The sequence below is a fragment of the Neobacillus niacini NBRC 15566 genome (assembly GCF_001591505.1).
In the GTDB taxonomy this organism is placed as follows: Bacteria; Bacillota; Bacilli; order Bacillales; family Cytobacillaceae; genus Neobacillus; species Neobacillus niacini.
Genome location: NZ_BCVA01000044.1, coordinates 1 through 48,940 on the forward strand (window position 1 = coordinate 1; position 48,940 = coordinate 48,940).

The following is a 48,940-nucleotide window of genomic DNA, read 5'->3' on the forward strand; positions in this document are numbered from 1 at the left end:
GAACAATTTTTCATATCGCTCAAAAGCGACTTTATCATCTTACCAAGTTATTTTCTTAATGTCAATAACTTTTTGAAGAAGTTTTTTAAAACATCGTTGTCTCGCAACAACAGATATTAATATACCACCATTAACGAATCAGTGCAATAGCTTTTCAAACATATTTATCAAATATACTAAAATAATAATTTTCAAATTACTTTTTTAAAAAATGACTGCGTTAAAAGTCTTTGTTGAATTTATTAATTTTTGAATCTAAATAAACGGAAAAATCTCGCTTATTTAGTAATTACTAATAAAAATAGCCTAAATAAACGGAGAGATTCCGTCTATTTACCCGAAATACGTTAAAATGGAGGATTTTGCTTTGCTTAACCGGAAAACCTCCCCTTATTAACCCTGAAACAGTCTCCATTCTGCCTCTAACCGGAAAGTCTCCGCTTGTTTTACTTTCGCTGATTACTAGAGCGTAAATCAACAGCCTTATTTAACTTACCCAAAAAAATAAAGCACCAGTAACCTGGTGCTTCTGCCTCTTTAGCTTAACGATGACGCATTAATGGGAATAATAATACATCGCGAATCGATGGAGAGTTAGTTAACAGCATAACAAGACGATCAATACCGATTCCTAATCCACCTGTAGGAGGCATACCATACTCTAATGCCTCTACAAAGTCTTCATCCATTTCATGAGCTTCATCATTACCCTGTTCACGTTCTTTTAATTGGGCTTCAAAACGTTCTCTTTGGTCAATCGGGTCATTTAATTCAGTAAATGCATTCGCATGTTCCCGTGCAACAATAAATAATTCGAACCGATCAGTAAATCTTGGGTCTTCTTCATTTTTCTTAGCAAGTGGAGAAATCTCAACTGGATGTCCATAAATAAAAGTTGGCTGTATTAACTTTTCTTCAACCTTTTGCTCGAAGAATTCATTAACAATATGGCCATATAGCATATGTTCGGTAATTTCTACGCCATGATCCTTCGCAAGCGCACGGGCCTCTTCTACACTCATTTGTTTCCAGAAGTCTACTCCAGTATATTCTTTTATAGCGTCTACCATGTGCAGTCTTTTCCACTCTGGCTTTAGGTTGACTTCATATTCTCCGTATTGGACAGTAGTGGAACCTAATACTTCTTGAGCAATGTGTGCAATTAGATTTTCAGTCAGACTCATAATATCTTGATAATCTGCATATGCCTCGTACAGCTCAATCATCGTAAACTCAGGATTGTGTCGTGTAGAAACCCCTTCATTACGGAATACTCGGCCAATTTCATAAACCTTCTCAAGTCCGCCTACAATTAAACGTTTTAAGTGGAGTTCAATAGCGATACGCATGTAGAGTTCCATATCAAGTGCATTATGGTGGGTAATAAACGGTCTTGCAGAAGCACCTCCGGCAATCGAGTGCATCATCGGTGTTTCAACCTCTAAATAGCCATTGTCATCAAGGTAACGGCGCATAGCTTGGATGATTTTACTTCGTGTAATAAAGGTCTCTCTGCTTTCTTGGCTGACAATTAAGTCTAGGTAACGCTGACGGTAACGCTGCTCTACATCTTTAAGTCCATGGAACTTATCCGGTAAAGGTCGAAGCGCCTTTGTTAAAAATGTATAATTTTGAACCTTAACGGATAATTCTCCAACCTTTGTTTTAAATAAGGTTCCTGTCACACCGATGATATCTCCTAAATCGGATGAATCAAATACTTCATAAGCTTCTGCGCCAATCGCATCCACTCTAACATATACTTGAATTTGTCCAGTGAGGTCTTGGATATTAGCAAACCCCGCTTTACCTTTTCCGCGCTTAGTCATCATCCGGCCTGCAAGAGTTACTTCAACATTCTTTGTCTCAAGTTCTTCCTTCTCTAACTCACCATACTGTTCTACTAGCTCACTAATACTATGAGTACGTTCAAAGCGTTTACCAAACGGATCCAGTCCATTGTCACGCATCGTATTCATCTTTTCTCGTCTGACCCTCAGCTGGTCATTTAATTCTTCTTGACTCATACTTTATCAACTCCCAATACTTCTTTTTATGTAAACTAAGATTCAATCCCGTAAATAGTTCACTTTTTATGCATACTTTATTATTCTACACAATCTAAACAATTCAGACATCAAAAAAGATTAATATAAAAGAAACTGCCAGTTATTTTACTGGCAGTGCTCCTTAAACAAAAACATTATAGAAAAGCTTATTGTTAAAGTCAAATTTATCCTACGATTACCTGGCTTTCATTCTCTTCTGCTTCTGCGGCTAAACCATTTAACAGTCCTACTAATTCGTCACGAGTATTACACTCATTAACAGCATTTCTCACTCGTGCATTTCCTCTTACACCTTTTAAGTACCATGCCGCATGCTTACGCATTTCACGGACAGCAATATATTCATCCTTAAGAGCAATTAAACGGTCAAGGTGCAGGATACAAACATCCATTTTTTCACGGACTGTTGGTTCGTCCATCAATTTTCCTGTCTCAAGGTACTGCACAGTACGGTAAATCATCCATGGGTTTCCCAGGGCTGCTCTACCGATCATTACACCATCTACACCTGTTTCATCCAGCATTCTTTTCGCGTCCTGTGGAGTTTGGACATCACCATTACCGATTAACGGAATATTTATAGACTGCTTTACTTCTCTAATTATATCCCAGTTTGCTTTTCCTTCATACATCTGAACACGCGTACGTCCATGAAGTGCAATTGCTTTACCGCCGGCTCTTTCTACTGCTTGTGCATTTTTGACAGCAAAGATATGCTCGTCATCCCACCCCATACGCATTTTAACAGTCACCGGTTTTTCTACTGCGTCTACAACAGCAGAAACCATCTCATAAATTTTATCTGGGTCTAACAGCCATTTCGCTCCAGCGTCACATTTTGTGATTTTTGGAACTGGGCACCCCATATTAATATCTATAATATCTGCATTTGTATTTCTATCTACAAATTTTGCCGCTTCCACGAGTGTTTCCTTTTCGCCCCCAAAAATTTGCAGACTTAATGGTTTTTCACGCTCGTCGATGTAAAGCATATTCATTGTCTTTTCGTTCTTAATGACAATTCCTTTATCGCTGACCATCTCGGCACAAACCAAACCAGCTCCGAACTCCTTAACTGTTAAACGGAAGGCAGAGTTGCATACACCAGCCATCGGCGCTAACACAACTTGATTTTTCATTTCAATATTGCCGATTTTCAACATGCTTTTATTACCTCCCTATTCATTAGGTGAAAGTTCTTCTATAGTAATATTTAAGGTTTGACCGATCTTTTTTAACAGCTCACCTGTAGGCAGGCGATTACCTCTTTCAATCTCCCCAATAATTGATACTGATACACCAAGCTCCCTCGAGAAGCTCTCCTGTGTGTAGCCCTTTAGTTTCCGATAGGCTCGAATACGTCTTCCCCATTTTTCCGCTTCCATACTCGGACTCCTTCTTTGTTAGGTAATTCTTCTATCCATACTTCAAGTGGTTTCTCTGTATTTGGAATGGTGATGTTTGGTTTTATCTCTGACAAAGGAATCATGACAAAATTCCGCTCTAGCATCCGTGGGTGCGGAATCATAAGTTTCTCTGATTTTATATTTTCTTGATTATAGAGGAGGATGTCAAGGTCCACTGTTCTTGGCCCCCACATAATTTCCCGCTTTCTTCCAAGTTCTAATTCAACTTTTAGACAAAAATCTAATAATTCGAACGCGCTCAAGTCAGTCTGAATCTCCATCACCATATTTAAAAACAAATCTTGTTCCTCATATCCGACGGGGTCCGTTTCATAAACGGAGGAGGTATTTACCAATTGAATTTTTGAATGGCTCACTAGACGTTCAACCGCTTTCGATAAATAATCATACCTGTCCCCGATATTAGATCCAAGGGCAATAAATGCTGTATTTCCCATTTTTATCTTCTCCTTGTAATTTCTACTGCAACGGACCGATAGTGACCAGGGATTGGCGGATCTGGTTTAATTACCTTTATTGTTACCTCAGAAACAAGAGTAAATTGCTTCAAAACGGTTTGTGCAATTTTTTCTGCGATAGCTTCAACAAGCTTATATGGCTTTCCCTCAACAATTTCCTTACACACTTGAAATAACTCACCATAGTTTACTGAATACTCAAGCGCATCCGTTTCTCCAGCCTTTTTTAAATCTACTAATACCATTAAATCTATAATAAATCGCTGTCCAAGTTTAGTTTCCTCAGGGAAGACGCCATGATAACCGTAGAATTCCATTTGGTTTACAAATATTTTATCCAAGGCAACCACCCTTCCCCATTAGAACATCCATCATTTTTGCCATTCTGCTCATTTCTTTAACATCATGGATTCGAATGATTTGACATCCCTTTTGTATACCATAACAAACCGTTGCCCCGGTCCCTTCCATTCTTTCCTTTACCGGAAGATCTAGCGCTTGTCCAATCATGGATTTTTTAGAGGTGCCTAAAAGCACGGGATAACCTAGAGCCGTCAACGTGTCTAAGTGCTGCATCATCAAAATGTTCTCTTTGAAATCTTTTGCAAAACCGATTCCAGGGTCAAGGATAATCTGATCATCTTTTACACCAGCTTGTTTTACAATGTTGATGCTTTCGTACAAGTCATTTAGCACATCTCTTATAAAATGTGAATAATTTCGATCATGACGATTATGCATAAGGATAATCGGAACTTGGTATTGTGCAGCAACAGCTGCCATTTTCCCGTCTGCTTTCGCACCCCAAATATCGTTAATAATATGGGCACCTGCCTCTACTGCCGCTTGAGCAACTTGGGCTTTATAAGTATCAATAGAAATAGGAACACTCACTTGTTTAGAAATAGCTTCAATAAGTGGGACAACACGTTCTATTTCTTCCTCATCAGAAATTACGGTATAACCAGGACGCGTTGATTCACCGCCTATATCAATTATATCCGCTCCATTTTTAACCATTTCTTTGGCACGCTCAACGGCCTGTTCTATATTGTTGTATTTACCGCCATCTGAGAAGGAATCAGGAGTTGCATTTAATATCCCCATAATGATGGTTTTTTTATCGAAGTCTAATGTATATGGTCCACATTTCAATCCTGCTGTCTGCATCCTTAAAGCCACCCTCATTTTAGATTTACTTCTTACATCATACAAGAAGAATGTTTTTTATAGCAAAAAAAAGAGGCTTTAGCTTTACGCTATAACCTCTTTCCCCGAGATTTTATTAGCCTTCATATTGGTAAAGAGGTGTACTTAAATAACGCTCGCCATTGTCTGGAATAATAGCAAGTACCTTTTTACCTTTTCCTAGTTTCTTAGCAACTTCTAAAGCGGCATGAATCGCTGCTCCAGAAGAAATACCACCTAGGATTCCTTCTTCTTTGGCTGCTCTGCGTGAAGCTGTGAATGCTTCTTCTGATTGAACTTGAATCACTTCATCATATACATCTGTACTTAAAACGGCAGGAACAAATCCTGCTCCAATTCCTTGGATTTTGTGCGGACCTGGCTTACCGCCAGATAATACAGGCGAATCAGTAGGCTCTACCGCATAAATTTTTACATTTGGGAACTTCTCACGAATAACTTGACCTGCACCTGTGATCGTACCGCCAGTACCGATACCTGCAACAAATGCGTCAAGTTGATCCATTTGCTCCACAATTTCCTTACCAGTAGTTCTACGGTGTACTTCAGGGTTTGCTTCATTTTCGAACTGCTGAGGTACGAAATATCCGTTTTCAGCAGCAAGTGCATTAGCCTTTGAAATAGCACCTTTCATCCCTTCAGGTCCTGGAGTAAGTACTAACTCCGCTCCGTATGCACGAAGTAAGTTTCTTCTTTCTAAGCTCATTGTTTCAGGCATAACAAAGATCGCCTTGTATCCTTTAGCTGCTGCAACCATTGCTAAACCGATACCTGTATTTCCACTTGTAGGCTCAATAATCGTATCGACTCCAGGCTTAATTAAACCCTTCTCTTCTGCTGCTTCAATCATTGCTAAAGCAATACGGTCTTTTACGCTACTGCCAGGGTTAAAATATTCAAGCTTTAAAAAAACCTCTGCGCTGTTTTCATCTACTAATCTGTTTAATTTAACAATAGGAGTTTGACCAACTAATTCTGCAACTGAATTTGCTACACGTACCATTAGAGCACCTCTTTCTTTATTCCGAGTATTTTTATTGGTATTATAATGAATTTACCAGTTTTCTGATAGTTTTGTCAACCATTTAAGACTTCATAAATGCCAAAAAAATCAATTTTCTCTTGGACTTCATAAAAATAAAAGCACAGAAAAAACTTCTGTACTTCACTTAATTTGCTTCTTTATTCCCATAGAACCAATCTACCTTCACTTCTTCCCAGAAGGTCGACGCAGATGCTGGGCTTTTCATTTGTTCAAGTGCAATTTCACGACGAATTTGTTGTTTAACATCTTTATAAGAATACTTTTTACCCTTTATTTTTCCTTCGAGCTTAACAATAGCAAAACCCTGTTCTACTTGGATAGGATCACTCCATAAACCTTCTTTTAATTTCTTTACCGTGGTTAAATATTCAGAAGGGTAGCGTTCCTCCCCTTCGATTAGATAACCTATATCCCCGCCTTCATTGGCAGAAAATTCTTCAATTGAGCGTTCCATAGCCAATGCCGAGAAACTAGAACCTTGCTCGAGTTCCTGGATTGCCCTTTCTGCTTCATCACTTGATTTGACAATAATATGTGATACATGAAAAGCATCAGGAATTGTAAAAAGTTCTTTATTTTCCTCAAAATAGGCTTTCATCTCTTTTTCCGAGACCTTTACATCCTTTGTAAGAATTTCTTCCTGCAAGAGACTAATTCGGATATGCTGTTTCCATTTCTTCTCAGATGTCTTTTTATTTTCACTTGGCGTGCTATATGTAGTTTGAAGGATTCTATATTCGCGTTCCACATCTTTTTCGGAAACCTTAATGTTATATTTAGCTGCCATTTCTTTTATCACTTTTTGGTCAATCATATCTTTTAGAACATCTTTTCCGTATCTTGCCTCTAATTCATTGAGCCATTGCTGCCTCGTAATATCACTTTTCCCCACTGACGCAACGACCTCTTCGCTGACGTTTGTCCCGTTTATCTCTTTGACTTTAGCTAGGAAAAAGATAAGTGTTAGACAGTTCAACAGAATAAGTGCTGCGATCACATACCATAGCTGCTTACGCCTCAATTACTCCTCCCCCCGCGCTTTATTTTGCCTGACTCTTCAATTCCTCTAGCTCTTCTTTTGTGAATAGATACTTTTCATTACAAAAATGACAGTGTGCTTCAGCCTGTCCGTCTTCCGTAATCATATCGTCTATTTCGCCTCTTCCTAAACCAACTATCGCATCAGCGAAACGATTCTTTGAGCAGACACACTTAAATTGAACAGGCATTGTCTCCAAGACATTGACCTTATCCTTACCAAAAAGTTCTTCCAAAATTTCTTCTGGTGTTAGACCTTGCTTTACCAATGTTGAGATAGGTGCAATTGTTTTTAATCGTTCCTCTACCATGGTAATGGTTTCATCTTTAACTCCAGGCATTAGTTGAAAAATAAATCCTCCTGCAGCAAGAATGCTATCATCAGGATTCACAAGCACACCCACTCCAACGGAGGATGGTACCTGCTCTGAAGTTGCAAAGTAATAGGTGAAGTCTTCACCTAATTCACCAGAAACGATTGGTACTAGACCAGAGAAGAAGTCACGAAGACCTGTATCTTTAACGACAGACAGAGTACCCTCAGTTCCAACCGCACGGCGCACATCTAATTTCCCATGCTCATTTGCTTCAAAGTCAACTTGGGGATTTGATACATAGCCACGAACATCCCCCTTAGCATTGCTATCTACTAAGATGACGCCGATTGGTCCGCCCCCGTCAATTTTAATTGTTAATTTGTCTTCACCCTTTAACATTGCCCCCATCATAACTCCAGCGGTCAGGGAACGCCCTAATGCTGCTGAGGCAGTGCGCCATGTTTGGTGCCGGCGCTGTGCTTCTGAAACAATTTCCGTAGAACGGACAGCATATGCTCTAATTTGGCCATCATAAGCCAATGCTTTTACTAAATAATCACTCATTATGTAGCTCCTTTCTAGTTGCTATTTCTTATAGTATCCATATTCCTTTTATAGATTAGCTGTAATCCTTTTAAAGTTAAAAATGGATCGACAATATCAATGATTTTTGATTCTTGGGCGATTAAAGAGGATAAACCGCCCGTCGCGATGACTGTTGGTTTTTGTTCACTTTGGTCCATCATTCTTTTTACGATTCCTTCGACCTGCCCTACATACCCGTAGACAATTCCTGCCTGCATGGCTGCAACTGTATTTTTACCAATTACACCTTCTGGACGAGCTATTTCTATCCTTGGCAGCTTTGCAGCCTTTGAATATAAAGCCTCTGTCGAAATACCAATCCCTGGTGCAATAGCACCTCCCATATATTGCCGCTGTTCATTGATATAGCAATATGTGGTTGCGGTCCCAAAATCGACAATAATCAAAGGGCTTCCATATTCATGTATGGCTGCCACTGCATTCACGATTCGATCAGCGCCTACTTCTCTAGGGTTTTCATACTTAATATTTAGCCCAGTTTTTATTCCTGGCCCCACTACCAACGGGGTAAGGTGGAAGTATTTTTTACACATTCTTTCTAAAGCAAACATGATTGGTGGTACAACGGATGAAATGATAATCCCATCAATTTGCGAAAACGAGAGGCCTGAAGCATCAAAAAGGTTTTTAATAACCATTCCAAATTCATCTTCTGTTCGGTTCCTGTTCGTTTCGACACGCCAGTGATATTTAAGTTCTTCTCCTTTATATACACCTAAAACCGTATTGGTATTCCCTACATCAAATACGAAAATCAAAAGAATCACTCACTTTTCTGATTTTTCTAATGGTACACTGCAAACATCATATCATAATTATTTTTTATCGTGAAAAAAAGAGTGCTTTTATATAGCACTCTTTTTAAGATATCTACTTATCCTCAGTTTCAGAAGGCTGACTAGGTGGTTCTTCATCCTTCTTCGTGCTGATATTTACTTTTACATCATCAATTTTCTTTGTTTCCACTGGTTTAAACCCTTCGAGCTCTGCAGCAGATTCCGGCATACGCCCATTTTGAATTAAGTATTCAATTTGTTCTGCATTTAGCGTTTCAACTTCAAGAAGTGTCTTCGCAATCAGGTCAAGTTTATCACGATTCTCAGTGAGAATGGTTTTAGCTCTTTCATAACATTCTTTAAGTATGCGTTGAATTTCAAGGTCAATTTCAAAGGCAATCGCATCTGAATAGTTTTGTTCATTGTGAATGTCACGGCCTAAGAATACCTGACCGCCTGAAGCCTGACCAAATTGACCAACTCCAAGTTTATCACTCATACCAAACTCAGTGACCATTCTGCGGGCAATCCCTGTTGCACGTTGGAAGTCGTTATGAGCACCTGTACTTACTTCACCGAAAACAATCTCTTCGGCAACACGTCCGCCCAATAAACCAACAATTTTATCCAGTAATTCAGGTTTCGTCATAAAGTAACGGTCTTCCCTTGGAAGCATAACTGCGTAGCCGCCCGCTTGACCACGAGGAACAATCGTAACCTTATGAACCATATCTGCTTCATTTAAGATTAATCCGATTACTGTATGCCCACCTTCATGGAAAGCAACAATGCGGCGTTCTTTAGCAGAAATAACACGTGTCTTCTTCGCTGGCCCTGCAATAACCCTGTCTGTTGCTTCATCAATATCTTCCATGTCGACCTTTTTCTTATTCTGACGCGCTGCCACTAAGGCCGCTTCATTCAATAAGTTTTCTAAGTCTGCACCAGAAAAACCAGGTGTTCTCATGGCAATATTTTTTAAGTTAACAGATTCATCTAAAGGTTTGTTCTTTGCATGTACTTTTAGAACTGCTTCACGACCATTTACATCTGGGCGGTCTACCGTAATTTGACGGTCAAAACGTCCAGGACGTAATAATGCAGGGTCTAATATATCAGGACGGTTTGTTGCAGCAATAATGATAATTCCTTCATTAGCGCCGAATCCATCCATTTCAACTAGCAATTGATTCAATGTTTGCTCACGTTCATCGTGCCCGCCGCCTAAACCTGCACCACGTTGACGACCAACTGCATCAATTTCATCGATAAAAATGATACAAGGAGCATTTTTCTTTGCATTTTCAAATAAATCACGAACACGGGATGCACCGACCCCGACAAACATTTCAACGAAGTCAGATCCACTAATAGAGAAGAAAGGAACACCTGCTTCACCTGCTACTGCACGTGCAAGTAATGTTTTACCTGTTCCTGGAGGACCTACAAGCAGGACCCCTTTTGGAATACGTGCACCAAGTTCAGCAAACTTTCTTGGGTCTTTTAGGAATTCAACCACTTCAACTAATTCTTGTTTCTCTTCATCTGCACCTGCTACATCCTTAAATCGAGCCTTCTTCTTGTCATCGTTATAAAGTTTTGCTTTACTCTTACCAAAGTTCATTACACGGCTGCCGCCGCCTTGAGCTTGGTTTAATAAGAAGAAGAATAGGATAAAGATGATGACAAATGGAATGATGGAAGTAAAGAATGTTACCCATCCGCTTGTTTCCTTAGCAGGCATTACTTCTACCTTAGAACCTGCAGCATCAATACGCTCTAAGATTTTTTCACTATTAGGAACGTATGTTAAAAAGTTCTTACCGTCTTTTACCCCTTTTTCAAACTGCCCCCGAACTTCAAAGACACCACGTTCAGGCTGCATAGAAAATGAATCCACTTCATTCGCTTCTAAATGGTCAACAAACTCATTATAGGAAATGTTATCCGTAGGTTCGTTGCTGCCATTAAAGAAGCTTACCACGCCAATAATGACTAAAAATATCAATAAATAAAAGATGGTATTACGGAAAATCCGATTCATCTCTTACCTCCTCCCGCGATAAAAACTTTTTTAGATAGTATCATAAAAAATCATTCCAATTCTTAAATTACTGTTTTTAACTGGGTTAAACCAATGTTGTCAATTTACATTTGCAATAGCCTTTTTAGTTTTCACTTAAAGATTATTGCTATATACTTCCGGCTTTAAAACACCAATATATGGAAGATTTCGGTATTTTTCGATATAATCTAATCCATACCCAACCACAAATTCATCTGGGACAATAAAACCTACATAATCTGCCTTTATTGCACTCTTCCTTCCTGTTGGTTTGTCAAGTAAGGTAACAATTTTGATTGACTTTGCCTTTCGGTAACGGAATAAATCAACTAGATAGCTTAAGGTCAAACCGCTATCGATAATATCCTCAATAATCAGGATATCTCTTCCTTCAACTGAAGTATCTAAATCCTTTAGGATTTTTACTTCTCCTGAAGAAACCATAGCAGACCCATAGCTCGATACATCCATGAAATCCATTTCCAAATAGCAATCCATTCTTTTAAGTAAATCAGCCATAAATGGCATTGCACCCTTTAAGACACCAATTGCAAGTGGAAAGCGATCCTGATACTCTTCAGTTAATTGAGCACCTAATTCTTTGATTTTCCCCTGAATTTCTTCTTCAGAAAATAATACCTTTTCAATATCCTGTTTCATAATAACTGTGCCTCCTAGAAGAATCATTACTTATGATATGTGAGTAGTATATACTGACTTGTTGAATGATTAATGCCTTCAAAAGCTGACTTTTTTATTCCAGGAAGCCAAAGAATACACCCATTTTTGTCAGTAATTACAGGCCATGCATCACGATCCTGGATTGGAATTTTGCTATCGATAAAAATATCTTTTAGCTTTTTTGTTCCTGACATTCCTTTCAGGTTCATGCGATCCCCCATTTTTCTTGTTCGAATCTCAATGGGCAGTTTAATCTGGTCAGCAGGAAATAATGCATAATTTCCTTTTGTTTCAATGTTTTTCTTATCATCAATAACATCCATTTTTATACTTGCCCCATTAGGTAATTCAAGCTCGCCTGGTTCCGTCACTTTGAAAGAATACGCGCCAGATTCACTTACTTCAAATTGGAAAGAGAGTAGTGAATACGATCGAATGACCTTTAAACCGTTGGGAAAATCAAGTGTTTTAGAAGGATGATGATGTCGAATTAAAGATAGAACATGCTCAATATGTAAAGCAGAAAGTGACACTGGTATTACTTTGTAAAGATAGTTTAATATTAGTTGAATACCTCTTCTTTGTAAAGAAATTGGCATTTCCAAAAAGGGAATTATGTCAATGGTAATTTTATTCTTTTCTCTCTTTTTCATTACTTTATTCATTCTTTGGACAGTTAATTCCTGAAGAAGTATTTCATCCTCCTGCAGTTCTTCACTAAACCGTTGAAAATGTTCATGCACATGCTGATTTTCCTCTTTTAAAAAGGGTAAAACTTCGTTTCGGAAGCGATTCCTGCTATAAATACTTTTTTTATTACTAGGATCTATTCTTGGGACCAAATTTTGCTTCTGACAGTATTCCGCAAGCTCTGCCTTCGTTAAGGATAAGAAAGGACGAAAAATGTATCCATTTTTAAGTGGTCTCATAAACGGAATACCGGCTCTTGCGGAGCCAGAACTTCCTCTCGTCAGGCGCATTAATATAGTCTCCACCTGATCATCTCCATGGTGACCAAGGGCTAGATAGTTACAACCATATTTATCCATGATTTTCTCAAAAAACTCATATCTTGCCTGTCTAGATGCCACCTGCGGATTTTTCTTTGTTTCCTTAATAATTTCAGGGACATTAATTCGTGCCATTTCAAAAGGGATGCACTTTTGCTCACAATAATCTTTCACGAATAGAGCATCTTCTAACGACTCTTGTCCACGAAACATATGATCCACATGTGCTGCAACAATCGAAAGGTTTTTTCTTTCCTGCTGTGTCCACAAATAGTGAAGCAAGGCAAGTGAATCTGGCCCCCCCGAAACACCAACCACCATTTTCTTATTTTCAAGTTGAAATGATTGTCGGTTAAGCAATGCTGCTACCTTTGCTTCTAACATTCTACATTCTTCCTTATAAAAAGTTTCTTTATTAATTTATTTGAATAAACCTAGCTTACCACTTTTATGACAAAAGTATCAAAAACAAAGACCTAATGGATTAGGTCTTTTTTTCCTTCCCTTTAATACGGTATGAATAACAATTAGTTTCAAAAATCAAAGAAGTTTTTGAAAAATATACAAAAAGTATAAAAGTGTAAGAGACATTGTGATGATGACTGTTTCTGCCCAGCGGCTTTTTTTCTTTTTCTTCCTGTAATTCTGCCGGGTTTTGGGCTGACTTCCTGTCTGATTGACCTTTTGTGGTTGAATGGTGCTAGTGGAATTCGATGCCATTGATTGATTGACAGAGCTGGGTTTTTGGCTGCTCATGGCCAATGACATTAGTTCTGTTCTCATTTGAAGTGCATTGGTGTAATGTCCTTGGAGGGCTTTTAGGATAACCTTTTCCAATGTTTGTAAATCCTTTTGTCTTCTAATGGCTTCTCTGAGCTGCGAAATCCCGCCAGTTGTTTTGTTAAAGCGTTTTGGATATGCAGTATTAATCATAATCATTGCTACAGCAAATAAATCGTAAGCAGGGTCTGCCTTTCTTGTTCCTAACCCCCAGTATCCCCGATCATAGAACTCAGTAAATTCTTTAATCGCTCTCCCTTGAATCGTTGTTCCGCCAACATCTATACACCTAATTTTTGGTGTTGGGCCGGTAACGATTAGGTTTTCTGGCTTTAAATCACCAAATACCCAGCCGTTCTCATGAAGCTTATTTAAATCATTTAATAATTGAAGAAAAAGGACAGTGGTCCACGACCTTCCCTTATTCTGAATAAAAGTCATTAAATCGGGGCCTTGAATATATTCCATCGTATAAAATGAAATCTGCCCTCTGCTACTTTTCCAGTCATCCACATCAAGCAAAGAAGGTCCGAGGGTAGACCCTTGGACCTTTGCAAACGACCTTAATACATTAACCTCTGAGGTAATGGACATACCGTTATCGCTCATCTTTAAGGCTACTTGCGAATTTTTAAACTTTGCAAGGTAGACAATGCCGTTTGCTCCATATCCTAGTTCCTTTATAACTGTATATTTATTCGAGTGCCATTTCCCTGTGATTACAGTGCCTGGAGCTACTTTACATCGACTCTTCAAGGAATGATTCATCATCACCGGTCATGAGACTCCTTAATGAACGTTTTGAATTAAATGAAGATAGTGCCGTACGAATTGCGGGACCCGTCGGAGTAATTCCCCCAGTTGTAAGTTGTGAGAAGATACTTGTCAAAGATTGTAGTTTTGGCGTCCAATCTAGAATTTTTTCGACATCATTCTTTTTCCCGGGAAATACAAAAACAGCAAACTGATTATCACCTGTACGTGCATTTAAGCTAAGGGAAAGGTCAAGCAGGGCTTCTTTAACGGTTGGAAGCTTGTGTTTCATACTTGCACTTGTATCGACAAGAATCAACACCTCTAATTCGACAGTTTCTCCAAGTTCATCGACTACTTCCATTACTTCCCCTCGTTTCTCAGGAGGAAGGTCTTCGATTGTCTGTGAACGACCAAGAATTTGCTGAAGCTCCCTATTTACTACACCTTGGATTGTCTGTGTCATTGCTTTCCTTGTAACCATTTGAACAGTTTGAGAGAGCGCTTGAGCATAAACAATTTGGCTGACTCCGCCTCCGGACATCGCTATTCCCTCTATTTCCGTCATTCCCTTTTCATCAATTACATCTTGCTCCATTACACCGATGACATTTACAGAGATACCTTGTTCTTTTGCAAGTGCAGCCATGGCAATAGGATCTTCACCTTGATTTGAACAGCCGTCTGTTATTAATAAGATCTGACGAATTTTCCCAGTATACATACTCATTCTCCCTCCACTATTCGAGTTACTCCCATTTTCGACACTGCGGAGGGGATTTATACATATTTATATGATTAACCGGATAAAATAGTTGATTACGCTCGTTTCTTCATCTTTGTAACAGGGATACTCGCCCATTTAGGTGTATTGTGCTTAATCTTTGCAACCGCAATGGTCATATCATCACCAATCAAGTTATCCCGTGAACGAATCACCTCTTCCAATATTAAATCAGATATTTCCTGAGGATCCTCCGTTTGTAATTCTTGGATTTTTCGTTTCATCCATAAATCATAATTTTCCACATGCTTAGGACCCTCAAAGATTCCATCACTCATCATAATGAGTAAATCTCCTGCTTTTAATTGCTCACTCACCACATCTACTTCAAATTCTTCTAAAATTCCTATCGGCAAATTACTGGCTTGAATTTTGATTACTTTATTTCCCCTTTTTATAAAACTTGGGGTTGAACCTATCTTTAAGAATTTCGCTGAAGCGTTTTGAAGGTCAATCATAGCTAGATCTAATGTTGCAAAAATCTCATCTGTCGTTCGAAGCGATAGAATGGAATTGACTGACTTTATGGCGACTTTTTCATCGATACCTGATTGTAGTATTTTTTGTAAAAGCTGTAGTGTCTCTTTGCTCTCATAATGGGCCCTTTCTCCGTTCCCCATTCCATCACTGATGGCAATGGCGAATTTCCCCAATCCTAGTTCCATGGTTGAATAGCTGTCACCCGAAACAAAACCGCCATCCATTGCAGCATGGGCCATTCCTGTTTCAACGGTATAGGCTTTTGAAGATTGGAACACTACATGGCAGAAACCGTTAGGATAGGCAGCACATTCCTCAGAGGTTACGATAATTTGTTCTCCGAGGATATCGGATAGCATGGGTGCAATTAACTTTTCGCACTCACCGTGTCCATTACAAAATGGAACGGACATTTCAATATCTACATTTCCTGACTCAAGACTATAAATCTCTACATGCTCAACCTGAACACCAAATGCTTGAATAGACTCCAAAATTTGATCTTCCTGCTTATGATGATTCTCTCTTTCACGCTGAATCTCTTTTGCAAAGTTATCCATTACCTCTGAAACACCAAGAAGCTGATCGGCTACAAGTTTCCTGCTTTCCTGTACCTGTTTCTTTAATTTTTGGTTAGCTTGATAAAAGGTCAACTCCTGGCCCACCGCCTCATACACTCTTTTTGAGCGGGTACAGTGCTTATCCCATTCACGGGATAATTTAGGCGAAACTACTCCATCATTTTGATCCATCTCATGAATAATTTCTTCAAGATATCCATAGGTGGTATGAAAATTCTTCGCCCAACACTGCTCCTTTTTAAAGCAAGTATTACAGGTTTTTTCTGTTACATGGCTCATAAAATAATCCATTTCACGTTCTTCTTCTCTATCATCAGGCTTTGTTTCCAATTGCGAAAAACTATTTGAAAGTGCATGAAAAACACTAGAGAATTGGGCTACTCTTTGTGCCGTTACATCTCGCATTTTTCTCATGTATTTTTGTTGTTCCGTTGTATATTCTGGTGTACCAGGAATATACTTGGCTAATTTTGAAGTAAATAGCTGCGGTGTTAATAGGAAAAGGACAATTGCTGCGGCAGACTCCAATAGTGTAGTAGTTAAAGAGCCGGCACCACCCTCCTGACCATACATTCCAATTAACAATGTTGCAATAAACAACCCGATTGCAACGCCTATTTTCTTCCCTTCTTTTAATAAACCGCCTAGTACACCCGAAAACGCAAGCAGGCTCATATGATAAAAGCTAGAAACACTTGCAAGGCTAAAAATTAACCCGGTTACGACACCTACTGTCGATCCTACTGTGGCTCCCGCAATAAATGAAAATACTAAAACAAGATAGCGAGACATAATATGTTCAAGCGATAAATCGTAAATTTTCCAGCCAATCGTTCCGGTCATGATGGAAGCAAGCATGATAATTAGGCAAACAATTTCCTCTGTTTTTAACAATTGTCTGCGCTTGTTCAGGATTAATAAAGGGATGCTCTGTAAGAAGATCAGCGTCAGAATAAACGAAAGACTTGCCTGAACACCAACCATCATTGCGTCATAAAGTGTCAGCTGCCTAGCAATAATAAAGGCCTCGGCTAATTTCCCTAACCCTAGAATGATAGCAACAAAAAATGGAATCATTCTCATTTCATTTTTAATCCATCTCTCACTAATCCGATATATGACTAGAAAAAGGATAGATACTAAAAAGGTAAATGCTGCATTTTTTAAAGAAACGGTTGCTGCGCCCGCAACCAAACCTACTAATGCCAGTGGAGACCGATCTCTTTTTATTAAGAAGACTGCAGCGAAAAAAGGCAGACTAAAGGGAGCAAGCGTGGATAATATTAAAGCTCTCCCTAATAAGAAACCCACTATAAGTAGTAAGTAACCCTTAATAAGGAAGAAGGATTCAACTTTTATCTGGAATTTTTTCATAACGCTGTCCCAAGACCATTTAGAGGATCGAAAGTTAACCTCTCCGACCGGTTCTAGTAAACTCCGTTCTAGCTTTTCCATAAGTCACACTCCTCTACTAATTCTTGTTAAAGACTATTATAAAATTAATAGTTTTAAAATTTTGTCAAATTAGTGAACGTATGCAAAGTTTCGTTCGACGGTTTCCACTATAATTATTCAAATAATGTTGACAAATCGAAAGGATGTCGGAATACGGAATGATTAGTAAATTTTAAAAAACTAATTGACACAAATTGTTTTCATCTGTATTATATTCTTTGTGTCACAAATACTTGGCGGTGTAGCTCAGCTGGCTAGAGCGTACGGTTCATACCCGTAAGGTCGGGGGTTCGATCCCCTCCGCCGCTATACGAAAAGCGAAAGTGTTTTGTTGAACTCTTCCGCTAAATCAATTAAAAAAGCGTCGACTATCTCGACGCTTTTTTTTATTAGAAAACAAAACAAAAAGACAAGTCGCTGACCTGTCTTAATTAGCAGAATATGTTTTTATAAATAAGCAACAAGTTAACCCCTTCTAGCTCCTCTTCCGCCACGCTTAGATTCTGTGTGACGTTTTAAAGAAGTTAAACGATCCTCACTATCTTTTAAAAACTTCGCCATTTTGGACTCAAATGTCTCTGCTTTAGGAGCATTCCGATCATTTTGTCTGCCCTGACGTGGACGTTGTGAATGTGAGTTCGAATGTGAATGGGATTTTTGTGGCGCTTCTGGTCTATCTTTTGCCTTTTTTATGGATAGCCCAATTTTCCCGTCTTTCTCTACATTGATGACTTTAACCTCTACTTGGTCACCAACTTTAAGATGGTCATTGATATCTTTCACATAATTGTCAGCAACTTCACTGATGTGTACGAGTCCAGTTGAGCCACCAGGCAGCTCCACAAAAGCTCCGAAATTTGTAATCCCTGTTACCTTTCCTTGTAACTTGCTGCCTACTTCGATTGACATAAAAAGAATTTTCCTCCTTAAAAAATTAAAAAATCATCTTACTTTATATTATACAGAATGGGAAAAATAAGTGTCAATAAGACTAGTTATTGGTTCTTTTTGCCTTCATTTTCTTCCGGAATATTGAAGATAATTTCACCATTTTCTGAGAAGAAGTATTCCTTTCTAGCAAGCTTAGCAAGGTAATCATCATCATTTAACTTAATGATATCTTCTTTTAAGATTTCCTGTTGTTTTTTTAATTGCGTCAACTCTTGTTCTAGTTGTCTCTTTTGTGCTACTTTTTTATCTAAAGCCGAGGATTGGGAAATAAAGCTAGTAATCATTAAATATGACAAGACAGCAGCAAATACTAAAAACAAGGAAAGTCTTCTATATAATAATTTCCTTTTCCTAGCTGAAGCAATTTCTGCTACTTCTTGCTGGTGGACATAAGTTGATTGGATTTTGGCTATATTCTTTTCTTGTACTGAACTCACTTCCCATCCCTCCTTACTCTTTTGGTCTTTTCCACTTTTTACTCCACTTTACTAAATAGTTCTTGATTTCCATAAAAATTCCTGCCGTTTTATTATATAACTTCTCGACGTATTTTTTAATACTTTTCGGCAAAAGTTTCCAAAGTATTAGGATAATCTTCGCAATCGGCACCCATAGTACCTTAAGAATAAATAATAAAACCCTTAAAATAAATTTGACAAGGGAAAAGATCCCCCTGCCAACAAGTATCACAATAGAAATAAGCAGTTGAATGATGCCTACGACAGGTTTATAGATAAGCAGTTGGAATGTCCTTCTGATAAACTGGTAAAGAGCTATTACACTCTTTATCATCATTTCAAGTAACTTTAGGTATATTCCCTTAAATAAACTTTGATATGCAGCAAATCCACAAAGAAGAGCAACAAAAATATAAAAACGCAATTCCCCATTGTTAACTAGGAAAAGAATATAAAAGATAATTAGTGCCTGTATGACCCAAAACAACAAGTCATTAATAAAAACAATCCACGACTTTCGGTTAGGCCGATCTAAGAAACGCTGATAGGTATCAAACATAACACCAAAAAGCGAACCCATCCCAATCATTGAAAGCATGGTAAGGAATTGAGTAGAGAGTGTCATCGGAATAACTTACTAAAGAACCCTTTAGCTTTCTCCCCATGCTGTTCATCTAAGTAAACTAAGTCAAATATCTTTCCCTTAATGGAGACAATACCCTTCTCTACATCGAGGTTTTTCATTTGCAGGTTTTGCCCCTTAATCGCTAAAAACCCCATAGAAGTTTCTAATAAAAACTCTTCATTATCAAAGCTTTCTACTTGTTTAACACCTGTTATATCGAGAAGTTTTCGTCCTCTCATGATGACATCATGCTCTGGAACAGTGCTTTTGGCAGGGTTTGTTTCATAATATTGGCTCATCATTCATCCCTCACAATCATTTGTACAACCATTTATTACAATTTTATGTAAGGGACAAATGAATTAGAACAAGCCTTTTTTAAGCGTCGGTTAGAGCTGTGATTCGCCAATTCTTTCATCTTTAATAATCGTGTACATTTCAGCTGCGGCTTCCTTGCGAGTGGTATCTTGAATTTGGTCAATTCTTGCCGTAACTAGTCTTTGCCCAAGGCGGATTGTGAGTTCGTCACCGACTTTTACTGTTGAACTTGCTTTTCCTTCTTTACCGTTTATAAGAATTCTCCCTTGGTCAGATACCTCTTTTGCAAGAGTTCTTCTTTTTATTAGTCTTGATACCTTTAAATACTTATCCAATCTCATTTATGATCCCCCGTTCTATAGTCCTTTTGATTTTGCTTCATCCCAAAAACGATCAAGTTCCTCAAGGGAATGTTCCTCAATCGACTTTCCGCTTTTCTTTACACTATCTTCTATAAATTGAAATCTTCGAATAAACTTTTGATTGGTTTCAAATAATGCCTCTTCTGGATGTATATCTAAAAACCTTGCGACATTGACAAAAGCAAATAGGATATCCCCAAATTCCCTTTTAGCATGAATAAGATTTTTTTTGTGTATTTCATTCTCAAATTCCTCAAGTTCTTCTTTTACCTTCTCCAAAGCCGGTGTTATTTCCTGCCAATCAAAGCCAACCTTTGCCGCTTTCTTCTGGATTTCGTAAGCTCTCATTATATTCGGCATGGATTTCGATATCCCCTCAAGGAGGGAGGATTCATTTTCTCCCTTTTCCTGCTTCTTTATTTCCTGCCAGTTTCGAAGTACTTCCTTAGAATCCTCTGCTTGAACATCTCCAAAAACATGTGGATGCCTGCGAATCATTTTCTCTGACAGTACCTCTATGACATCTTCTATTGCAAAATAGCCATCATCTTCACCAATTTGGGCATGAAGCATAACCTGCAGCAAGACATCGCCAAGTTCTTCGATTACATGATCAATATCACCGCTATCAATGGCTTCAATTACTTCAAAGGTTTCTTCAATTAAATACTTTTTTAGTGACTCGTGTGTTTGCTCCTTATCCCATGGACACCCATTCGGGCCCCTTAATACTGCAATAATCTCCCGCAGCTTGGAAAAATTTTTTAGCATAATTTGTTCATCTTCTACAGGAGGTACATAAACAGAAGTAAGATTATCAAGGGTCACTTTACGGTCTAACTCATACAAAGGAACACGCTCAATGTGTTCATTCCTGCTTCCCGCCGCACGAACAATAACAACCTCATAATCATCAGGAAGTCTCTCCATTAGGGTTAGTTTCGTATTTGAAGCGACAAACTGATCATAAACCTGACTTATAAAAATGTGCTGATCCAGTTGCAGTTGACTGGATTTAAGCAAGGTTCCATCTAAAAGCTGAAAACCATCTATAGGATCAATTTTTAGTGATTGAAAAATGGCATCGATAAAGCTTTGACCTCCGCCAATGATGATGTCTACATCCTCTTTTGGACCATCCTCCAGAAGCAATAGGACAGTTTTTTCTGCGACAAGAGGATGACCTGGTACTGCATAAATCACTTGCTCTGTTTTTGCCTTTTCCAGTAGGTTCTGGACAATCTCTTGATATACCTCTTCAAACTGGTCATGCTTTTCATAAATGGAATCAAATGATGTAAAGCCTAGTCCTTCTTTAACTAGTTCTGGAATAACAGGATGTTCCTTTGTTCTTAAATAAACATGATTTGCCTTCATTAACTTTTTGTATACGCCAAAGGGGATTTGTTCAAGATCTCCTGCTCCTAAACCGAGAATTTCAATTGTTTTGCCCATGTATTTCTAACTCCTATTCTTCTTAGGTAATAAAAGGCTTAATTTGCTGCCGAAAGGAAATAATGATAATTCTTTTTCCAAAAAGACGCCTCCTCTAATGATTAAAAACAAGAAAAGGAATCCTCCTGAAAAGGCACCTCCTAGCGCCTGGATAGCTGCAATTATCCTCTCTGTTCCAACCGGTATCGTAATCATATTGGTTAAGGCTAGAAAGCCTTTTAAAAGCAGCACCATCATGAAAGCTGCTGTTAAAAGGGTTCGAAGGAAGTGAAACGATAGCAGCGTAATCGGCTGCATTTTTTTAAATTTTACGTAAAGAAGACAGAATGCAACTACTAACGTTATAATCGTTGCATAAGCGGCCCCCATTGTCCCAAACGCGGGGACGAATAAATGATTTAAAACGTATTTTAACGGAAGAGTAACTAGAACTGTAACTGCAGGAAATAGCAACGATCCTAGACCTTGCATAATGGCAATAATCGTCGTAATGATGGAACTAAGGAGAATAACAAAACTAAGTATTCCTAATACCGATGAACCTGAGTTATTTTCAAATAACATAATGTTGGCTGGTTCAATAATTGCCCAAAGACCCACTGAAGCCCCGATACCAATCACGACAGCAATTCGAATAGCCAGCTGAATCTTATCCTGTAAGAAAGTAATGTCCTTTTTTATCCTTGCACTAGTTATTAACGGTACAAGTGATAAGGACATAGATGCTGCTACAATTGTCCCTAATTGAATTAATGGCTGCCCACGGTCAAATATTCCCTTTAAACCCTTGGCTGTTTCCTTCCCATATCCATTCTCTGTAAGCAAAGAGTAAAGGTTTAATGCGTCTGCCATTTGTATCATAATCATCAACATTCCACTGATACAGATGGTAAGACCTTGATAGCTCAGCGTTTTTAAAATAATGCCAACCTCTCGATAATAGCCCAACAGCATACCTTTTCGAGGAGCAATTACTTCCCATTCTTTACGAATCCAAAGGAATGTAAACAAAATGATCGCTGATACCATACTTCCGGTAATAGACCCAAACATCGCACCGCCGCCAATCAGATACAACGAGTACCCCAACTTTGTTAGAACATATGCCGAAAAGAGAATGGTGAAAACTCTTATTAATTGTTCACCTACCTGTGATAGTGCTGTTGGCACCATGTCTCCCTTCCCTTGGTAATAGCCTCGCAAAATAGAGGTAATTGGAAATAACAAAAAGACAATGGAGACAACCTTTAGTAAAATGGCTAATTTCTCATCGTTCATCCAGCTGGCGATATGATTGGCACCAAAATATAGTATGAGAAAGCATATAAGTCCAAATAGCTGTAAAATGATAAAGGAAACAAATAAAAGCCGTCTTATTTTCTCATGGTCACCCTTTTCCTTTTGCTCAGCATATAACTTCGAAATCACCACCGGAAAACCTGTTGTCGCTAACACCATAGCTAGACCATAAAACGGGTATACCTGCTGATATATATAAAAGCCAACATCATGAACAATATTTTGAAATGGAATCCGATATACAGCACTTAAAATTTTTGTTACTAATGCTGCAATGGCTAAAATAAAAGCCCCCCTAAAAAGCGCCTTTGATTGGTTTACATGCTTCATCTTTTATCTCCTAACTAACCTAAACTCGACTGTATTATAGCATAATATAAAGCAAAAGCGCCTTGTCAGGGGCTAGAATTGGAATTCGATACAAATAAAAAAGACAGCGAAGGCTGCCTCTTTTATTTGTGAGTATAATATTAGTTCTAGGACTCCATTTGTCTTGCTAAAAATCCTGCAGCGGTTTCAACAGCCTTTTTCTCTACTTCACCAAGTGTTCCTTCTTTTGAATAGATAATAACTGCTCCAATTGGATCACCGTTTGCAATGATTGGCCCAATTGTATAAGATGAAATGGCTTCATCATTGCCATCGGCTAACGCAATATCACCTTGCTGCGTTACAAGAACCGAATTACGGTCTTCCATTGTTTTTTCAACTAAATCACTTATATTTTTATTTAAATAATCTTTTTTAGAACTACCTGCTAATGCAATGTAACTGTCCCTATCACAAATTAATACCGGGTTCCCGAGGCTGTCAAACAGGGCTTCTGCATACTCTTTGGCAAAATCGCTTAACTCGCTGATTGGTGAATACTTCTTTAAGATAACTTCTCCGTCTCGATCCACAAAGATTTCTAACGGATCCCCCTCACGGATACGCAGCGTTCTGCGTATTTCTTTGGGAATGACAACACGACCCAAATCATCGATTCGACGAACTATTCCAGTTGCTTTCATCCAATGTTGCCTCACTTTCATCTGATGATTTTACTAACTTGGTTATGATATTCCTTCCTGTAGATGGAATCATCACCAACTTTGAACTTAGTATCTTTCATCTGGAAAGTTATATACACATTCGTAATATTTTTTCACAAATAGGAAAATTATCCTACCAATGGATGATTTCATCCTGGCAATTTACATAGTTAAACAGGGTTTTCCTGACCCTTTTTTGCAGCTTGAATCCCTTTTATCATCTCAAATGTTATATTTAGCCAATATGCTGTGTCGGTCCCTTTAATCTGAAGGGTCATTTTAAGTTTCTGGCCTTCCATTCCAAGTCCAATCATTCTTGGATATTTACTGCTGATTGCAAATACCTTTTGTCCATCGATGGTGCTGCTTGCTCGGTCATTGACCAGAATGGTTACTTCGTGTTTGGTCTGTTTTATGCTTTCAACACCCGCTAGAAGCGCATAAACCTTCATTTCGGCTACCTGGAATAGATAGTCGACTTCTTCAGGGTATTCACCAAAACGATCAAGCATTTCAGCTTGAAGTTCTTCAATGTCTTCTAGCGTTTGTACACCTCTAAAACGCTTATACATTTCAATTTTTTGATGACCATCTTTAATGTAAGTATCAGGGATGTAAGCATCGATTTCTAAATCAATTTCAACTGTCGCTTTTTGCTCAGCTTTCAAATCACCTTTTCTTTCCTCAATCGCTTCTTTAAGCATTTGAGAGTACAGATCAAATCCTACTGAATCAATAAATCCGTGCTGCTGTGCACCTAGTAAATTCCCCGCACCTCTAATGGATAAGTCACGCATCGCAATTTTAAAACCAGATCCAAGCTCTGTAAATTCCTTAATCGCCTGTAAACGTTTTTCCGCTACTTCTGTTAATACCTTATCTTTTCGGTGGGTGAAATAAGCATACGCAACACGATTAGATCTTCCGACACGGCCTCTCAGCTGATAAAGCTGTGAAAGTCCCATTCGATCGGCGTCATAGACAATCAACGTGTTTACATTTGGGATATCTACCCCTGTTTCAATGATAGTCGTGCTGACAAGTACATCAAACTCACCAGACAAAAAGCTGAGCATGACCGATTCCAATTCATTTTCTGACATTTGTCCATGTGCGAAGGTAACTCGGGCATCCGGAACCAGCATTGATATTTCTTCAGCCTTACGTTCAATATCTTCTACTCTGTTATATAAAAAGTAAACTTGTCCGTCTCGTGCAAGTTCCCTCTCGATAGCTTCTCTGACAAGCGCTCCATTGTATTCCATCACATAAGTTTGTACAGGAAAACGGTTCTCTGGGGGTGTTTCGATAACAGATAAATCACGCACCCCGAGCATCGACATATGCAGCGTTCTTGGTATCGGTGTTGCCGTTAATGTCAAAACATCGATATTTGTTTTTAACCTTTTTATCTTTTCTTTGTGCGTTACGCCAAATCTTTGCTCTTCATCAATGATTAATAAGCCTAAATCTCTGTACACGATATCCTTAGAGAGGATGCGATGGGTTCCAATTACAACATCGACTGTACCTGCTTTTAATCCCTTTATCGTTTCTGTTTGTTGCTTTTTAGACCGGAAACGGCTTAGCAGACCAATATTGATCGGGTAATCTTGGAATCTTTCCCTCATCGTTTCAAAATGCTGCTGCGCTAAAATTGTTGTTGGTACAAGTAGTGCTACTTGTTTACCATCAGCAATGGCCTTGAAAGCAGCTCGAATTGCAACCTCTGTTTTTCCATAGCCCACATCACCACAAAGCAAACGATCCATTGGTCTAGGTCTTTCCATGTCCTTTTTAATCTCATGAATCGACCGGAGCTGGTCCTCTGTTTCCTGGTATGCAAAAGCCGTTTCAAATTCTCTCTGCATGTCTCCATCCGGAGAAAAGGCATAACCTACAGCTGCTTCCCGTTCTGCATAAAGCTTAATTAAATCATCGGCAATGTCTTGAACGGAGGATTGAACTTTCTTTTTAACCTTTTTCCAATCACTTCCGCCAAGTTTATATATTTTGGGCTCTTTTCCTTCTGAAGCTACATATTTCTGAACAAGATCAATTTGTTCAACTGGAACATAAAGCTTATCTGATCCATGATAACGGATATGTAGATAATCTTTATGGACACCGTTTATGATTAAGGTTTCAATCCCCAGATACTTTCCTATACCATGATTAACATGGACAACATAATCTCCGACTTTAAGTTCAGAATAACTCTTAATCCTTTCTGCATTGGAGAGCTTTTGCCTGCTGGCAGACTTTTTGACACGTTTAGTGAACAGCTCTTCCTCTGTGATCACAGCTAATTTCTGAATCGATAGCTCGAATCCAGTTTGCAGGTTGCCTTTCATTATCTGCACTTTTCCAGGCAAGAGCTGTTGGCCGCTCTTGGCAATGGAGGCGTCTATTTCATAATCCTCTAAAACTCGTTCTAATTTTTTTACTCTTTCATCATCGGGCCCTAAAAAGAGAATCGTATAATTTCCTTTTTTCCATCTGTCGACTTCTGCCTTCAGCAAGTGCATTTGTCCATGGAAATTCTGCATTTGCTTACACGAAACATTAATAATATTTTGCGGGCTCGTATTTGCAACATGGCGAAGAAACAAACTCATATAAAGAATCGGAAACTCTTTTTTATGAAGCAGCCCGTATAAATCATGGGAAATAGCCAAATCATGAATAATTTGACCTTCACCAAGAAGGGCAGTATACCATTCTGCTTCTTCCTTTATTAAGGATTCATTCATTTCTTGGACACGGCTTATTTCATCAATAAACACCATCCCATTAGAAGGAAGATAGTCTAGTAAACTAGTACCGCCATCGTATGCTAGTGAAAGATATTTAAATACATGTTCTGGTTTATGATTATTTTTTAATTGTTCGAGCTCAAAACTAATATTCTGCGAGAGCTGAATTTTTGCTTTATCGTCCTTTAATTTTCGTAAGCTCTTTGCTAATCCATCTTCCAGATTACCAATTAACCGGCTATAATTCTCAGCCTCAAAAAGAACCTCTGTAGCAGGTCCAATTAAAACCTCAGCCGTTTTTTCGATGGAACGCTGGTCTTCTAAGGAAAAATAGCGAATGGAATCAATCTCGGTGTCAAATAACTCAATTCTTATCGGATTGCTCACTGTTAGTGGATAAATATCAATAATCCCGCCCCTAATACTAAACTCACCAGGGGTCGAAACCATATCTACCCGTGCATAACCCATCTTAACAAATGTGGTTAGTACCTCTGTTACATCGAGATCATCACCGACTTTATAGGTCAACTGGTACTTCTTCCAGATGTTTTTTGGAGGAATGACTTTTCTTAGTCCAGCAATAGGAACAATAATAATACCTTTGTTTTTCTTACTAAAATGGTTTAAGGCTTCAATCCTTTGTGCCTTTAACTCTGGGCTAGCAATACTCATTTCAGCTGCTATTAATTCATTTGCTGGAAAAAGAAAAACTTCATCCTCACTTAATAGATTTACAATATCATCATAGAGTTTTTGTGCTTGCAAGAGATTATGGGTAATAAATAGAATGGGTCTCTTCATCTGCTCGTAAATAGCGGCAGTTAAGACTGTTCTTGATGAACCCGATAATCCAGCAATGAGTTGTTCCTTCAAGCCCACTTGGACTCCAGATATGATAGAGTGAATATCTTCTTGCTCAATAAATACTGATTTTAAACCTTTCAAAAGCTAGTTCCTCCTCCCTTTGAATCTTTGTTTAGTAGTTAACGTTAGCATTAGCATTTTAAAAAATAGAAAAATGCTTTGGAGTGCTTCCAAAGCTGTTAATGAATGAGGAAATCATATTGGTGATAATCTGGATTTCTTTCTAATGCCTCCTGACAATCCTCACATATGGCTGTAATGTTTATATTACCAGACAAGTCATAAGCAACCATCTCTTGTCTTTCCTGCTCTGTTAATTTATGAAGACCGAGAGCTTCGCTGTGTATGGATGACTGTTCAATGGAGCCTAGGTTCGTGCCACAATGACGGCAATGGTAATGAATGGCCACTCAGGTAACCTCCCTATTCTACTACTATTAATAATAGTATTTACGGGGAAAAGAGAAGTTATTCATTCGATTCTTTCATTAAAAAAAGAATTGTTTTATTTTATGTAAGTAAAGGTTATCCCATGAACAATTACTGATTAAATTCATTCATTACCTGTAAAAAAGGCTTTTCTAACCAAACCTTACAGGCCTCAGCACTCTTCTTTACAGCTTCCTTAGTTAATATAAACTCTTCTTCGTTGAAACGCCCCAACACATAATCAGGGACATTCATACCATTTCTAGGTCGATCAATCCCAATTCGTATTCTGTTAAACTCTTGGGTCCCAAGATGTGCCACTGTTGATTTAATTCCGTTATGCCCGCCAGCACTTCCTTTTTGACGAAGCCTGATTTTTCCTGCCGGCAAGTCAAGATCATCGTAAATGACCACAAAATCTTCTAATTCAATCTGGTAATAGTCCATAATGGCTCTAATGGATTCTCCAGAGAGATTCATATACGTCAGCGGCTTGAGTAAAACTACTTTCTCACCTTTATGAAAACCAATTCCAAATAATCCTTTGAACTTTGATTGATTTAAAGGAATATCTAATTGATTTGCCAGTTCATCAATGACTTCAAAACCAATATTGTGTCTCGTGTTTTCAAACTGTTTCCCAGGGTTTCCTAAACCAACAATTAATTTCATTCTTACCCTCTCTTTCGGCCCAGTCCACCTGTTTAATAATTTTCGGAGCATTATTATCTCTCCCATTTAATAATACGTCTTTTTATTGATAAATGCGACAAAAGACGTAACCCTTTTCAGGTTACGTCTGAATACTATTGTCCAGCAGCCCCTAGGCTCTGCTGCTTTTCTATTCTCCTACTGGATCCGTTTCTCTGCCTTCTTCGTTATCAGGGTGACCGCCTTCTTGCTGCTCACCTGCGTTGATTTCCTCTTCTTGACGAGGAGGGAGAATGCTGGCAACTACTTCATCTTCTTCATGATTAATCGTAAAAGATCCTTGATAAAGGATATCGGAGACCTTTAATGTTTCACCCACCTGCAGGTTCGTTACATCCACTTCAATTTGCTGTGGAATTTCCGTTGGTGTAGAGGTAATCGATAATTCATGAACAGACTGCTGGAGAACACCGCCATCCTTTACTCCTGCTGCCTCTCCAGTTAGAACGAGTCTTACCGTTACGTTAATCTTAGAGGATTTATCAACGGCTAGAAAATCGAGATGAATGATTTCCCTTTTAATAAAATCCTCTTGATAGTCAGTTAACACGACATCATGTTTACTTCCGTCTAAATCAAGTGAAATGACTCCATTTCTGCCCACATCTCGAATTGTTTTGGTTAAATCCGCAGAGCTGACAAAAACAGGCTTACTTTCAAGCTTCCGACCATATATTACAGCAGGAATATTCCCTGTTTCTCGAATTCTTCTTAACTCCGATCTGCGCAGTTCCTTACGTTCCTTTGCTTGTAAAAGCGTACTCATGAGTTTAGTCACCTTCCTAGTTTTGTTCTGAACTGTCTCTATAAAAATTCCCCAAAACAGGAAGGTCTAAACATTTAATTTATTTGTTGTGTTAATTTGTCCTGTTGATTAATCAAATAACGTACTTACTGATTGTTCTTCATGAACACGGATAATCGCTTCGCCCATTAAAGGTGCTACGGATAGTTGAATAATTTTATCTGTCTTTTTCTCTTCTGGCATAGCGATAGAATTTGTAATAACTAATTCTTTGATTTTTGAATTTTGAATTCTATCCATCGCCGGCCCAGATAAAACAGGGTGTGTACAGCAAGCATATACTTCTTTTGCACCGTTCTCTACCAGCGCATTTGCTGCAAGCGTGATTGTCCCTGCTGTATCAATAATATCATCAATTAAGATCGCAATTTTCCCCTCAATGTTACCAACAATATTCATTACCTCTGCAACATTTGGCCGTGGACGACGTTTGTCAATAATCGCAATCGGTGCTTTTAATCGTTCAGCTAATTTCCGGGCTCTCGTTACTCCGCCGTGGTCAGGAGAAACGATAACGATGTCGCCGTTGAATTCTCTTTTTAAGAAGTATTCCGCTAAGATCGGTACGCCCATTAAGTGATCGGTTGGAATTTCAAAGAAGCCTTGAATCTGTGGTGCGTGTAAGTCTAAACAGATCACACGCGTTGCCCCTGCAGTTTCAAGAAGGTTTGCCACTAATTTAGCGGTAATCGGCTCACGTGCACGTGCTTTACGGTCCTGACGCGCATAGCCATAGTATGGCATAACAATATTGATCGTCTTAGCAGATGCTCTTTTCAAGGCGTCTATCATAATTAACAATTCCATGAGGTGTTCATTAACAGGTGAGCTAGTCGATTGAATGACATATACATCACAGCCACGGATACTCTCTTCGATATTAATTTGAATTTCTCCATCACTAAATCTTGTGACAGAGCTTTTTCCTAATTCAACACCAATAACCTTGGCAATCTCTCTCGCTAAAGGCAGGTTTGAATTTAGACTGAATACCTTTAAGTTTGGATCTAAGTATTGATTCGACATAATGCCCTCCATATTAATGCTTATTTTTTCTTATTAAGCTTATCGACATAGTTTTCTTTATTTACCTGCTGTGCACGTGCAATGGATAATGCATTACCAGGAACATCTTTAGTAATGGTTGAACCTGCAGCCACATACGCACCTTTTCCAACAGTAACTGGCGCAACTAGATTTGAATTACAGCCTATAAAGACTCCATCCTCAATCCTTGTTAGAAATTTATTTTTCCCATCATAATTAACGGTTATTGATCCACAACCAATATTTACATCACTGCCAACCTCTGCGTCACCAATATAGCTAAGATGTGAAGCTTTACTTCCTTTACCAAAAACCGCCTTTTTGATCTCAACAAAGTTCCCAATTTTCACTTCATCGTGAATGTTGGAATCCGGTCTAATATGGGCAAATGGACCGATATTAACAAGAGATCCAATTGAACTATTATAAGCAGCGGATTGACGGATTACCGTTTCATCTCCTACTTCGCATGTATCAATTTCTGAATTCGGTCCGATTTGACAATCTGAACCAATCACCGTTCTGCCTTTTAAGATTGTACCTGGAAGAACAATTGTATCCTGGCCAATAACAACATCCGATTCGATGTATGTATTCTCGGGGTCAATAATCGTAACACCATTACGCATATGATTTTCATTTATACGGCTGCGCATAATTCTTTCTGCTTCAGCCAAAGCAACTCTATCATTAACACCTAATGTTTCTTCAAGATCAGTCGTTTGGAACGCAGTAACTACTTCTCCCTGATTTTTTAGGATTTCAACTACGTCTGGAAGATAAAATTCACCTTGAACATTATCGTTTGAAACCTTCTTCAATGCTTCAAACAATGCAGCATTATCAAAACAATAGGTACCAGTATTAATTTCATTTATTTCCCGCTCTGTCTCTGTTGCATCTTTATGTTCAACAATTTTTTCAACAAAACCATTTTCATTTCGAATAATTCGCCCATATCCTGTTGGGTCATCAATTTTTGCTGTAAGAATTGTTGCTTTTGCAGATAACTCCTCATGATGTTTAAATAAAGACTCCATCGTTTCTGCTTTGATGAGAGGTGTGTCACCACAAACTACAATGGTAACTCCTTCCTTCCCCTCTAAGTTCAGTTGCGCCTGCATAACAGCGTGCGCAGTTCCAAGCTGCTGATCTTGCAGGGCATAATGGCTTTCTTCCCCTAATTGAGATTTTACCATTTCCGCTCCATGACCAATTACGGTAACCAATTCTTTAATATTAAGTTTCTTCACTTGATCAACAACATGTTGAACCATCGGCTTTCCACATACAGGGTGTAATACTTTATATAGCTTTGACTTCATCCGGGTTCCTTGTCCTGCGGCCAAAATCACAGCATAACGATTATGCATGTTCAAGTCCTCCAATTTTACCTTTTTTCATGGTTTATGAGAAAAGAGCCTGTAAACTTCTTTCTAAAGTTCAAAATATCTTATTCCGTATTAAATCGGCTTTAAGATTAAAATAACATCTTTAATAAAACAGCCTTATCCATTAAAAATATTAACGTAATTAGCCAGCCATTTCAAGGAATGTAAGAAAAGTGTCCGAATTTGTTATTTTGAAAAAATTAGCGGAAGGAAGAATAAAAGGGGAAAAACGGGGAATTAAAAAAAGAGCACTACTTGTTGTAGTAGGCTCTAGTTGAATACTACTTTCTAGGAAGCTCCGGCTTCTTCAAATTCTACTTCTAGTTCTCCTAAGCGATGGTACTCAGCCAAGACAGCTTCTTGAATTTTTCCACGCGTTCCAGAGTTGATTGGATGCGCAATATCACGAAATTCTCCATCTGGAGTGCGTTTACTTGGCATAGCCACAAATAAACCATTGTTTCCATCGATAACGCGGATGTCATGAACAACGAATTCATTGTCTAATGTAATTGATGCAATCGCTCTCATTCGGCCATCCGTGTTAACGCGGCGTAATCTTACGTCTGTTACTTCCATGTGCTCACACCCTTTTCTTATGTTAAAAAGCTAGTGTTATTAATTCAACATGGTTTCTAGTAAATCCTTCTTAATCTAGTAAATATTTTAAAAATATTTTAGAAAAAATAATGAACATTTCCAAAAGTCAGATTTTTTAAGATTAATATATTGGTTATAGCATAAAATAAAGTCCTGTTATTAATTATTGTTGATTTTCGTGTAGTAATGAAAACTCATAGGCGGAGAATTTCCGGCTAATGTATATAAAGGCAGCTTAAGAAGCGGATATAAGTGGAGATATTCCGATTAACTGCTCTAAATAAGACAAAATCCAAGGATTTGGTTAATATAAACGGAAAGACTCCCTTTATTTTTAAAGAAATATGAGTTTTTCCCAATTTAGATGGACTTTTTCCGTTTATTTTTCAAACACAGTGAAATCAACATTCTGTTATAACAGAGTTAAAATAAAAAACGCTCGATTATTTCACGAGCGCAATCACTTCGATTTCTACCAATGCATCTTTAGGTAATCTTGCTACCTCTACACAAGAACGCGCTGGTTTATTCGTTGAGAAATATTCTCCATACACTTCATTAATGGCTGCAAAGTCATCCATACTTTTAATAAACACAGTAGCCTTTATCACTGTCTCAAACGAAGCTCCTGCGGCTGTAAGTACGGCATCTAAATTTTTAAAAACTTGATGAGTTTGTTCTTTAATACCGCCCTCGGTCATGACTCCCTCTGCTGTCAATGGAATTTGACCAGAACTATAAAAAAGATTATTTACAATGATTCCTTGAGAATAGGGACCAATAGCGGCAGGTGCTTGGTTGGTTTGAACTACTTTCATACTTATTCCTCCGTTCTTCGTTTAAAATAGTTTCCTTCTGTAACTTGTATCCTTTTTTCCTTTACATCCACATCAGTCAGTTTAACTAGTGATTTGTACTCATCTACAAGTCGTTCTTCAATTTTTTCTGCTTCAACCAAAACGGCAATACCAGCAACCTGTGCATTAAATTCTTCTAGTAAGCTGATCATTCCCATTACCGTTCCGCCTGCTTTCATAAAGTCATCGACAACTAAGACCCTAGAGCCTTGAGCCAAACTTCTTTTTGAAAGTACCATGGTTTGTATTCTTTTTGCAGATCCAGAAACATAGTTAATACTGACAGTTGGACCTTCTGTTACTTTACTATCTCTTCTTACAATCACAACAGGTGTGTTCAACTGACTCGCTACAGCATAAGCAAGGGGAATCCCCTTTGTAGCCACTGTCATAACCACATCTATTTTAGTATTTACATAGGCGGAAGCAATAATCCTACCGGCCTTTTGGACCACGGAAGGGTCACCCAAAATATCTGTTAAATACAAGTATCCCCCTGGCAAAAGCCTATCAGGGTGGGCAATTAACGAACATAACTCATTTACAAACGGCCTGGCCTCTTCATCACTTACACTTACAAAAAATTTAACCCCGCCCGCTGCACCAGGTACAGTTTGCAACGTTCCGATTCCTCTTTGTTCGAATGTCTCCTTCACTATTGCTAAGTCTTCACTGATAGAAGATTTCGCAGAAGAATAACGTTCAGCAAAGAAGGTAAGCGGTACCAGCTGACGCGGATGGTCAAGTAAATAGCTTGTCATATCGATCAATCGTTCACTGCGGCGAAACTTCATAGCAATCCTCCAAAAAGACGAATGTTCTAATAATAGGATATCACTAATGTACGTTTTTAATCAAGAGTATGTCGTTCACCGAGCATCCTTACAGCAAATACTTGGTCACAAAAACCTCTTAGTCCATTATAGATGCGATGCATTCTTGAATCATGCTGGACAATGCCAAAGACTGTCGGTCCGCTTCCGCTCATCAATACCGCATCCGCTCCAAAACGCTTCATCTGTTCCTTAATTTGCGCTACCTCGGGATGAAGTTTTAATGTAACATCTTCCAAGACATTTCCGACATTTTCACATACACCTTGATAGTCATTGTTGTGAATCGCCTTAACCATCTCTCCAATTTGAGGGTGCTGCATGCCATTTAAATCCAACCGACGATAGACCTCAGCTGTCGATACCCCAATATAAGGTTTTGCTAAAATAACCCAGCACGTTGGCGGAGCAGGAAGGTCAGTTATCATCTCTCCTCTGCCCCTCGCTAATGCTGTGCCGCCATATACACAAAATGATACATCTGAGCCTATTTCCGAGCCAAGGACAGCTAATTCATCCAACGTTAAACCGAGTTCCCATAACTTATTAAGGCCTCTTAGGGTTGCAGCAGCATCACTGCTGCCCCCAGCTAGTCCGGCCGCCACAGGAATTGTTTTTTCAATTGTAATTTGGACCCCTTTTTTCACTTGGTATCGGTCCTTTAACAATTGTGCCGCTTGAAAGGCTAAATTCCTTTGGTCATCAGGAACATAACGGTTGTGGGAGAGAATATGTATTTTATCCTGTTCTAATAATGTTAGTTCAACACGGTCCGCCAAATCAATCGTCGTCATGATCATCTCAACTTCGTGAAAACCATCAGGACGCTTATATAAAACATCTAAGGAAAGATTAATTTTGGCTGGTGCTTTTACTAAAAGCTTCACTATGCACACCTACACTTCTATCGTTCATATATTTTTTCCTATTTTACCACAAAACTCCTGATAGGAAAAAAGTCTATAAATAATATTTAAAAGCCAGGGGGATTCTACCCTCTGGCTTTGCCGTGGTGTTTGTTTTGTTTAAACATTGAGAAGCGCAGTGCTGCTTTAAAATATGCTAACTATGAACTGCCTTTTAGAGGTTGCGATTGTTTTTCATCAGCTGCTCTGAGGCCAGTTCAATTGCTCTTTTTACCATGTTTCCCGCGTCCTTCGCTCTGATGCCGCCCCAGCCCTCTTTTTGAACGACATCATAAAAACCAAGCTCTTTTGCAAGTTCTTCTTTAAACTGACTAGACATGACACCTCTTCTTCTTGCCATCTAAACAACCCCTTTTGTAACACTCACAGCAGTATTAGTATGGTATTAAGTGATTTTTTCAATTAGTTTTTTATTTGGCTGTGCCAAATTGGCCCGTTGATTTGCGCCCCAGGGCACTTCGCACAAATCAACTCAGTTATTACAACAAAATATACTTGTCACAGCCATTTTATTTAAAAAGCAAAAGGCAGAAAATCGGATGATTTTCTGCCCTAAAAAATTGCCCTATATTCTAACTTAAAGCTATGTGTCCTGCTGCATCTTCATAGAAGGTTATTTGAACCGTTTCAGTAAGTACATCTGCATAGCTGTATGAAACTCGTTCAAATGAATTCTCTTCTTGATCTAACTCGATTACAAAAACCGAAGGGTACGTTTCGGCTAATACGCCTGATCGTTCGATTGTCTTTCTACGTCCTCCGTTTGCCTTCAGCAACAATCTTTTCCCTAAATTTGAATCAAGAGCCTTTTTGATATCGGCTAAGGTTTTTGGCATTCGGTCCACCTCACTGTGTAAAGTATATCACACTGACATAGTCCCTGTCAAATAAAAACATAAAATTATATCAGTCCGACAAAAAGATTGTCAATATTTTTTCTTCTACTTTTTTTCCCATTTTTCAACAATCATTATGATTTCCTTAACAAGAGCTAATTATGTGCATATAAAAAAATAAGCCTTTATTTTTTTTCTAAAGGCTTATGATTCTTCTTCCTGGACAGGATTATAAGGCATTCCTGTTCGTAAGACCCCTTTCGTTTCAATTCCTCCGAGACCTTTTTCTCCAGTAAGTGTGTTTCTTAATACATCCCAAACATTGATACTTTCCATAAACGGCGTGAAGCTGATTTTTGCAACGATATAAACAGGGTCCAGAGCATGGATATTGATTCTTGATGGTGAACTAGCAAAGTTCGCTCCTGCATGAATCAAGGATTCAAAGTGTGATTGACAGGCACCTGCAAAAATGACAAGTTGATCTAAATGGGGTATTTTCCTGCGTGCTTCCTTAACGGTTTGGACAAAGTGCTTCGAGTGGCGGTATGCGTTGATATCTGTTATCTTTCCCTTCGACTTTGAATAGGCATCATGACCCGTAATGACTAAAATATCAGGCCGGTATTGATCGATTAAACCGCCAATTTTATGTGGCATTTCCTTTTCGTTACAATGGATGCCATATACAGGAATACCAATTTTTTCATATAACGTCATGCACTTTTGTAAGTAATCAGAATCGCCATCCAAATGAAGCACCCTTCCGGGCATTTGAAAATAATTGGCTGGCTGAACATAGCCCCCGGTCGCTTCATAATCCCGCCTTTGCTTTAGTAAATCGACGTCCTGTGCGAATAAACGGAAGGACTGCTCTTCAAGTGTTCTGTATTCCTGTACTATTTTGGACCTTACATTTGGGTTAATCACCACTAAATCATCGTAAGGTGCGTCTGCCATCAAGCGAATATCCTCACCATATAGAACTGCAAATTTCTGGCCATTTAGTGTTTGAATATCAATAACTCGGAATAGAATATCACAGTTATAGGACCGTCTGCCGACAATATCCATCATCTTTATATTCACTGCTGTCACTCCAATTAGACCAGCGTATAGGCCTTCCAAATAAAGTTTTTCTTTGATAGGCTATGCACCTACACAGTATTTTGTGAATGGACGGCTATTGTTAAATAATCCTTTTTGTTAAATAGCTCTGCTGCTATTTTAAATCAGGCTGATTGTGGGATTTGTCATTAAGATCCTTCAGTTAAGGACTGATATTTCTACACGCTCTTTCAATTTGTCCTCAAGACCACCGATTAAAGACAAATCCTTCTTTCCGCTCTTTCAATTTGTCCTCAAGACTCTCTTCTTAAGCACCCATAAATACAAAACTGCAAAAAAAATAGACCTAAATAAGGTCTATTGGAAATAGTGAAGCAACTCATCGCTCAGGCGGCCAAATTCCTGAACGGACAGAGTTTCCCCTCTTCTTGTCGGCTCAATGCCGGCAACGTTAAGTGCACTTAAGATTTCTTCCTTCTTTTGTTTTCCATCTGGAAGTTGGCTCGTTAAATTATTTAGTAACGTTTTACGCCTTTGCGCAAAACTTGCTCGTGTTACTTGAAAAAAGAACTTTTCATCCTTGACGCTTACCGCTGGTTCTTCCCTTCTGGTTAAGCGGATAACAGCGGAATCTACATTTGGCTGAGGAACGAAGACCGTTTTTGGAACAATCATAACCGTCTCTGCCTTTGTATAGTACTGTACAGCGATGGAAAGTGAACCGTATTCTTTTGTTCCAGGACGAGCTGAAATGCGGTCTGCGACCTCTTTTTGAAGCATACAGACGATACCTCTGATTGGGATTTGTTCCTCTAACAGCTTCATAATAATTGGAGTGGTCACGTAATAAGGAAGATTCGCCACAACCATTAGGTCATCAACCTCTGTAAACTCTGTCTCGATCACTTCCTGAACATCTGCCTCTAGAATATCATTATGTATCACTTTAACATTTTCATATGGTGAAAGAGTGTCCGCTAATATTGGTAATAATCTTTGATCAATTTCAAATGCAACTACTTTTTTGCTGCGGCGTGCAAGCTGTTCAGTCAGAGCTCCAATGCCAGGGCCAATTTCTATCGCCCCTGATTGGTCCCCCAATTCAGCAAAGTCAACAATTCTATGTAAGATATTTGTGTCTATTAAAAAGTTTTGCCCTAGACTTTTCTTAAAAGAAAAGCCGTATTTTTCAAGTATGGCACGTGTACGAATCGGGGTAGCAATGTCTTTATTCATTTTTTTCCTCCTGTATGACAACTGCAAGAGCTTCTGCAAATTCCTGCTTGCTGATTTGGAACATCATTAACCTTTTATATAATTGTTTCCCATTGGTATAACCAATTTTCAAAAGTTTTCCCAACATGATCCTGCGTTCTTTTGAACCTGGTCCTCCAACGAGTCCAGCCATAATTAAATCTTCCTGTGTGATTTCCTCTTGAATCGTCTCTGACATAGTTTGTGCATCTCTTAATGCATTCCTTATTGCTTCTAGAGGTGCATGTTCCACACCAAGACCTTTTCCATTTTTAGCAACAGCGACTTCTTTTGGTAAGAAAGCATGTTTTGCCCCAGGGACTTTTTCCGCAATCGTTTTCCTGATTTTTTCTCCTGGAAAATCCGGGTCTGTAAAAATGATAACCCCTCTTGTTGCTTGTGCTCTTTTTATTTTTTCAATCGTTTCCTCATTAATTGCTGATCCATTGGTTTCTATTGTATCTGCGTCAACTGCTCGTTTAATCGTGGTAGTATCATCTTTTCCTTCCACCACAATGAATTCCTTAATTTTCATTATTTCCTCCGGACATGAATGATAAAAATAAAATAATTTGAAAAAAAAATGAAACATTTTTGTAATGTCCACCGTCTATATTTACAAAGTCATTCATATTATTAAGTAATTAGATTAATGTATTCGATGCAAGTATAAAGAATATTAGAGAAAAAGCAAAATGCAGAGGCTCATTTAAACCTCTGCAGCGTTAAGCTTATTGTAATATCTTAATCTTTACCTTTCTGACTCCCCAGCGGAAAGCCTCCGCCTTTGTTGGGAAAAAAACATCAATCTTGTGTCCCTTTATAGCGCCGCCAGTATCAGCAGCTACAGCATAGCCATAGCCTTCCACATAAACCTTCGTCCCGAGCGGAATAACTCGCGGGTCCACTGCAATTATTTTTGCACCTGGGTTTGCACGCAGATCAAATCCCGTAGCCGTTCTTCCTGAACAGCCGTTACAATAGGCAGTATAGGCAGTAGTATTGACATAAAACTCAGTTCCAGTTTCTGCTCCACGGGAAACTTGAATATCTAATTCCTTCGTTCCGACAGCCACAACTTTATCGAGTTTTTCTCTAAGTTTCTGCTCACCAATTATTTTTCTTGAGACTTCTTTACCATTTTCCAAGATGACTTCATATTCTTTCGAAACAATTCCCTGTTTACCTTCTGTAACAGTTACTTGTTTTCCCTTTTCTAAACCCTCATCCTTCTTGGTGATCACGGCAAATTGAATTGGTTCTTCCACTACATCGGTGACTTTTTCTACGCGAATAACGTTAATAACGCCATCCTTTTGCAATGTCTCTGATAATGACGGTTCAACTCGGTCAAATTCATTAAGTTTAATACCCTGTTGTGTTAAAAAGTCAGCGACCGTAGCCGAAGTGGACCATACTTGTTGCTGTTTCCCGCCGTCAACTAGTGTTAGATGAAGAGCAAATTTAATGCGAATATCCATCTTACTTTTGACTGTTTCCTGCGGTTTTGGTGTAATTTCATCCTGTTCGTTCAATACAATTTGTTGCTCTTTTAGTAGCTCAGCGACTGTACCTGCTGTTGTCCATATCGTTTTTTTCTCGTTGTCTTGGACAATTTGAACCTGTTTTGCTTGTTTCCAGACAATTTTTTGATTGTCTTGGACCTTCGTATCGGCTGAAGGTGACAAGTAGTCTTTTGAGTTGAGTGGTATATCCAGTTGAGTAAATACTTCCTTAACTGTATTGGCATGCGTCTTTATTACTTTTTGCTGTCCGTTAAGAGTCAGTGCAACGGTATACTTAGATCCTTCATAGTATGAAAAACCAAGAAGTGCTGCTAAAACTACAAAACTAGCAAAAGTGATCGCCAACCTTTTACTACTCGAAGACTTGGAAAACAGGTTTTTCATGTTTTTGAATACGATGAAAAACGCCTCCTTCTCTCGGAGAGATTATTGAGAAACATGCTGTCGGCTGTCAACCCTTGCATATGTTGTGAACGTATTTCCTATTATGCATATAGTTGGGAAATTTGCAAAGGAAAACTTCTCGACACGGTTATCCTATGAGAAAAAGAAGGCGTGTAGAACTTTAAGTTATAGTAAAAAATTCGGACAAGCTTCTATTTACTTCGACAAGCTTGTCTATCAGTTTATGTCGAATATTTTTTTTGCATTGGCAGTGGTTATGTTTGCAACTTCCTCAAAGGATAATCCTTTGATTTCGGCAATTTGTTCCGCAACTAACTTTACGTATCCGGGTTCATTACGTTTTCCGCGATAAGGATGAGGTGCTAGATACGGACAGTCGGTTTCTATCAGCAGTTTTTCTATCGGAACAACCGCTGCCACTTCCTTGGGTTTCTTGGCGTTTTTAAACGTAACAGGACCGCCTAGTGAAATATAAAAATTCATCTTTAGACATTCTACCGCAACCTCAGGACTCCCACTAAAACAATGCATAATTCCTCCAACCTCAGCTGCACCCTCTTCTTGTAAAATTTCTACGATATCAGCTGTTGCTTCTCGGTTATGAATCACAATTGGAAGTTTTACCTTTTTGGCCAACTGAATTTGCCTCCGAAATACCTCCTTTTGGATTTCCTTTGGTGATTTATCCCAATGATAATCTAGTCCCATTTCTCCGATTGCGACTACTTTTGGATGTCCAGCTAGGTCTTCGATCCAAATCAAATCCTCATCTGTCATATCAATAGCATCAACCGGATGCCAGCCTATACAGGCATAGATAAACTCGTATTTTTCAGCAAGCTCCATCGCTTTATTAATCGTCGGTCTATCAAAGCCTACACAAACCATATGAGATACCCCTGCTTCCTGGGCCCTTAGAATAACTTCCTCAAGATCTTCCTCATATTGTTCAGCGTTTAAATGTACATGCGTATCAAATAACATAAATAAAACTCCTTTGTAGAATTACATTACTTATTATGTCGAACCAATAAAGAAAAAATGGAAATGCCACGAAATTTGTTTCACGTGGAACATTTCCATTCAAATAATCTACTTTACCTTCGAACCGTTTGGTAATGTTTGGTCAACGGTGGCAAGCGACAAGGCTCCATCTTTCGATCCTGCTAAGATCATTCCTTGTGATAATTCTCCACGTAGTTTCACCGGCTTAAGGTTTGTTATACAAATTACTTTTCTTCCAACTAACTCCTCAGGTTTATAATACTGGGCAATGCCTGAGACCACTTGACGTTTTTCATAGCCTAAGTCCAACTGAAGTTTTAACAGCTTATCAGCTTTTTTAATATGTTCAGCCTGAACGACTTCTGCTACACGTAAATCTATTTTCATGAAATCATCTATTGCAATTTCAGCTATTTCTTCTGGCTTTTCTACTTGTTTTTCTTCTTGTTTCTCTTCAACGACTGGAGCTGAACCTCCCATTTTAGCACGGATAAATTCAACTTCCTCTGCAATTTCAAGGCGCGGGAATAAAGGATTTCCTTTTAAAACCTTCGTACGTTTTGGAATAGCGCCGAAGCCAGTTAAACTATCCCATGTCTTAAGTTCCTCATGGTTAATGCCCAGTTGTTCAAACATACCATTCGGTGTCACTGTTAAGAATGGCTGCAGCAAAACTGCTGTTCTTCTTAATGATTCAGCTAAGTGCACCATTACACTAGCCAGCTCATCCTTATTTTCTTCTGATTTTGCCAATGCCCATGGCTGTGTTTCATCAATATATTTATTGGTACGACTCACCAATTGCCATATGGATGTTAGCGCAACGGAAAATTCCATCTTTTCCATGGCCTCTTCATATTTAGCAACCGTTTCACGATTGACCTGAAGCAGCGCCTCATCAAATTCACCCGTAGAGCCAGAATAAGCAGGAATCACACCATCAAAGTATTTATCAATCATCGCTACTGTACGGTTTAACAGATTGCCTAGATCATTTGCTAAATCGAAATTAATTCTTTCAACAAATCCCTCTGGTGTAAATACACCATCTGCCCCAAATGGCACTTCTCTTAATAAATAATATCGAAGCGCATCAAGACCATAACGATCAATTAATGTAACAGGATCCACAACATTGCCTTTTGATTTAGACATTTTTCCATCTTTCATTAAAAGCCAGCCATGTGCAAAAACCTTTTTAGGAAGTGGAAGATCCAAAGCCATTAACATAATGGGCCAATAAATGGTGTGGAAACGAACAATTTCTTTCCCAACAAGATGAACATCTGCTGGCCAGTATTTCAAATATTTATTTTCATTATCTGTTCCATAGCCAAGTGCCGTAATGTAATTAGATAACGCGTCAATCCAAACATAAATGACGTGTTTTGGATCCCCAGGTACTTTTACTCCCCAATCAAAGGTTGTTCTTGAAACAGCTAAATCCTCTAAACCAGGTTTGATAAAGTTATTAATCATTTCATTTTTTCGTGATTCTGGCTGGATAAACTCCGGATTTTCTTCATAGTATTGTAACAGTCGATCGACATATTTACTCATTTTAAAAAAGTAGGATTCTTCTTTAACGATTTCTACACCTCTGCCGCAGTCAGGGCAATTTCCTTCCACTAATTGTCGGTCAGTGTAAAAAGATTCACACGGAGTACAATACCAGCCTTCATACTTGTCCAAGTAAATATCACCTTGTTCAAGCAGTCTAGCAAAAATCTTTTCGACAACTTGCTTATGTCTCTCTTCCGTTGTTCGAATAAAGTCGTCATAAGAGATATCAAGCTTTCTCCATAAATCTTTAATTCCATCCACAATTTCATCCACATACTGCTGTGGGGATATCCCTTTTTCCTCAGCTTTGCGCTGAATTTTTTGCCCGTGCTCATCTGTTCCTGTTAAGTACATTACATCAAAGCCGCGCATCCTTTTATAGCGTGCCATTGCGTCTCCGGCTACAGTAGTATAAGCATGGCCAATATGTAAATTTCCGCTCGGATAATAAATCGGAGTGGTGAGATAAAAAGTTTTTTGTTTTTCTTGCATTTGATACCCTCCTAATAGTAAACACTCAACATTTCTATTAAAACATTATTACCTTTTTTCGTCCTTCTATATCATCAAAATATACCCAAAAATCAATAAATGTGCAATAAAGCCCAAACATATGCAATAGATTTATTTTATCATTTTTCCTTCTCCCCCCAAAAAAATAAAACTTCTGTCGAAACTTATATAGAAGATTATTGTTGTTTTTTGTCGAATTTTACAAAGTAAATACGAAACTAATTTAATCACATAATAATGGTAAAAAACCAATAAACTTGAATGACTATTCATTATACATTGATATATCAACAATTCTATGAATTGATAATATTTTCCATTATTTTTTACTTTAAAGTAATTGACGGAAAATGGAATCGCTGGTATTATAAGTTTATAAAAAATATGTCGAATAATGACGAATAAATAGAAATAGAAGTTTATAGGTTTAATATGAGAGGAGCTATTAAAATGAAATCTACAGGTATTGTCCGTAAAGTTGATGAATTAGGTCGTGTAGTAATTCCTATCGAATTAAGAAGAACACTTGGTATTGCTGAAAAAGACGCACTCGAAATTTATGTTGATGACGAGCGCATTATCTTAAAGAAATACAAGCCTAATATGACTTGCCAAGTAACAGGTGAAGTTTCTGATGATAACTTAGCACTTGCTGGCGGAAAGTTAATCCTTAGCCGTGAAGGTGCAGAACAGTTAGTAAATGAAATCAAAAGCCAATTTGAATTGGTGAAATAATATAAATGAAGCTTCTCCTGCAGCGGGAGAAGCTTTTTTTAATGATTATTGGTCAATATGGTATGCTTGATATACTTCACGTTTGTTAATGCCGCGATCCTTCGCTGTTTGTTTGATCGCCTCTTTAGAAGGAATTTCTTTTACACTTATGTAGTGATTTACATGTTCTTCAATCGACAGGGCTTCCCACCAGGAACTTTCTTCTTCCTTTAGTTTGCTTTCGTCGGCACCTTCAATAATTAAGCAAAATTCACCACGAATTTCATCCTGATGTGCCCATTCCACTACTTCAGATAAGTTTCCTCTTATAAATTCCTCAAATTTCTTAGTTAATTCACGACAAATCGCCGCCTTACGATCCCCGAGGATATCATACATACTTGTTAAGGTTTCTTTCAGTCGATGTGGCGATTCGTAGAAAATAAGTGTTCCTGTTTGTTTCTTTAAACTCTCTAACTCTGTTTTCTTTTCCTTTTTGCTTCGGTTTAAGAATCCATAGAAATAGAAAGGCTGACAGGTAAGTCCTGAGGCAATTAATGCTGGAAGGGCTGCATTAGCTCCTGGCAGGGGTACTACGGTTACCTTTTCACTTATTGCAGCCTCTACGAGCTCATATCCTGGATCTGAAATTGCCGGCATACCAGCATCACTCACCAAAGCAATTTTCATGCCTTCTTTAATTTTATGAATAAGCTTCTCGCCACTTGATTCCTTATTATGCTCATGATAGCTGACAACTGGCGTTTGAATTTCAAAGTAATTGCATAATTTCTTTGTATTTCTTGTATCCTCTGCCGCAATCAAATCTGCTTCCTTTAAAATCCTTACAGCACGAAAACTCATGTCCTCAAGGTTGCCAATTGGAGTTGGGACAAGATAAAGTATTCCCTTTTGTGCCTCATTTTCAAAGCTCTTTTGCTGCCACACATTCATCACCCATTTCATTATTCGCCATATAAAATTTTTCTTATATCAGCTGTGTATTCCCCTTCTTCATTGTAAACAAATAAGGGAGGAAGTATTTTTAAATCCGGACTGCCATCTTTAATTGCTTCAATTAATAATGTATTTGCCTCTTTCCCTTGCTTCGGATAAACAAACTGAATGCGCTTTGGTTCAAGGCGATACTGCCGCATAAGCGAAATGATATCCATCAGCCTTCCTGGACGATGGACAAATGCCACCTTTCCGCCTTGTCTCACCAGCTGACTTGAGGCCTTTACCGCATCTTCAAGAGTACATAGAATCTCATGACGAGCAATAGCCAGATGCTCATTCGGATTTATTTCCTCTTTTGAAGCTGTTGTAAAATAGGGCGGATTGCAGGTGACTACATCATATTTTCCATAGCCTAATTGTTTAGGCATTTCTTTTATATCCCCATGAATCATCTGCAGGCGTTCCTGAAGATGGTTATATTCAATACTTCTTACTGCCATGTCATAAAGACGCTCTTGTATCTCTACACCAGCAATATTCCCCTTTGTACGGGCACTTAAAAATAATGGAATCACACCATTTCCACTACAAAGATCAATGATATTCCCTTTTTGTATCGGGACATACACAAATCGAGCGAGTAAAACCGCATCTAACGAAAAAGCAAAAACTGAAGGACTTTGGATAATCCTTAGATTTTCAGCAAGCAAATAATCAAGCCGCTCATCACCCTTTAACAAAACCATAACTACACACCTCTAAATAATATGTAAAAAAATGAGGCTGACCTGTGTCAACCTCTTCATGTTATTTCTTATTAAGAAAGGAGAGACAAAATAAGCAATCGCCTTCCTTACGTAAACTTCCAAAATGAAGGTTACAAATATGAAATCCTTCTTGGTATAGACGAGCAAGATTATCATAGCCTTCTCCGATATCTAAAGTCCGGTCTCCGGCAGACACACGGGAGGTTGTCCCTTTTTTAACTTTCTCATCCTTTTTTTCTTTTTCCGTGGTTACATCTAAACGGCGTCTTAGATGTTCATTTTCTAGCTTTAAATAATGATTCTCTTCTAGTATTTCGGCTAAATGCTGCTTTAATTCCCCGAGTTGTTGGTAAAGATGGCCAATTTGTGTTTCCATATTACTTACTGATTCAAATATCTCTTTTTTATCCACGTCGCACACCTCTTAATCTGTGGATTGTATAGACAAGGCACCCTCTTTAATGATTTCGTCCAATGTATACTCCAGAACTCGATCCTGTTCCTTTAGTTCCACCTGAAGTACCCGCTCTAATATATTTAATCCTACCACTTTTCCTCGACCTTGAGGAGTTTCAATCATCTCGCCCAAATCAGGCAGTTGTTCTTTAGCAGCTTCGTATTCATCATTTTCATATTTTAAACAGCACATAAGCCTACCGCATAAACCGGATATCTTAGTAGGATTCAATGAGAGATTTTGGTCTTTTGCCATCTTAATGGATACAGGGTCAAAATCACCTAAGAACGTGGAACAACACAGCATCCTTCCACATGGACCAATTCCTCCAAGCATTTTCGCTTCATCCCGAACACCGATTTGGCGTAATTCAATTCTTGTCCGAAAAATAGACGCTAAATCTTTTACTAACTCACGAAAATCTACTCTTCCGTCAGCAGTAAAATAGAAAATTATCTTATTTCGGTCAAATGTATATTCAACATCCACTAGCTTCATATCTAATTGGTGTCCATTTACTTTTTCATTACAAACATCATATGCTTCCTGGGCAGCTTGTTTATTTTCTTCAACGATCATTCGATCTTTGTGATCTGCAATTCTCACTACCTTTTTTAAGGGTAAAACAACGTCATGCTCTTCAACCTGTTTACGAGGAACAACGGCCCTTCCGTATTCTACACCGCGCACAGTTTCGACAATGACGAAGTCGTCCTTCTGAATTGAGAGGTCTCCAGGATCAAAATAATAGATTTTACCCGCTTTTTTAAAGCGTACTCCTACAACATCATACAAATGAAGATCCCTCCTGCAAATTCAACACAAGCTCTTCCATCATTAGCTGCGGATTCATATTAGCCGCAAGCTTCCTTTTTGCCTCGAGAATAGCCGACATTTGATCCGATAACCGCCGTCCGGATGTTTCAAGAGCATACTGTCTCAACCGGTCACTTTCAGCTTTAAAGACGATTTGCTCCTGTTTATCTAATTGTATATATAATAAATCCTTAAAAATAAGAAGTAAAAGATCTAAACCACGATTAATCTGTTCTTTCTCTTTAAAGTGTGAAAACCATTCCCCTTGAAGAGTTACCATAGCTTCTAAAGGATTTTTTCTCAACACCTCATATAATTTTACCACTATCTTTTGAGCTTGTGCAAACCAATCATCACCATTTAACTCATACGCCTCGTCCAGGCTATTTGTCAACTGAGCTAATAATGGTGCTTTCATTGGATTAACGCCATTTTCAGTTAATTGTTGAATCATCGCATGCAGAGGTAATGGTTTAAATGATAATATTTGGCAGCGCGAAAGAATGGTCGGTAATAGCTGTTGCGGCTGCTCTGTTAAAAGAAAGGCTGTAGTTTGTGAGTTTGGTTCCTCAAGAAACTTAAGCAAACTATTTGCCGCACTAACACTCATTTTATCAGCGTCACTAATCATATAAACCTTTCTTTGTGATTCCACACCTTTTTTTGAGAACTCCTCTTGGAGGTCTTGAATTTGTTGTTTCTTAATCGATAACCCATCAGGCTCAACCTTATGAACATCTGGGTGATTACCGCTGTTAATACGGCGGCAATTATGACAGGCTTCACATGGTTTATAGCCTTCTATTAAAGAATCACAAAATAAAGCTTTTGTAATTAATAAGGCAATTTCCTTTTTACCAGTCCCTCTGATTCCCTCAAATAAATAGGCGTGGGCGACACGATTCTTCAACAAACTGTTCTTTAACATTTTTAGCACGGCCGGCTGAAGATCTTCTAGTTGGTCCCATGTTTTCACCACGTTCATCACCCACTTACTTTTATTTATTTATTTGGCTGTGTTACTTTTTTTGCCCGTTGATAACCAATCTAATCAACATTTTAGCTTTAACACAGCCATAGATTTAAAAATGCATAAATTGTTCGATTGGAAGTACAAAGACAGTAGCACCGCCGACCTCAACTTCAACTGGATAAGGTACAAAAGAGTCCGCATTTCCTCCCATAGGAGAAACCGGTGCCACTAATTGATCCCGTGATTTACAGTTATCTTTTATGATTTGCAAGGCACGATCTACACGAATATCTTCTGTTCCAATCATAAAGGTGGTGTTGCCAGATTTCAAAAAGCCGCCTGTAGTTGCCAGCTTTGTCGCTCTAAAATTATTATCAACCAATGCTTTTGATAATCGATTGCTATCCTGGTCCTGAACAACAGCGATGATAAGTTTCATCTCTACCAACCCCTTCGTCAACATTCATTTATCTTTCCTATATTATAACAGGTATTTGTCCCTGTTACATTGATATTCGACATAGGTTGTTTTGGAAAGTTGTCTGAAATTTTATTCTGGGCGGTCGAAGTAACTTGCCTAATTGCTTTAATGGCAGTCGTATTGGCATCGTTATTGGTAAACCCTCATGGAAACCAGCAAAAGTAAAACAGGCGGAGATATTCCGGTTAAATGCAGAATGAGGCTCTTTTCGGGGTATTTAAGCGGAGGGTTTCCGCTTAATCAAAGAAAACTCTCCCATTTTTGTATTTTTTGGGTCAATAGGCGGAATCTCTCCGACTGTTTAAGCCCTTTTTATTAGTAATTACGAGTTAAGCGGAATTTCT

49 protein-coding genes and 1 tRNA gene are annotated in these 48,940 nt (G+C 38.5%); 2 read left to right on the plus strand and 48 right to left on the minus strand.

The annotated features are described in order from the left end of the window. Positions 1 to 542 precede the first annotated feature (542 nt). The 16 genes from lysS to spoIIE form a co-directional block, all read right to left on the minus strand. On the minus strand, positions 543 to 2,027 hold the full coding sequence (lysS, locus tag BANA01_RS23185) for a lysine--tRNA ligase (RefSeq protein ID WP_063254862.1): 1,485 nt from the start codon (positions 2,025 to 2,027) through the stop codon (positions 543 to 545). A 206-nt stretch (positions 2,028 to 2,233) separates the two neighbouring features. After that, entirely contained in the window at positions 2,234 to 3,232 is a 999-nt protein-coding gene (gene dusB / locus BANA01_RS23190; RefSeq protein ID WP_063254863.1) for a tRNA dihydrouridine synthase DusB, read from the minus strand. A gap of 15 nt (positions 3,233 to 3,247) precedes the next feature. Continuing rightward, the gene (locus BANA01_RS23195) at positions 3,248 to 3,454 is read right to left on the minus strand and encodes a helix-turn-helix domain-containing protein (protein ID WP_063254864.1); all 207 of its coding nucleotides are present in this window, start codon (positions 3,452 to 3,454) and stop codon (positions 3,248 to 3,250) included. Then, entirely contained in the window at positions 3,406 to 3,933 is a 528-nt protein-coding gene (folK, locus tag BANA01_RS23200) for a 2-amino-4-hydroxy-6-hydroxymethyldihydropteridine diphosphokinase (protein WP_063254865.1), read from the minus strand. Before folK ends, BANA01_RS23195 begins: the two co-directional genes overlap by 49 nt. A 2-nt stretch (positions 3,934 to 3,935) precedes the next feature. Continuing rightward, a complete protein-coding gene (gene folB / locus BANA01_RS23205) occupies positions 3,936 to 4,295 on the minus strand; it encodes a dihydroneopterin aldolase (protein WP_063254866.1) in 360 nt (119 codons plus the stop codon). Beyond that, a complete protein-coding gene (gene folP / locus BANA01_RS23210) occupies positions 4,288 to 5,124 on the minus strand; it encodes a dihydropteroate synthase (protein ID WP_063254867.1) in 837 nt (278 codons plus the stop codon). The genes folB and folP overlap by 8 nt, the downstream gene beginning before the upstream one ends. A gap of 115 nt (positions 5,125 to 5,239) precedes the next feature. Beyond that, positions 5,240 to 6,166: a cysteine synthase A gene (cysK, locus tag BANA01_RS23215; protein WP_063254868.1), complete on the minus strand. Its 927-nt coding sequence runs from the start codon at positions 6,164 to 6,166 to the stop codon at positions 5,240 to 5,242. A gap of 166 nt (positions 6,167 to 6,332) precedes the next feature. Further along, positions 6,333 to 7,229, minus strand: a complete 897-nt coding sequence (locus tag BANA01_RS23220; protein ID WP_063254869.1) for a peptidyl-prolyl cis-trans isomerase — start codon at positions 7,227 to 7,229, stop codon at positions 6,333 to 6,335. Positions 7,230 to 7,248: 19 nt separating this feature from the next. Continuing rightward, on the minus strand, positions 7,249 to 8,127 hold the full coding sequence (hslO, locus tag BANA01_RS23225; RefSeq protein WP_063254870.1) for an Hsp33 family molecular chaperone HslO: 879 nt from the start codon (positions 8,125 to 8,127) through the stop codon (positions 7,249 to 7,251). Between the two features lie 14 nt (positions 8,128 to 8,141). Next, positions 8,142 to 8,927, minus strand: a complete 786-nt coding sequence (locus BANA01_RS23230) for a type III pantothenate kinase (protein ID WP_082799648.1) — start codon at positions 8,925 to 8,927, stop codon at positions 8,142 to 8,144. A gap of 112 nt (positions 8,928 to 9,039) precedes the next feature. Then, positions 9,040 to 10,989, minus strand: a complete 1,950-nt coding sequence (gene ftsH / locus BANA01_RS23235; RefSeq protein ID WP_063254871.1) for an ATP-dependent zinc metalloprotease FtsH — start codon at positions 10,987 to 10,989, stop codon at positions 9,040 to 9,042. 135 nt (positions 10,990 to 11,124) lie between these two features. Then, positions 11,125 to 11,670 carry a hypoxanthine phosphoribosyltransferase gene (gene hpt, locus BANA01_RS23240; RefSeq protein WP_218008415.1) on the minus strand — a complete coding sequence of 182 codons (546 nt, stop codon included), beginning with the start codon at positions 11,668 to 11,670 and terminating at the stop codon, positions 11,125 to 11,127. Positions 11,671 to 11,696: 26 nt separating this feature from the next. After that, entirely contained in the window at positions 11,697 to 13,085 is a 1,389-nt protein-coding gene (tilS, locus tag BANA01_RS23245) for a tRNA lysidine(34) synthetase TilS (RefSeq protein ID WP_063254872.1), read from the minus strand. A gap of 156 nt (positions 13,086 to 13,241) precedes the next feature. Further along, positions 13,242 to 14,252, minus strand: coding sequence for a protein kinase domain-containing protein (locus BANA01_RS23250; RefSeq protein WP_063254873.1), 1,011 nt, complete (start codon positions 14,250 to 14,252; stop codon positions 13,242 to 13,244). Continuing rightward, positions 14,221 to 14,958, minus strand: coding sequence for a vWA domain-containing protein (locus BANA01_RS23255; protein WP_063254874.1), 738 nt, complete (start codon positions 14,956 to 14,958; stop codon positions 14,221 to 14,223). Before BANA01_RS23255 ends, BANA01_RS23250 begins: the two co-directional genes overlap by 32 nt. 95 nt (positions 14,959 to 15,053) lie before the next feature. Continuing rightward, complete coding sequence (gene spoIIE, locus BANA01_RS23260) at positions 15,054 to 17,534, minus strand: stage II sporulation protein E (RefSeq protein ID WP_063254875.1); 2,481 nt, start codon at positions 17,532 to 17,534, stop codon at positions 15,054 to 15,056. 235 nt (positions 17,535 to 17,769) lie between these two features. Here spoIIE and BANA01_RS23265 point away from each other — a divergent pair. Further along, positions 17,770 to 17,843, plus strand: a tRNA-Met gene (locus BANA01_RS23265). A gap of 156 nt (positions 17,844 to 17,999) precedes the next feature. On the opposite strand, the gene BANA01_RS23270 is transcribed toward BANA01_RS23265, so the two are convergent. The 26 genes from BANA01_RS23270 to metG form a co-directional block, all read right to left on the minus strand. Beyond that, positions 18,000 to 18,443, minus strand: coding sequence for a S1 domain-containing RNA-binding protein (locus BANA01_RS23270; protein ID WP_063254876.1), 444 nt, complete (start codon positions 18,441 to 18,443; stop codon positions 18,000 to 18,002). Between the two features lie 86 nt (positions 18,444 to 18,529). Then, the gene (locus tag BANA01_RS23275; RefSeq protein WP_063254877.1) at positions 18,530 to 18,922 is read right to left on the minus strand and encodes an FtsB family cell division protein; all 393 of its coding nucleotides are present in this window, start codon (positions 18,920 to 18,922) and stop codon (positions 18,530 to 18,532) included. 13 nt (positions 18,923 to 18,935) lie between these two features. Continuing rightward, positions 18,936 to 19,568, minus strand: a complete 633-nt coding sequence (gene yabQ, locus BANA01_RS23280) for a spore cortex biosynthesis protein YabQ (RefSeq protein ID WP_063254878.1) — start codon at positions 19,566 to 19,568, stop codon at positions 18,936 to 18,938. Beyond that, entirely contained in the window at positions 19,565 to 19,867 is a 303-nt protein-coding gene (yabP, locus tag BANA01_RS23285; RefSeq protein WP_063254879.1) for a sporulation protein YabP, read from the minus strand. Before yabP ends, yabQ begins: the two co-directional genes overlap by 4 nt. 90 nt (positions 19,868 to 19,957) lie before the next feature. Further along, positions 19,958 to 20,227: an RNA-binding S4 domain-containing protein gene (locus tag BANA01_RS23290; protein WP_063254880.1), complete on the minus strand. Its 270-nt coding sequence runs from the start codon at positions 20,225 to 20,227 to the stop codon at positions 19,958 to 19,960. Positions 20,228 to 20,242: 15 nt separating this feature from the next. Then, a complete protein-coding gene (gene yabN, locus BANA01_RS23295; protein ID WP_063254881.1) occupies positions 20,243 to 21,703 on the minus strand; it encodes a bifunctional methyltransferase/pyrophosphohydrolase YabN in 1,461 nt (486 codons plus the stop codon). A 6-nt stretch (positions 21,704 to 21,709) separates the two neighbouring features. Further along, complete coding sequence (locus tag BANA01_RS23300; RefSeq protein ID WP_063254882.1) at positions 21,710 to 23,332, minus strand: putative polysaccharide biosynthesis protein; 1,623 nt, start codon at positions 23,330 to 23,332, stop codon at positions 21,710 to 21,712. 146 nt (positions 23,333 to 23,478) lie between these two features. Continuing rightward, a complete protein-coding gene (spoVT, locus tag BANA01_RS23305) occupies positions 23,479 to 24,015 on the minus strand; it encodes a stage V sporulation protein T (RefSeq protein WP_063254883.1) in 537 nt (178 codons plus the stop codon). A 191-nt stretch (positions 24,016 to 24,206) separates the two neighbouring features. Continuing rightward, positions 24,207 to 27,740: a transcription-repair coupling factor gene (mfd, locus tag BANA01_RS23310; protein WP_063254884.1), complete on the minus strand. Its 3,534-nt coding sequence runs from the start codon at positions 27,738 to 27,740 to the stop codon at positions 24,207 to 24,209. Positions 27,741 to 27,838: 98 nt separating this feature from the next. Next, positions 27,839 to 28,069: an anti-sigma-F factor Fin gene (locus BANA01_RS23315; protein ID WP_063254885.1), complete on the minus strand. Its 231-nt coding sequence runs from the start codon at positions 28,067 to 28,069 to the stop codon at positions 27,839 to 27,841. Between the two features lie 130 nt (positions 28,070 to 28,199). Then, positions 28,200 to 28,760 (minus strand): aminoacyl-tRNA hydrolase, encoded by a 561-nt coding sequence (pth, locus tag BANA01_RS23320; RefSeq protein ID WP_063254906.1) that lies wholly within the window; start codon positions 28,758 to 28,760, stop codon positions 28,200 to 28,202. Positions 28,761 to 28,929: 169 nt separating this feature from the next. Further along, entirely contained in the window at positions 28,930 to 29,565 is a 636-nt protein-coding gene (locus BANA01_RS23325; protein ID WP_063254886.1) for a 50S ribosomal protein L25/general stress protein Ctc, read from the minus strand. A gap of 108 nt (positions 29,566 to 29,673) precedes the next feature. Then, complete coding sequence (locus BANA01_RS23330) at positions 29,674 to 30,630, minus strand: ribose-phosphate diphosphokinase (protein WP_063254887.1); 957 nt, start codon at positions 30,628 to 30,630, stop codon at positions 29,674 to 29,676. 20 nt (positions 30,631 to 30,650) lie between these two features. After that, a complete protein-coding gene (gene glmU, locus BANA01_RS23335; RefSeq protein ID WP_063254888.1) occupies positions 30,651 to 32,024 on the minus strand; it encodes a bifunctional UDP-N-acetylglucosamine diphosphorylase/glucosamine-1-phosphate N-acetyltransferase GlmU in 1,374 nt (457 codons plus the stop codon). Positions 32,025 to 32,330: 306 nt separating this feature from the next. Further along, the gene (spoVG, locus tag BANA01_RS23340) at positions 32,331 to 32,621 is read right to left on the minus strand and encodes a septation regulator SpoVG (protein ID WP_003347151.1); all 291 of its coding nucleotides are present in this window, start codon (positions 32,619 to 32,621) and stop codon (positions 32,331 to 32,333) included. A 464-nt stretch (positions 32,622 to 33,085) separates the two neighbouring features. After that, positions 33,086 to 33,460, minus strand: a complete 375-nt coding sequence (locus BANA01_RS23345; RefSeq protein ID WP_063254889.1) for a RidA family protein — start codon at positions 33,458 to 33,460, stop codon at positions 33,086 to 33,088. A 2-nt stretch (positions 33,461 to 33,462) separates the two neighbouring features. After that, a complete protein-coding gene (gene purR, locus BANA01_RS23350) occupies positions 33,463 to 34,293 on the minus strand; it encodes a pur operon repressor (protein ID WP_063254890.1) in 831 nt (276 codons plus the stop codon). Positions 34,294 to 34,349: 56 nt separating this feature from the next. Further along, on the minus strand, positions 34,350 to 35,219 hold the full coding sequence (gene ispE, locus BANA01_RS23355; protein WP_063254891.1) for a 4-(cytidine 5'-diphospho)-2-C-methyl-D-erythritol kinase: 870 nt from the start codon (positions 35,217 to 35,219) through the stop codon (positions 34,350 to 34,352). A 193-nt stretch (positions 35,220 to 35,412) separates the two neighbouring features. Next, positions 35,413 to 35,598 (minus strand): small, acid-soluble spore protein, alpha/beta type, encoded by a 186-nt coding sequence (locus BANA01_RS23360; RefSeq protein WP_174524442.1) that lies wholly within the window; start codon positions 35,596 to 35,598, stop codon positions 35,413 to 35,415. A gap of 232 nt (positions 35,599 to 35,830) precedes the next feature. Then, entirely contained in the window at positions 35,831 to 36,094 is a 264-nt protein-coding gene (gene veg / locus BANA01_RS23365; protein WP_063254892.1) for a biofilm formation stimulator Veg, read from the minus strand. 204 nt (positions 36,095 to 36,298) lie between these two features. Next, positions 36,299 to 37,183 carry a sporulation peptidase YabG gene (yabG, locus tag BANA01_RS23370; protein ID WP_063254893.1) on the minus strand — a complete coding sequence of 295 codons (885 nt, stop codon included), beginning with the start codon at positions 37,181 to 37,183 and terminating at the stop codon, positions 36,299 to 36,301. A gap of 336 nt (positions 37,184 to 37,519) precedes the next feature. Then, entirely contained in the window at positions 37,520 to 38,398 is an 879-nt protein-coding gene (gene rsmA / locus BANA01_RS23375; protein WP_063254894.1) for a 16S rRNA (adenine(1518)-N(6)/adenine(1519)-N(6))-dimethyltransferase RsmA, read from the minus strand. Continuing rightward, positions 38,391 to 38,951 carry a ribonuclease M5 gene (gene rnmV, locus BANA01_RS23380; RefSeq protein ID WP_063254895.1) on the minus strand — a complete coding sequence of 187 codons (561 nt, stop codon included), beginning with the start codon at positions 38,949 to 38,951 and terminating at the stop codon, positions 38,391 to 38,393. Before rnmV ends, rsmA begins: the two co-directional genes overlap by 8 nt. 196 nt (positions 38,952 to 39,147) lie before the next feature. After that, positions 39,148 to 40,326, minus strand: a complete 1,179-nt coding sequence (locus BANA01_RS23385; protein WP_063254896.1) for a G5 and 3D domain-containing protein — start codon at positions 40,324 to 40,326, stop codon at positions 39,148 to 39,150. Between the two features lie 237 nt (positions 40,327 to 40,563). After that, entirely contained in the window at positions 40,564 to 41,331 is a 768-nt protein-coding gene (locus tag BANA01_RS23390) for a TatD family hydrolase (protein WP_063254897.1), read from the minus strand. A 108-nt stretch (positions 41,332 to 41,439) separates the two neighbouring features. Then, on the minus strand, positions 41,440 to 43,407 hold the full coding sequence (gene metG, locus BANA01_RS23395) for a methionine--tRNA ligase (RefSeq protein WP_063254898.1): 1,968 nt from the start codon (positions 43,405 to 43,407) through the stop codon (positions 41,440 to 41,442). A 465-nt stretch (positions 43,408 to 43,872) separates the two neighbouring features. Between metG and BANA01_RS23400 the strand changes: the two genes are divergently transcribed. Continuing rightward, positions 43,873 to 44,163 (plus strand): AbrB/MazE/SpoVT family DNA-binding domain-containing protein, encoded by a 291-nt coding sequence (locus tag BANA01_RS23400; protein ID WP_174524443.1) that lies wholly within the window; start codon positions 43,873 to 43,875, stop codon positions 44,161 to 44,163. Positions 44,164 to 44,208: 45 nt separating this feature from the next. Here BANA01_RS23400 and rsmI read toward each other — a convergent pair whose 3' ends face one another. From rsmI to BANA01_RS23430, 6 genes are all read right to left on the minus strand, one after another. Further along, entirely contained in the window at positions 44,209 to 45,090 is an 882-nt protein-coding gene (gene rsmI, locus BANA01_RS23405; protein WP_063254908.1) for a 16S rRNA (cytidine(1402)-2'-O)-methyltransferase, read from the minus strand. Positions 45,091 to 45,107: 17 nt separating this feature from the next. Continuing rightward, entirely contained in the window at positions 45,108 to 45,848 is a 741-nt protein-coding gene (locus tag BANA01_RS23410; RefSeq protein ID WP_063254899.1) for a tRNA1(Val) (adenine(37)-N6)-methyltransferase, read from the minus strand. Between the two features lie 61 nt (positions 45,849 to 45,909). Further along, positions 45,910 to 46,281: a DNA replication initiation control protein YabA gene (gene yabA / locus BANA01_RS23415; RefSeq protein WP_063254900.1), complete on the minus strand. Its 372-nt coding sequence runs from the start codon at positions 46,279 to 46,281 to the stop codon at positions 45,910 to 45,912. Between the two features lie 12 nt (positions 46,282 to 46,293). Continuing rightward, positions 46,294 to 47,121 carry a PSP1 domain-containing protein gene (locus tag BANA01_RS23420; RefSeq protein WP_063254901.1) on the minus strand — a complete coding sequence of 276 codons (828 nt, stop codon included), beginning with the start codon at positions 47,119 to 47,121 and terminating at the stop codon, positions 46,294 to 46,296. Then, positions 47,114 to 48,121, minus strand: coding sequence for a DNA polymerase III subunit delta' (gene holB / locus BANA01_RS23425; protein ID WP_063254902.1), 1,008 nt, complete (start codon positions 48,119 to 48,121; stop codon positions 47,114 to 47,116). The genes BANA01_RS23420 and holB overlap by 8 nt, the downstream gene beginning before the upstream one ends. 103 nt (positions 48,122 to 48,224) lie before the next feature. Continuing rightward, complete coding sequence (locus tag BANA01_RS23430; RefSeq protein WP_063254903.1) at positions 48,225 to 48,554, minus strand: cyclic-di-AMP receptor; 330 nt, start codon at positions 48,552 to 48,554, stop codon at positions 48,225 to 48,227. Positions 48,555 to 48,940 lie beyond the last annotated feature (386 nt).

Coding starts and splice junctions, on each gene's coding strand:
- glmU (WP_063254888.1), bottom strand. CDS start 32,024: ATGCATAATCGTTATGCTGTGATTTTGGCCGCAGGACAAGGAACCCGG.
- pth (WP_063254906.1), bottom strand. CDS start 28,760: ATGAAATTAATTGTTGGTTTAGGAAACCCTGGGAAACAGTTTGAAAAC.
- hslO (WP_063254870.1), bottom strand. CDS start 8,127: ATGAGTGATTATTTAGTAAAAGCATTGGCTTATGATGGCCAAATTAGA.
- spoIIE (WP_063254875.1), bottom strand. CDS start 17,534: ATGGAAAAGCTAGAACGGAGTTTACTAGAACCGGTCGGAGAGGTTAAC.
- rnmV (WP_063254895.1), bottom strand. CDS start 38,951: ATGAAAATTAAGGAATTCATTGTGGTGGAAGGAAAAGATGATACTACC.
- folK (WP_063254865.1), bottom strand. CDS start 3,933: ATGGGAAATACAGCATTTATTGCCCTTGGATCTAATATCGGGGACAGG.
- spoVT (WP_063254883.1), bottom strand. CDS start 24,015: ATGAAAGCAACTGGAATAGTTCGTCGAATCGATGATTTGGGTCGTGTT.
- BANA01_RS23300 (WP_063254882.1), bottom strand. CDS start 23,332: ATGAAGCATGTAAACCAATCAAAGGCGCTTTTTAGGGGGGCTTTTATT.
- spoVG (WP_003347151.1), bottom strand. CDS start 32,621: ATGGAAGTAACAGACGTAAGATTACGCCGCGTTAACACGGATGGCCGA.
- BANA01_RS23330 (WP_063254887.1), bottom strand. CDS start 30,630: ATGTCGAATCAATACTTAGATCCAAACTTAAAGGTATTCAGTCTAAAT.
- folP (WP_063254867.1), bottom strand. CDS start 5,124: ATGCAGACAGCAGGATTGAAATGTGGACCATATACATTAGACTTCGAT.
- cysK (WP_063254868.1), bottom strand. CDS start 6,166: ATGGTACGTGTAGCAAATTCAGTTGCAGAATTAGTTGGTCAAACTCCT.
- BANA01_RS23410 (WP_063254899.1), bottom strand. CDS start 45,848: ATGGTTTTGTTAAAGGGTGATGAGCGGCTTGATTATTTGCTTGCTGAA.
- BANA01_RS23290 (WP_063254880.1), bottom strand. CDS start 20,227: ATGAGATTGGATAAGTATTTAAAGGTATCAAGACTAATAAAAAGAAGA.
- BANA01_RS23390 (WP_063254897.1), bottom strand. CDS start 41,331: ATGTTATTTGATACGCATGTACATTTAAACGCTGAACAATATGAGGAA.
- rsmA (WP_063254894.1), bottom strand. CDS start 38,398: ATGAATAAAGACATTGCTACCCCGATTCGTACACGTGCCATACTTGAA.
- hpt (WP_218008415.1), bottom strand. CDS start 11,670: ATGAAACAGGATATTGAAAAGGTATTATTTTCTGAAGAAGAAATTCAG.
- BANA01_RS23250 (WP_063254873.1), bottom strand. CDS start 14,252: ATGATGAATCATTCCTTGAAGAGTCGATGTAAAGTAGCTCCAGGCACT.
- lysS (WP_063254862.1), bottom strand. CDS start 2,027: ATGAGTCAAGAAGAATTAAATGACCAGCTGAGGGTCAGACGAGAAAAG.
- veg (WP_063254892.1), bottom strand. CDS start 36,094: ATGCCAAAAACCTTAGCCGATATCAAAAAGGCTCTTGATTCAAATTTA.
- BANA01_RS23195 (WP_063254864.1), bottom strand. CDS start 3,454: ATGGAAGCGGAAAAATGGGGAAGACGTATTCGAGCCTATCGGAAACTA.
- metG (WP_063254898.1), bottom strand. CDS start 43,407: ATGCAAGAAAAACAAAAAACTTTTTATCTCACCACTCCGATTTATTAT.
- tilS (WP_063254872.1), bottom strand. CDS start 13,085: ATGTTAGAAGCAAAGGTAGCAGCATTGCTTAACCGACAATCATTTCAA.
- yabQ (WP_063254878.1), bottom strand. CDS start 19,568: ATGACACTCTCTACTCAATTCCTTACCATGCTTTCAATGATTGGGATG.
- yabP (WP_063254879.1), bottom strand. CDS start 19,867: ATGAGCCAATATTATGAAACAAACCCTGCCAAAAGCACTGTTCCAGAG.
- dusB (WP_063254863.1), bottom strand. CDS start 3,232: ATGTTGAAAATCGGCAATATTGAAATGAAAAATCAAGTTGTGTTAGCG.
- BANA01_RS23325 (WP_063254886.1), bottom strand. CDS start 29,565: ATGAGTACGCTTTTACAAGCAAAGGAACGTAAGGAACTGCGCAGATCG.
- BANA01_RS23255 (WP_063254874.1), bottom strand. CDS start 14,958: ATGTATACTGGGAAAATTCGTCAGATCTTATTAATAACAGACGGCTGT.
- BANA01_RS23430 (WP_063254903.1), bottom strand. CDS start 48,554: ATGAAACTTATCATCGCTGTTGTTCAGGACCAGGATAGCAATCGATTA.
- BANA01_RS23385 (WP_063254896.1), bottom strand. CDS start 40,326: ATGAAAAACCTGTTTTCCAAGTCTTCGAGTAGTAAAAGGTTGGCGATC.
- BANA01_RS23360 (WP_174524442.1), bottom strand. CDS start 35,598: ATGGCAAGAAGAAGAGGTGTCATGTCTAGTCAGTTTAAAGAAGAACTT.
- yabN (WP_063254881.1), bottom strand. CDS start 21,703: ATGGGCAAAACAATTGAAATTCTCGGTTTAGGAGCAGGAGATCTTGAA.
- BANA01_RS23270 (WP_063254876.1), bottom strand. CDS start 18,443: ATGTCAATCGAAGTAGGCAGCAAGTTACAAGGAAAGGTAACAGGGATT.
- purR (WP_063254890.1), bottom strand. CDS start 34,293: ATGAAGTTTCGCCGCAGTGAACGATTGATCGATATGACAAGCTATTTA.
- ftsH (WP_063254871.1), bottom strand. CDS start 10,989: ATGAATCGGATTTTCCGTAATACCATCTTTTATTTATTGATATTTTTA.
- BANA01_RS23345 (WP_063254889.1), bottom strand. CDS start 33,460: ATGAAAGTAGTTCAAACCAACCAAGCACCTGCCGCTATTGGTCCCTAT.